At 40.5% G+C, this 57,671-nt stretch carries 53 protein-coding genes and 2 pseudogenes (2 of these 55 only partly in view); 44 read left to right on the top strand and 11 right to left on the bottom strand.

Annotated elements, in window-relative coordinates; translation table 11 throughout:
• Both larA and SATMO3_RS17870 read left to right on the top strand, forming a co-directional pair.
• Positions 1 to 481, top strand: the final stretch of a protein-coding gene (gene larA / locus SATMO3_RS17875) for a nickel-dependent lactate racemase (RefSeq protein ID WP_371371099.1). The gene continues 788 nt to the left of window position 1, outside the view; 481 of the gene's 1,269 nt are visible here — the last part of the coding sequence; its start codon lies beyond the left edge, outside the window; the stop codon is at positions 479 to 481.
• Positions 482 to 534: 53 nt separating this feature from the next.
• Positions 535 to 1,764: an NADP-dependent malic enzyme gene (locus SATMO3_RS17870; protein ID WP_371371098.1), complete on the top strand. Its 1,230-nt coding sequence runs from the start codon at positions 535 to 537 to the stop codon at positions 1,762 to 1,764.
• 283 nt (positions 1,765 to 2,047) lie between these two features.
• On the opposite strand, the gene SATMO3_RS17865 is transcribed toward SATMO3_RS17870, so the two are convergent.
• Entirely contained in the window at positions 2,048 to 3,262 is a 1,215-nt protein-coding gene (locus SATMO3_RS17865; protein ID WP_371371097.1) for a pyridoxal phosphate-dependent aminotransferase, read from the bottom strand.
• A gap of 214 nt (positions 3,263 to 3,476) precedes the next feature.
• Here SATMO3_RS17865 and SATMO3_RS17860 point away from each other — a divergent pair, with 214 nt between their 5' ends.
• The gene (locus SATMO3_RS17860) at positions 3,477 to 4,436 is read left to right on the top strand and encodes a LysR family transcriptional regulator (RefSeq protein WP_371371096.1); all 960 of its coding nucleotides are present in this window, start codon (positions 3,477 to 3,479) and stop codon (positions 4,434 to 4,436) included.
• Positions 4,437 to 4,765: 329 nt separating this feature from the next.
• Positions 4,766 to 5,728 (top strand): NAD(P)-dependent oxidoreductase, encoded by a 963-nt coding sequence (locus SATMO3_RS17855; protein ID WP_371371095.1) that lies wholly within the window; start codon positions 4,766 to 4,768, stop codon positions 5,726 to 5,728.
• 88 nt (positions 5,729 to 5,816) lie between these two features.
• Here SATMO3_RS17855 and SATMO3_RS17850 read toward each other — a convergent pair whose 3' ends face one another.
• The gene (locus tag SATMO3_RS17850) at positions 5,817 to 6,728 is read right to left on the bottom strand and encodes a LysR family transcriptional regulator (protein ID WP_371371094.1); all 912 of its coding nucleotides are present in this window, start codon (positions 6,726 to 6,728) and stop codon (positions 5,817 to 5,819) included.
• 140 nt (positions 6,729 to 6,868) lie between these two features.
• Between SATMO3_RS17850 and SATMO3_RS17845 the strand changes: the two genes are divergently transcribed.
• From SATMO3_RS17845 to sucD, 7 genes are read left to right on the top strand one after another with little or no spacing between them, the layout of a single operon-like run.
• Positions 6,869 to 8,542, top strand: coding sequence for a dihydroxy-acid dehydratase (locus SATMO3_RS17845; protein WP_371371093.1), 1,674 nt, complete (start codon positions 6,869 to 6,871; stop codon positions 8,540 to 8,542).
• 55 nt (positions 8,543 to 8,597) lie between these two features.
• Positions 8,598 to 8,810 carry a ferredoxin family protein gene (locus SATMO3_RS17840; protein ID WP_371371092.1) on the top strand — a complete coding sequence of 71 codons (213 nt, stop codon included), beginning with the start codon at positions 8,598 to 8,600 and terminating at the stop codon, positions 8,808 to 8,810.
• The gene (locus tag SATMO3_RS17835) at positions 8,803 to 9,945 is read left to right on the top strand and encodes a 2-oxoacid:acceptor oxidoreductase subunit alpha (RefSeq protein ID WP_371371091.1); all 1,143 of its coding nucleotides are present in this window, start codon (positions 8,803 to 8,805) and stop codon (positions 9,943 to 9,945) included. Before SATMO3_RS17840 ends, SATMO3_RS17835 begins: the two co-directional genes overlap by 8 nt.
• Positions 9,942 to 10,775: a thiamine pyrophosphate-dependent enzyme gene (locus tag SATMO3_RS17830; protein ID WP_371371090.1), complete on the top strand. Its 834-nt coding sequence runs from the start codon at positions 9,942 to 9,944 to the stop codon at positions 10,773 to 10,775. Before SATMO3_RS17835 ends, SATMO3_RS17830 begins: the two co-directional genes overlap by 4 nt.
• Positions 10,776 to 10,818: 43 nt before the next feature.
• Positions 10,819 to 11,379, top strand: a complete 561-nt coding sequence (locus SATMO3_RS17825) for a 2-oxoacid:acceptor oxidoreductase family protein (RefSeq protein ID WP_371371089.1) — start codon at positions 10,819 to 10,821, stop codon at positions 11,377 to 11,379.
• Positions 11,380 to 11,397: 18 nt separating this feature from the next.
• The gene (gene sucC / locus SATMO3_RS17820) at positions 11,398 to 12,540 is read left to right on the top strand and encodes an ADP-forming succinate--CoA ligase subunit beta (protein WP_371371088.1); all 1,143 of its coding nucleotides are present in this window, start codon (positions 11,398 to 11,400) and stop codon (positions 12,538 to 12,540) included.
• Positions 12,541 to 12,569: 29 nt separating this feature from the next.
• On the top strand, positions 12,570 to 13,442 hold the full coding sequence (gene sucD, locus SATMO3_RS17815; protein ID WP_371371087.1) for a succinate--CoA ligase subunit alpha: 873 nt from the start codon (positions 12,570 to 12,572) through the stop codon (positions 13,440 to 13,442).
• Between the two features lie 285 nt (positions 13,443 to 13,727).
• Here sucD and SATMO3_RS17810 read toward each other — a convergent pair whose 3' ends face one another.
• Genes SATMO3_RS17810 through SATMO3_RS17800 form a run of 3 tightly spaced genes read right to left on the bottom strand, consistent with a single transcriptional unit; the run spans position 13,728 to position 14,434 of the window.
• Positions 13,728 to 14,030: a spore coat protein gene (locus SATMO3_RS17810; RefSeq protein ID WP_371371086.1), complete on the bottom strand. Its 303-nt coding sequence runs from the start codon at positions 14,028 to 14,030 to the stop codon at positions 13,728 to 13,730.
• A gap of 15 nt (positions 14,031 to 14,045) precedes the next feature.
• On the bottom strand, positions 14,046 to 14,249 hold the full coding sequence (locus tag SATMO3_RS17805) for a hypothetical protein (RefSeq protein WP_371371085.1): 204 nt from the start codon (positions 14,247 to 14,249) through the stop codon (positions 14,046 to 14,048).
• Between the two features lie 47 nt (positions 14,250 to 14,296).
• Positions 14,297 to 14,434 (bottom strand): hypothetical protein, encoded by a 138-nt coding sequence (locus tag SATMO3_RS17800; RefSeq protein ID WP_371371084.1) that lies wholly within the window; start codon positions 14,432 to 14,434, stop codon positions 14,297 to 14,299.
• A gap of 203 nt (positions 14,435 to 14,637) precedes the next feature.
• Here SATMO3_RS17800 and SATMO3_RS17795 point away from each other — a divergent pair, with 203 nt between their 5' ends.
• A complete protein-coding gene (locus tag SATMO3_RS17795; protein ID WP_371371083.1) occupies positions 14,638 to 15,792 on the top strand; it encodes a [Fe-Fe] hydrogenase large subunit C-terminal domain-containing protein in 1,155 nt (384 codons plus the stop codon).
• Between the two features lie 230 nt (positions 15,793 to 16,022).
• Here SATMO3_RS17795 and SATMO3_RS17790 read toward each other — a convergent pair whose 3' ends face one another.
• A complete protein-coding gene (locus SATMO3_RS17790; protein ID WP_371371082.1) occupies positions 16,023 to 16,907 on the bottom strand; it encodes a LysR family transcriptional regulator in 885 nt (294 codons plus the stop codon).
• Between the two features lie 138 nt (positions 16,908 to 17,045).
• On the opposite strand from SATMO3_RS17790, the gene SATMO3_RS17785 reads away from it, so the two are divergent.
• The 3 genes from SATMO3_RS17785 to yddG all read left to right on the top strand — a co-directional run bounded on the left by SATMO3_RS17785 (position 17,046) and on the right by yddG (position 19,468).
• On the top strand, positions 17,046 to 17,810 hold the full coding sequence (locus tag SATMO3_RS17785) for an AzlC family ABC transporter permease (RefSeq protein WP_371381740.1): 765 nt from the start codon (positions 17,046 to 17,048) through the stop codon (positions 17,808 to 17,810).
• Positions 17,810 to 18,118, top strand: coding sequence for an AzlD domain-containing protein (locus SATMO3_RS17780; RefSeq protein WP_371371081.1), 309 nt, complete (start codon positions 17,810 to 17,812; stop codon positions 18,116 to 18,118). Before SATMO3_RS17785 ends, SATMO3_RS17780 begins: the two co-directional genes overlap by 1 nt.
• 432 nt (positions 18,119 to 18,550) lie before the next feature.
• Positions 18,551 to 19,468: an aromatic amino acid DMT transporter YddG gene (gene yddG, locus SATMO3_RS17775; RefSeq protein WP_371371080.1), complete on the top strand. Its 918-nt coding sequence runs from the start codon at positions 18,551 to 18,553 to the stop codon at positions 19,466 to 19,468.
• A 1,087-nt stretch (positions 19,469 to 20,555) separates the two neighbouring features.
• Here the strand turns inward: yddG and SATMO3_RS17770 are convergent.
• Positions 20,556 to 21,337, bottom strand: a pseudogene (locus SATMO3_RS17770) (L-lactate permease).
• A 483-nt stretch (positions 21,338 to 21,820) separates the two neighbouring features.
• On the opposite strand from SATMO3_RS17770, the gene SATMO3_RS17765 reads away from it, so the two are divergent.
• The 14 genes from SATMO3_RS17765 (at position 21,821) to SATMO3_RS17700 (ending at position 35,233) form a co-directional block, all read left to right on the top strand.
• Positions 21,821 to 23,758 carry a sigma 54-interacting transcriptional regulator gene (locus tag SATMO3_RS17765; protein ID WP_371371079.1) on the top strand — a complete coding sequence of 646 codons (1,938 nt, stop codon included), beginning with the start codon at positions 21,821 to 21,823 and terminating at the stop codon, positions 23,756 to 23,758.
• 287 nt (positions 23,759 to 24,045) lie between these two features.
• Positions 24,046 to 24,927: a DUF1932 domain-containing protein gene (locus SATMO3_RS17760; protein WP_371371078.1), complete on the top strand. Its 882-nt coding sequence runs from the start codon at positions 24,046 to 24,048 to the stop codon at positions 24,925 to 24,927.
• Positions 24,928 to 24,949: 22 nt separating this feature from the next.
• Entirely contained in the window at positions 24,950 to 25,654 is a 705-nt protein-coding gene (locus SATMO3_RS17755; protein ID WP_371371077.1) for an RraA family protein, read from the top strand.
• 178 nt (positions 25,655 to 25,832) lie between these two features.
• Positions 25,833 to 27,191, top strand: a complete 1,359-nt coding sequence (locus SATMO3_RS17750; protein WP_371371076.1) for a CitMHS family transporter — start codon at positions 25,833 to 25,835, stop codon at positions 27,189 to 27,191.
• A 449-nt stretch (positions 27,192 to 27,640) separates the two neighbouring features.
• A complete protein-coding gene (locus SATMO3_RS17745; protein WP_371371075.1) occupies positions 27,641 to 28,228 on the top strand; it encodes an AAA family ATPase in 588 nt (195 codons plus the stop codon).
• A gap of 472 nt (positions 28,229 to 28,700) precedes the next feature.
• Complete coding sequence (locus SATMO3_RS17740; RefSeq protein ID WP_371371074.1) at positions 28,701 to 30,224, top strand: AAA family ATPase; 1,524 nt, start codon at positions 28,701 to 28,703, stop codon at positions 30,222 to 30,224.
• A gap of 3 nt (positions 30,225 to 30,227) precedes the next feature.
• Positions 30,228 to 31,073 (top strand): HNH endonuclease, encoded by an 846-nt coding sequence (locus tag SATMO3_RS17735; protein WP_371371073.1) that lies wholly within the window; start codon positions 30,228 to 30,230, stop codon positions 31,071 to 31,073.
• Positions 31,074 to 31,145: 72 nt separating this feature from the next.
• The gene (locus tag SATMO3_RS17730; protein WP_371371072.1) at positions 31,146 to 32,711 is read left to right on the top strand and encodes an ATP-dependent endonuclease; all 1,566 of its coding nucleotides are present in this window, start codon (positions 31,146 to 31,148) and stop codon (positions 32,709 to 32,711) included.
• Positions 32,696 to 33,751: a UvrD-helicase domain-containing protein gene (locus SATMO3_RS17725; protein ID WP_371371071.1), complete on the top strand. Its 1,056-nt coding sequence runs from the start codon at positions 32,696 to 32,698 to the stop codon at positions 33,749 to 33,751. The genes SATMO3_RS17730 and SATMO3_RS17725 overlap by 16 nt, the downstream gene beginning before the upstream one ends.
• A gap of 209 nt (positions 33,752 to 33,960) precedes the next feature.
• A complete protein-coding gene (locus SATMO3_RS17720) occupies positions 33,961 to 34,362 on the top strand; it encodes a hypothetical protein (RefSeq protein WP_371371070.1) in 402 nt (133 codons plus the stop codon).
• Positions 34,359 to 34,541, top strand: a complete 183-nt coding sequence (locus SATMO3_RS17715; protein ID WP_371381831.1) for a hypothetical protein — start codon at positions 34,359 to 34,361, stop codon at positions 34,539 to 34,541. The genes SATMO3_RS17720 and SATMO3_RS17715 overlap by 4 nt, the downstream gene beginning before the upstream one ends.
• Positions 34,465 to 34,779 carry an ATP-binding protein gene (locus SATMO3_RS17710; protein WP_371371069.1) on the top strand — a complete coding sequence of 105 codons (315 nt, stop codon included), beginning with the start codon at positions 34,465 to 34,467 and terminating at the stop codon, positions 34,777 to 34,779. The genes SATMO3_RS17715 and SATMO3_RS17710 overlap by 77 nt, the downstream gene beginning before the upstream one ends.
• Positions 34,776 to 34,937 carry an ATP-binding protein gene (locus SATMO3_RS17705; protein WP_371371068.1) on the top strand — a complete coding sequence of 54 codons (162 nt, stop codon included), beginning with the start codon at positions 34,776 to 34,778 and terminating at the stop codon, positions 34,935 to 34,937. The genes SATMO3_RS17710 and SATMO3_RS17705 overlap by 4 nt, the downstream gene beginning before the upstream one ends.
• A gap of 77 nt (positions 34,938 to 35,014) precedes the next feature.
• Entirely contained in the window at positions 35,015 to 35,233 is a 219-nt protein-coding gene (locus SATMO3_RS17700) for a hypothetical protein (protein ID WP_371371067.1), read from the top strand.
• A gap of 810 nt (positions 35,234 to 36,043) precedes the next feature.
• On the opposite strand, the gene SATMO3_RS17695 is transcribed toward SATMO3_RS17700, so the two are convergent.
• Positions 36,044 to 36,472: an ATP-binding protein gene (locus SATMO3_RS17695; protein ID WP_371371066.1), complete on the bottom strand. Its 429-nt coding sequence runs from the start codon at positions 36,470 to 36,472 to the stop codon at positions 36,044 to 36,046.
• Between the two features lie 159 nt (positions 36,473 to 36,631).
• Here SATMO3_RS17695 and istA point away from each other — a divergent pair, with 159 nt between their 5' ends.
• Both istA and istB read left to right on the top strand, forming a co-directional pair.
• Positions 36,632 to 38,140 carry an IS21 family transposase gene (istA, locus tag SATMO3_RS17690; RefSeq protein WP_371371065.1) on the top strand — a complete coding sequence of 503 codons (1,509 nt, stop codon included), beginning with the start codon at positions 36,632 to 36,634 and terminating at the stop codon, positions 38,138 to 38,140.
• The gene (gene istB / locus SATMO3_RS17685) at positions 38,137 to 38,874 is read left to right on the top strand and encodes an IS21-like element helper ATPase IstB (protein WP_371371064.1); all 738 of its coding nucleotides are present in this window, start codon (positions 38,137 to 38,139) and stop codon (positions 38,872 to 38,874) included. Before istA ends, istB begins: the two co-directional genes overlap by 4 nt.
• 387 nt (positions 38,875 to 39,261) lie before the next feature.
• Here istB and SATMO3_RS17680 read toward each other — a convergent pair whose 3' ends face one another.
• Positions 39,262 to 40,020, bottom strand: a complete 759-nt coding sequence (locus SATMO3_RS17680; protein ID WP_371371063.1) for an IclR family transcriptional regulator — start codon at positions 40,018 to 40,020, stop codon at positions 39,262 to 39,264.
• Positions 40,021 to 40,365: 345 nt separating this feature from the next.
• Here SATMO3_RS17680 and SATMO3_RS17675 point away from each other — a divergent pair, with 345 nt between their 5' ends.
• The 3 genes and pseudogenes from SATMO3_RS17675 to SATMO3_RS17665 form a co-directional block, all read left to right on the top strand.
• Positions 40,366 to 40,719 carry a hypothetical protein gene (locus SATMO3_RS17675; protein ID WP_371371062.1) on the top strand — a complete coding sequence of 118 codons (354 nt, stop codon included), beginning with the start codon at positions 40,366 to 40,368 and terminating at the stop codon, positions 40,717 to 40,719.
• 258 nt (positions 40,720 to 40,977) lie between these two features.
• Positions 40,978 to 41,334 (top strand): hypothetical protein, encoded by a 357-nt coding sequence (locus SATMO3_RS17670; protein WP_371371061.1) that lies wholly within the window; start codon positions 40,978 to 40,980, stop codon positions 41,332 to 41,334.
• A 513-nt stretch (positions 41,335 to 41,847) separates the two neighbouring features.
• Positions 41,848 to 42,027: pseudogene (locus tag SATMO3_RS17665) on the top strand (transposase); the annotation flags it as partial.
• Positions 42,028 to 42,730: 703 nt separating this feature from the next.
• Here the strand turns inward: SATMO3_RS17665 and SATMO3_RS17660 are convergent.
• Entirely contained in the window at positions 42,731 to 43,447 is a 717-nt protein-coding gene (locus SATMO3_RS17660) for a FadR/GntR family transcriptional regulator (protein WP_371371060.1), read from the bottom strand.
• Positions 43,448 to 44,008: 561 nt separating this feature from the next.
• Between SATMO3_RS17660 and SATMO3_RS17655 the strand changes: the two genes are divergently transcribed.
• From SATMO3_RS17655 to SATMO3_RS17620, 8 genes are all read left to right on the top strand, one after another.
• The gene (locus SATMO3_RS17655; RefSeq protein WP_371371059.1) at positions 44,009 to 45,145 is read left to right on the top strand and encodes an anaerobic sulfatase maturase; all 1,137 of its coding nucleotides are present in this window, start codon (positions 44,009 to 44,011) and stop codon (positions 45,143 to 45,145) included.
• A 39-nt stretch (positions 45,146 to 45,184) separates the two neighbouring features.
• Positions 45,185 to 45,748, top strand: coding sequence for a chromate transporter (locus SATMO3_RS17650; RefSeq protein WP_371371058.1), 564 nt, complete (start codon positions 45,185 to 45,187; stop codon positions 45,746 to 45,748).
• A 61-nt stretch (positions 45,749 to 45,809) separates the two neighbouring features.
• Positions 45,810 to 46,397, top strand: a complete 588-nt coding sequence (locus SATMO3_RS17645; protein ID WP_371371057.1) for a chromate transporter — start codon at positions 45,810 to 45,812, stop codon at positions 46,395 to 46,397.
• Between the two features lie 463 nt (positions 46,398 to 46,860).
• Positions 46,861 to 48,207 carry an MFS transporter gene (locus SATMO3_RS17640; protein WP_371371056.1) on the top strand — a complete coding sequence of 449 codons (1,347 nt, stop codon included), beginning with the start codon at positions 46,861 to 46,863 and terminating at the stop codon, positions 48,205 to 48,207.
• A gap of 100 nt (positions 48,208 to 48,307) precedes the next feature.
• The gene (gene ilvD / locus SATMO3_RS17635) at positions 48,308 to 50,038 is read left to right on the top strand and encodes a dihydroxy-acid dehydratase (protein ID WP_371371055.1); all 1,731 of its coding nucleotides are present in this window, start codon (positions 48,308 to 48,310) and stop codon (positions 50,036 to 50,038) included.
• Between the two features lie 49 nt (positions 50,039 to 50,087).
• Complete coding sequence (gene panB / locus SATMO3_RS17630) at positions 50,088 to 50,939, top strand: 3-methyl-2-oxobutanoate hydroxymethyltransferase (RefSeq protein ID WP_371371054.1); 852 nt, start codon at positions 50,088 to 50,090, stop codon at positions 50,937 to 50,939.
• Positions 50,940 to 51,181: 242 nt separating this feature from the next.
• Positions 51,182 to 52,663, top strand: coding sequence for a sulfatase-like hydrolase/transferase (locus SATMO3_RS17625; RefSeq protein WP_371371053.1), 1,482 nt, complete (start codon positions 51,182 to 51,184; stop codon positions 52,661 to 52,663).
• 438 nt (positions 52,664 to 53,101) lie between these two features.
• Positions 53,102 to 55,051 (top strand): methyl-accepting chemotaxis protein, encoded by a 1,950-nt coding sequence (locus SATMO3_RS17620; RefSeq protein WP_371371052.1) that lies wholly within the window; start codon positions 53,102 to 53,104, stop codon positions 55,049 to 55,051.
• A gap of 702 nt (positions 55,052 to 55,753) precedes the next feature.
• On the opposite strand, the gene SATMO3_RS17615 is transcribed toward SATMO3_RS17620, so the two are convergent.
• Complete coding sequence (locus tag SATMO3_RS17615; protein WP_371371051.1) at positions 55,754 to 55,981, bottom strand: hypothetical protein; 228 nt, start codon at positions 55,979 to 55,981, stop codon at positions 55,754 to 55,756.
• 241 nt (positions 55,982 to 56,222) lie between these two features.
• Between SATMO3_RS17615 and SATMO3_RS17610 the strand changes: the two genes are divergently transcribed.
• The gene (locus SATMO3_RS17610; RefSeq protein ID WP_371371050.1) at positions 56,223 to 56,894 is read left to right on the top strand and encodes a response regulator transcription factor; all 672 of its coding nucleotides are present in this window, start codon (positions 56,223 to 56,225) and stop codon (positions 56,892 to 56,894) included.
• Positions 56,891 to 57,671: the 5' portion of a sensor histidine kinase gene (locus SATMO3_RS17605; RefSeq protein ID WP_371371049.1), read on the top strand. Its footprint extends 581 nt past the window's final position; the window shows 781 of its 1,362 coding nt (coding positions 1-781); the start codon lies at positions 56,891 to 56,893; its stop codon lies off the right edge, out of view. The genes SATMO3_RS17610 and SATMO3_RS17605 overlap by 4 nt, the downstream gene beginning before the upstream one ends.

The following is a 57,671-nucleotide window of genomic DNA, read 5'->3' as shown; positions in this document are numbered from 1 at the left end:
TGTGAACGACGTCTATGGGGTTCCTGTGGAGAGAGAGGCTGATTTAGTCATTGCCTCCTGTGGTGGCTATCCTAAAGACATTAATGTATATCAGTTACAGAAGACGATGGATAATGCCTGGTGCGCGGTTCGGGAGGGTGGCGTAGTAATCATCCTCGGTGAATGTGCAGAAGGCTCCGGATCAGTAACATATGAAAAAACCATGCAAAAATATACAACACCAGAGCAAGTGGAAGCGGCTGTTAGAGCTGATTTTCAAATAGGTGCACATAAAGCCTATGCAGTTACCCGGTTAATGAAAAAAGCTCACTTTATTTTAGTTTCATCCATGCCGCCAGAGCTTGCCAGACTATTACTCTTTACGCCTGCCCGGGATATGGAAGAGGCGATGGAAATCGCTGTGAATAAATTAGGGTCACCACAGCCGCGTATTATACTTATGCCAATGGGAAGTATTACCGTTCCTTTAGTCCATAAATAAACAGCAAATAACACAATCCTTAAAGTTAATACATTAAAGTGAGGGGAATATACATGGACATTAGAGAAGAAGCCTTAAAATCGCACAAGGAGCATCAGGGCAAATTGCAGGTTGGCAGTAAGATGCCACTTAAAAATATGCATGACCTTAGTATTGCCTATACTCCCGGGGTTGCTGAGCCCTGTAAGGAAATAAAACTAAACAAAGATCTTTCTTTTGAGTATACCTGTCGCGGCAACATGATAGCAGTTATTTCTGATGGTACCCGTGTTCTTGGTCTTGGTGATATCGGACCTGAGGCTGCCATGCCAGTTATGGAAGGTAAAAGCGTAATCTATAAGGTCTTTGCGGACGTAGATGCCGTGCCCATCTGTCTTGGTACGAAAGACCCGGCAAAAATTATTGAAACAATAAAGCTGCTTGAGCCTAGCTTTGCAGGCATAAATCTCGAAGACTTCTCCTCGCCTAAATGCTATGATATCGAAGATATTTTAAAAAAAGAAATGGGCATTCCCGTATTCCACGACGATCAGCATGGCACGGCGATTGCCGCGTTGTCCGGCGTTCTCGGCTCGTTAAGATTTGTTAAAAAAGATCTAAAAGACGTGAAGATAGTTGTTAATGGCGCTGGGGCTGCCGGAACGGCTATCGGCCGGATACTAGTCAATGCCGGTGCGCAAAATGTTATTATGGTAGACGTGGCCGGAGCGCTGTATGAAGGTATGCCAGGATTAAACCGGGTACAGGCTGGATTAGCTAAAGACACCAACAAGCATAAGCAGCAAGGAATGCTCGCTGAGATTGCTATAGAGGCGGATGTCCTTGTCGGAGTTTCTGCTCCTGGTGTATTTACTAAAGAGATCATTGGCAGTATGGCGAAGGATTCAATTGTTATTTCGATGGCCAACCCAGTCCCTGAAGCCTACTATGCCGACGCCAAAGCTGCCGGAGCAAGAGTAGCCGGAACCGGGCGATCGGATGCGCCCAATCAAGTCAACAACTCATCGGTTTTTCCGGGACTATTTCGCGGCGCTTTGGACGTAAGAGCCCGGCAGATTAACGAGGAGATGAAACTAGCGGCAGCGTACGCTATTGCCAATATTATCCCTGAGAATGAACTGCGAGAAGATTATATTGTTCCCGATGTATTTAATCCAATGGTAGCTCCGGCAGTGGCTGCCGCAGTGGTGCGGGCGGCTATGGAAACAGGTGTAGCTCGGATTAAAGCTGATCCGGAGGAAGTAAGAGCCAAAACTGCGGCTCGGGTAAAACTGGGCCAATAGAGGGCTTGGCCATTAAGCATTATGATCGGTGTAGTGTGGAAAAGTCCATACCATAGCAAAATCCAGGATTGGTGCAAGTTGCATCGATCCTGGATTTTGACCTAGTATCTAAGTTTTTGTCACAAACTGCCCTTATATTTTGTTCCGGTGGTGGAAGCGAAGTCATATACTTCAGACTATCACGTAACCGCTTTTGGCAAATATCTTACTCACGGAATTATAAGCCGAAACCGGTGTATAGGCACCTGCTACTAAGCCAAGAGGTATACTACAAACTTAGTGCTCATTTGCGATGTCGTTCCATTATCTTAATGAGACGGTCGATTGCGGCAACCGCTGCCTGGTGATTTTGTGAAAAGTTTAAGCGGAAGCTGTGGGTGAATTGTGAGCCAAATTCAGTTCCCGGTGTTACCGTGACATCGGCCTGCAGACGAAGAATTTTAACAAATTCTTGTATTGTAACATCCAAATTGGGGATTTGCGGAAAAAGATAGCTGCCTGCTTCAGTGGTTCTGACTTTAATACCGTCAACAGAGCGAAGTTTTCGCAACAAATCATCACGAATTGCCTGGTGCTGTGCAATCCGCTCATTCATCCAGCTTTCCGGCTCGGCAAACCACGACTTCATTACAGCTTGACTATAACCGCCAGCACGCAGCGATACAACGGCCTGGAGCTTTTCCATACGGTCTATAATTTTTGAGGAACCAAATGCTACGCCTAATCGATAGCCACTTAGTGACTCCGTTTTAGACGGGCCCATGATGGTAACTAAATTCTCAGGATCTATAATATTCTGCGCGCATAGATGGGTGTAAGTTCTTTCTTCAAAAATCTGGCGTGAGTACAGTTCATCAACGATGACCGATGCCCCGTATTTTTGTGCAAGGTCTGCAATCGTTCGTATTTCATTAGGTGAGTAGATTACGCCTGAAGGATTATTGGGATTAGAAAACAAAAAAAGTTTAACACCGGCTTTGAAAGTGTCTTCAAGCTGGGTTAAGTCCAGACCTGCGCAGTCGGTTGTTTGTAAATAATTCATCTGGATAGGCACAACTTCTCCGTCAAAAAATTCGACAAGCTTACGATTGGCGAAATAGTCTGGTGCTACAATAGCAACTTTATCTCCCATCGCAACTGTAGAACCCATTGCCAGAAAAAGCGCACCTTGAGTTCCGGGAGTAATGATAATATTGCGGTCTGGATTTATCGATGCACCGGTAAAGTTAGCAAGCTTTAGGGCGGCATCTTCACGAATGATTTTACTGCCACGATACTCGGTATAGGCCTGTTTGCCACCGTGGTGAACACCGGCAATAAAGACATCTAATGTGCCGGGAATTGGCTCAAACGCATCGACATCACCGTGCGAAAAATCAACTGGTGTACCAGAAAGTTTTTCTCCTCGGAGTTTAATTTCATTTGTATTCTGACGCATTTCCTGTCCGGGCGCATTTTCAACACCAATTTTCTGAAACTTTTTGTTTAATAAATCCAAAGCTATCCCTCCATATCTTCATTTTATAACGATTGGACTTGCACCCAAAGAGGCAATTCTTGTTTAGTGTGTTGAAGAATTGCTGATCATTAAGGAATATTGCCAGGAGTGCTTTTTATATTATAATAATAGTAAGTTTTGCCCAGAGGCTTCAAATACTTAAAATTATATAAGAATATATAATTTTATTTATGATTAGCAAGAGGAGTTTTTTATGCTGAAAAATATGGACTATGTTTATGCGGTTTACTTAAACAAAAGTTTTTCTAAAGCAGCTCAGCAGTTATATATTTCTCAACCGGCACTTAGTGCAGCAATAAAAAAGATAGAAGAAGAAATTCACCTTTCACTTTTTGACAGAAGCAGTAACCCAATACAATTAACTCCGGCAGGAGAGTATTATATTGAATCTATAGAAAAGATTATAGAAATAGAAAAAGAAATGTCGGCACATTTTAATACTATGAGGGGGAGAAATCAGGGGACAATCAATATTGGGAGCGCTTCGTTCTTCTGTGCGTATATTTTACCAACCATTATGCAAGAGTTTAAAGTGAGATATCCAGACTACTCAGTAAATCTTTTAGAGGCAAATGCAGACGATTTAATCAAATGTCTGCGATCGGGCATTGTTGATATTATTTTAGATGTGGAAAAATTAGATCCAAATATCTTTAAGTCTATTGTGTGGGCGGATGAACAAATTGTGCTGGCAGTTCCGGCAGCCTTTGACGTTAACAATCACTTGAAGAAATATCGTCTGACATTTGATGATATAGGTAGTGGCAGATATTTGGATCCCAAATATCCTAAAGTGAATCTGAAACAATTTGAAAACGAAACTTTTCTGTTGTTGAAAAAGGGAAATGATATGTATCAGAGAGGTTTAAAAATGTGCCGAAAGGCGGGTTTCGCTCCCCAAGTAGCTATGTATCTTGACCAATTGCTTACCGCCTATTATGTTGCTTGTAGTGGAAAAGGAATTACCTTTGTTCGTGCTGGAGTTACTCATTACTTAGAACCCACGAATAAATTGTTCTTTTATAAAATCGATGATGAAAATTCTGTGCGAAATATTATGCTGTATTACAAAAGGTCACAGTCACTTTCGCATGTCGTTAAAGATTTTATTAATTTCATGCATGAAAGGGAATTAGCTGCTAACCGAATATGACCTTTGGGAAATGGTCAAGAGGAAAGCCGGATCGTCATCTAACGAAATGAAGCAATAGATTAGTTCGCCTAGACATATTTGTTTAGGCGTTTTTGTGTTGGGACGGCATTAGCGGAAAAAACAATTACAACAACATAAAGAGATCGATTATCGAAAATAGTAATAAGTACTATCGCAATAATGCATTTTACTTCATGAATAAGACCAATTACAATCATAATTAGCGAAACTACTAACATAATGAGGATGAAAAGAAGCCGGCAAAACCGGTTCAATACTACCGTTTTCTAGGAAGAAGTTCATAAAGTAGTATAAAGGAGTGGGGACATATGGCAAATGTATTATATTTGGGAGATGCTTCTGCAGGCATGCTAGATATCATTGAAGCAGTAAAGCCCAAAGATATTACAATTAGTTATTGGTGCAATCTGGAACAGGATGCACAAGAAAAAGCCATAGAATCGTGTGCTTATTTCTTAGTATCTTTACACAAAGTTTCAAAGGAAATGCTCCTTCGTGCTAAAAATCTAAAAATGATTCAAACGACGGGAGCTGCGGTTGATAATATAGATTTGGGAACAGCGAAAGCATTAGGAATTACGGTGGCCAATACGCCGGCAGACTACACTACTAGTATTGCCGAGTTGACATTAGGATTGATTCTAAATTTATTTTATAAGTTACGAATATTTGACCAGGCAGCAAATGATCAAGAAAAAACATCTCCTCTCGGTTTGAAGGAGACAGCTTATGAAATTAGGGGAAAAGTTCACGGTATCTTTGGATGTGGAAAAGTGGGGCAGGAAGTGGCCCGTTTAACGCAAGCTTTTGGTGCGAAAATTCTTTACCATGATTTACGGCGTCTTCCAGAAGAGTTAGAAATTAAGTTGAATGCTGACTATGTATCGTTCGATGAATTGTTGAAAAAAGCTGACATTATTAGTCTACACACGCCATTAACACCAATAACCAGAAACTGTTTGAGTCATCGGGAATTTACATTGATGAGATCAAGTGCAATCTTAGTAAATGTATCCTGTGGCAATATTGTTGATGAGAATGCTCTTTATCATGCTTTGTGCAAGCAGGAAATACTTGGAGCCGCAATTGATATATGGGCTAAAGAACCGGTAGGAAATAATCCCTTGTTAGGGCTGGATAACATATTATTAGCTACGCCTCATATTGGTACTACCACACGTGAGGCGCTGCAATCTGAGCTCAAAATGGCATTCTTAAATATTCAAAATGTTTCTGAAGGTAAAAAATCCAATTATGTTGTGAACGGATAATAAAAAGGAATAGGATAGACGAGAACAACAGCAATCTGATAGATTCATCAGGTTGCTGTTGTTATTTGTAGAACCCTGTATAGACCGTCTAATCGGCAGAATTAGAAATTGATGCTGAATTATTTGGCAGACATAGTTCTAAATAATGATCCAGGATTGCTAAACTAGCGACCGTACTGGCTTTTGGATATTTATGAGTAATTTTGTAATACGTTCGCTCAGGAGGGGGTTCAGAAAGAGTAAAGATACTAAAATTCCCTTTGCTTTGCGCCATCTTGGCCATGGATAAAGGGACAATGGCCCATTGCTTATCTGAGTATAAAAAAGAAAAAATCAATTGGGCGCAGTCTAGCTTGATACAGTTACTGTTTAACGGGTCCCACCATTGGTCATGCCATATTTTATAACTTGGCCCCGACACTAGAAATAACTCATAATTTGAATCCAACTCATTGGGGTGCAGGACCTGAGAATTTGGGCTATCGGAATAAAAAGGGCGCAAAACCACCATGGGTTCACTGAATAATTTCTCTACTAAAATTGTTGGATAGGATCGTTCGATCAGAGTAAAGGCAACATCGACCTGCCTGCGTTCGAGAAGATCGTATAAATCCGGAGAATGAGAGGTGGTTACGCTTAAACGCAGCTTGGGACGATGCTGGCATAAGGCGCGGTACAGCGGCGGAAAGAGAGCATAGTTTATGCTGTCCAGAGTTCCCAGAGTAAGTGAAAGTCTGGGGTTTTCAGACTTAAGCGTTTGGGCCTGATTCCATAGAACATTCCAACGTTGTGCTATGTCAAGAAATTCTTCGCCTGCAGGTGTCAAACGGATGGATTTGGCACCCTGTCCCCGCTCGATCAAAGCAGTTCCAAGCTCGGACTCAAGGTCCTTCAACCGTTTGCTAACCGTCGACTGGGCCAGATTTAACTGTTCTGCAGCTCTACTAATATTTAGCATTCTAGCCACAGCCAAAAAAGCTTCAAGTCCGGCATTATACATAGTATACCCCTCACAATCTTATCGATTATTGGAATAGGTTTTATCCAAATATCTCATTTTACTTATAAGTAGAATTACATTAATATTAACTCAATGAGATTATTCAGTCAACAATGAACATTTAGAATGGAGTGAAGAATATGCCGAAACGTGGCAACGAGAAAGATATGATGGAAGCCTATTGGATTGGTTTGATGAGTTCCTCAGGTTATAGAAAGAAGGATTTAGCCAAACCTGTTATCGGAATTGTTAATTCCTATACCGATGCCAACCCGGGGCACAAACCCTTTGCCGAATTGGTCAAGTACGTTAAAGAAGGGATTTGGGCCGCAGGAGGATCGCCGGCTGAATTTGGTGTACCAGGTCCTTGCGACGGGATGGCGCAGGGAGCTGGAATGCATTACATTTTACCACAGCGTGATTTGATTGCTGCATCGGTAGAAACCATGGTTTCGGCTCATGGCTTTGACGGCCTGGTTTTCCTGGGGTCTTGTGACAAGATCATTCCCGGAATGCTGATGGCTGCTATCCATTTGGATCTGCCTGCTTTGTTTTTAACAGCAGGCGCAATGCTGCCCTATGAAGACGGCGGCAAGATTTATTGCACAAGCGACCTGAAAGAAGCTATTGGCAAGTTTAATAAGGGAGAGATTGACGAAGAAACCTTTGATCGCTGGCGTACCAATATGTGTTCTTCGGCTGGCACTTGCTCTATGTATGGTACTGCGAACACCATGGGAGCTCTGCTGGAAGCTACCGGTATTGCACCGTTTGGTTCATCCACCATGCTGTTTTGCGATGGTGAAAAAGGCCGTCAGGCAAGAGATGTAGGCGAACGTATTGTTGAACTGGTGAAAGAAGGTAAGCCTTTTTCAGCCTATATGAACGAGGCGGTATTAGCCAACGCCATTAAGCATGTTTCTGCTACCGGCGGTTCCACTAACGCCATACTTCACAGCATGGCGTTAGCTAAAGTAATGGGATCAAAACTAACCTTAAAAGACATTGATGCCATTCAATCCTCGGTGCCGGTAGTCGCCAAATTCAAGCCGTCCGCAGGGCTCAATATTAACGATTTTCATCGCGCTGGCGGAGTACCGGCCGTGCTTGCCACAATACGCGATTATCTTGACTTGCGTGTTCCCTTGGCTTTTGCCGGAACAACCTTAGGTGTATATCTGGACAAATACAAAGGTAACATTGACCGGAAAGTCATCCACTCTGTGGAAGATGCTTTGCATGCCGACGGTTGTTTTGCTGTTTTGTCCGGCAACTTGGCCCCCTTGGGCGCAGTGGTAAAAAAAAGTGGCGTGGAGCCGCAAATGCATCATCACGTTGGCCCGGCTGTGGTTTTCAACTCGGAGGAAGAAGTCCGGGATTATCTTCTCAATAAGAAAGTCGAGCCTGGTTCGGTACTTGTTATCCGTTACGAGGGTCCCCAGGGCGGGCCGGGTATGAGGGAGTTGTCGATACCTGCCGCCATGCTGGTCGGCATGGGCTTACACACCTCTGTGGCTATGGTTACTGACGGACGTTTTTCAGGGGCTACCCGAGGACCTTGTGTTGGCCATGTTGCACCGGAAGCCTGGGCTGGCGGGCCGTTAGCTTTGGTTAAAGACGGTGACATCATTGAAATTGATCTAAATAAGAATTTGCTTATTCTTCAAGTATCGGCGGAGGAGTTGGAGCGGCGAAAGTCCGCAGTGCAAAAACCTGTCCGTAAACTGAGTGGTGTTCTGGCCGCTTACCGGGCTGGTGTTGCAGGAGCGGAGCAAGGCGCGGTTTGGCTCTACCGGGATGATGTAAAAGAATAATCGTCACGTTATTTGATAAATCAATTACGGACACATAATTTAGGAGGCGATCACGTTGGCCGGAAATAGCGTAGATGTGAATACGAAATGGTGCAAAAGCTGCGGTATCTGTGTAGCATACTGTCCGAAGAAGGTCTTTGCCTTGACCGAAAAAAAGAAACTCATCATTGAAAAAGCAGAGGAATGTGTTGCTTGCAAAATGTGTGAGTATCGCTGTCCGGATCTCGCAATAACGATTACCAGGAAGGAGAATCAAGCTAATGGCTAATAACAAATTGATGCAAGGAAATCAGGCGTGTGCTTTGGGTGCGATAAAAGCTGGCGTCAAGTTTTGTGCCGGCTATCCCATCACCCCTTCTTCCGAAGTTATGGAAGTACTAGCGGAAGAACTGCCTAATGTCGGCGGGAAATTCATACAGATGGAAGACGAGATTGCCAGCATGGGAGCAGTTATCGGCGCATCCGTCATGGGTACAAAATCCTTAACCTGTACCAGTGGACCGGGATTTGATCTAAAACAAGAAAACATTGCTTTTGCCGCTATGGCCGAGATTCCTACTATCATTGTTGACGTTCAGCGTAGTGGTCCCAGCACGGGTGGTGCAACTATAAGTGCCCAAGGGGACTTGATGCAGGCGAAATATGGCAGGTCAGGGGATTGTCCGACAATTGCCCTTTATCCTAACTCGGTGAAGGAAATCTATAAAACCACCATCCGGGCCTTCAATTTATCAGAAAAATATATGAGTCCTGTAATTCTGCTGTTGGATGAGACCATTGGTCATATGCGGGAGAATATCAATCTTGATGAGTATGAGAATGCCGAGATAGTTAACAGGAAGCTCCCGGAAGTACCGCCGGAGGAGTATCATCCCTACCAACCGGATGAGTCTGGTGTCGTAAGATTGATGCCTTTCGGCAATGATCAAAACTACCGTTACGTCATTAATGGCATGCATCATACCATTGATGGCATGCCCAGTCTTACAAAAGATGCCATTCATAATTCCATAGAAAGAATTAATGGCAAGATAGAGCGTAACAAAGCTGACCTTTGGGAATGGGAAGAAATTGATACAGAAGATGCAGATACGTTGGTAATTGCCTGTGGCTGTGTATCCCGTTCGGCAATTGAAGCGGTAAAGGCTACCAGGGCAAAGGGCCACAAAGTAGGCCTGTTCAGGCCAATCACTATCTGGCCTTTCCTTGATGAGCCTCTTAAGAAAACGCTGAAAAATATTAAGACCGTCATTGTTCCTGAAATGAATCGGGGACAGCTGGTGCACAAGATTAAAGAAATTGTCGATGGCGATGTCGCGGTAATACAGTTAAACATATTTGATGGCTCATTAATTATGCCTGAGCAAATCATTAAGGTAATTGAGGAGGCTAATCGCAAATGAGTATCCAGGATTACATAAAAGAAGACCAATTTCCCTTGTTTACCTGTAGTGGCTGTACCCATGGAACGGTTATCAATGCGTTTGTAAGAGCCGCCGACGAGCTGCAGCTTGATCGCGGTAAGACGGTTATTGTCTGCGCCATCGGCTGTGCCGGCAGAACGCCTACCTATCTGGATTTCAATGTCCTGCGGGTTACACATGGCCGGGCGTTGGCCTTTGCCACCGGTATAAAACTGGCCCGTCCTGATGTTAAGGTCATTGTATTCATGGGCGACGGCGATGCCCTGGCTATTGGCGGCAATCATTTTATTCATGCCGCCAGAAGGAACATCGATATTACCTCTGTTGTGTTTAGAAATGAGATCTATGGCATGACCGGCGGCCAGTATTCGCCGACAACTCCTGTGGGCCATAAAGCCACAACGGCTCCCTATGGAATGATCGAACCTAGTTTTGACACTTGTGAGCTGGCTGCCAGTGCCGGTGCTACCTATGTTGCCCGGGGCGATGCCTACAATATTGGTAATCTGTATAATGTAATGAAAACTGCCCTCCAACACAAAGGGTTTGCCGTTGTCGAGGCGTTAACAAGCTGTCCGACACAATTTGGCCGAAGAAATAAAGTTGCCGATCCTGCCAAGATGGTGGAACGGATTAAGAATATGGTTGTTACCAAAACTGCCGCGGCAAAAATGTCGGCAGAAGAACTGGAGGAAAAATTTATTATTGGCGAGTTTGTCAATACTCGCAAAATTGAACTTACCGAAAGATATGCCAAGCTTTTTGATACGAGAAAAAAAGACACTGAAGTTGTAATCACTATGGGCTGATCAGTCCCTGTGACAATCCAGTAAAGCTAGGAGGAATAGGCTTGTGATAAATGGTGATAAGATCGAGATGCGTTTTAGTGGCTTTGGTGGGCAAGGGGTTGTCTTAGCCAGCATAATTTACGGGAATGCCTTAGCCAAGGAAGGATTCAACGTCATTCAGACCCAGGCGTATGGAATTGAGGCGCGTGGCGGAGCTTCCAGCGGCGAAGTTATTTACAGCAAAGAGATTATTAATCATCTGCATGTAACGGCGCCAAATGTGCTTTTAGCTCTTTCGCAAGAAGCCTGTGATAAATATGTTAAGGATGTGCGCGCCGGTGGAATCGTTATTTGTGATTCCTACTATATTGATGTGTTGCCGCAAAGAAAAGACATAGAAGTATATGCAGCACCATTAACCGAAATAGCCATCAATGAAATGGGCAAAAAATTGTTCACAAATACCCTTTCACTTGGCTTCATCAACGGAATCATGAATAACGTAAAACCTGAAAACCTTATGGCCGCGCTTGTAGATCAAGTGGGGAATAAGTCTAAGGAAGAAAACAGCCGGGCGTTAGCATTAGGTTACCAAAAAGCGCAAGAACTTTTAAAAAAGAAGTAGTTATAGGGGGGAAGATACATGAAACTATATGAGTTCCAAGGCAAACAGCTTTTCAAGAAGTGCGGCATTAGAACACCGGAAGGCATTATAATCGAAAACAATATTGCAATTCCGGAAAAGACTCATGACATAACTTATCCGGCCATGGTAAAGGCGCAAGTTCTGTCCGGTGGGCGGGGGAAGGCAGGCGGTGTAAAACGTGCAATGAACCCGCAGGAAGCGGCCGGCTTTACCGAACAACTGTTAGGAGCAGATTTAAAGGAATGCAAAATTGATGCAATTCTTATCGAAGAATGTGTTCCCTTTATTGAAGAGTACTACCTGTCAATCACACTGGATAGTGCAAGCCGGATGCCGGTAGTGATATTTAGCAAACATGGCGGTGTTGACATCGAAGAGGTGGCTGCAACCGACCCGGATAAAATCGCTAAAGTAATCATTGATCCGTTAATTGGTCTGCAGGATTTCTATTATGAAGTTATATTTAGGAAAGCCGGGCTCACGGAGCCTGATCTTAAGGGCCGGATTAAAGAAGTTATCGCTTCGCTTTATGCCTTATTTAACGACTATGATTGTATGCTGGTAGAAATCAATCCGCTTATGAGAGTGAAAGACGGCAGCATTATTGCGGCCGATGCTAAGGTCGATATCGATGACAGCGGGGTTTATCGCCATCCGGACTTAATTGCTTGGCGGGAAGAAATGGCTACCAGCGAGTTAATAAAACAGGCGAAGGCTGTCAAATTCCTGTACATTGATTGTGAGCCGGATGGTACGGTAGGTGTCATCAGTAATGGCTCCGGTATGATCATGTCCTGTGTTGACTGGATTACAAAGCAAGGCGGAAAAGTTGCTTGCGCGCTTGACTTAGGCGGTGGCGCAACAGCTGACAGAGTGGCCGAGGGTATTCGGATACTTGCCCAGAATCCCAATGTCAAAGCGATACTTATCAGTATTTTCGGTGGGATAACCCGTTGTGACGAGATAGCTGGCGGCATCATTAAAGCAGTTGAAAAAATCCCTGTTCCGATTGTGGCTAAACTGGATGGAACGAATAAGGAAGTCGGTATGAAACTGCTGGTTAATGCCAATAGAACAGATATTACGATTGGTTATACCATCAAGGAAGCAGCGGAAAAGGTACTAAAAGCGCAAAACTAATGCCTAATTGTTATTAAGGGGTGTTGATAGTGAGTATTTTGGTTGATTCGTCAACAAGGTTGATCGTGCAAGGTATTACCGGTCGTGAGGGTTCTTTTCATACCAAGAGAATGCTGGAATATGGAACGAATGTAGTCGCGGGTGTTACTCCGGGTAAAGGTGGTCAGACTGTGGAAGGGGTATCTGTTTTTAATTCCGTAGAAGAAGCAGTGAAAGAAACACAGGCCAATGCCGCTGTACTTTTCGTACCGCCGCAACGGACGCTGGACGCTATTTTGGAGCAAGTTGCCGCTGGCGTTAAGCTGGTTATTACGATTGCCGAAGGCGTGCCTGTGAAAGATATGCGCACCCTTTATCATATTAACAGAGCTCACAAAGATCTAGCGATTATAGGACCTAATTCGTTCGGGGTAATTTCACCAGGAAAAGCAAAGGCAGGGTTTATGGACCACCGAATTTACAGCGAAGGCCCGGTGGGATTAATGTCCCGCAGTGCAACAAACTCCTATGAAACGGTGAATGAAATGACTAAGAGCGGTATCGGCCAGTCCACTTGTGTGGGTGTGGGCGGTGACGTAATCCCGGGCACCTCGTTTGTCAAGTTACTGCCGATGTTCGAAGAGGACGAACAAACTAAAGCCATTGTTTTGATTGGCGAGATTGGTGGAACCGATGAAGAGACCGCCGCCAGTTATATAAAGAATCATATGAAAAAGCCAGTTATAGCCTATATTGCCGGCAGACATGCCCCTAAAGGCAAAGTAATGGGGCATGCTGGGGCTATTGTTGGTGCGGATGGCGCGGGCAGTGCAGAGTCCAAAATAGATATTTTGACTGCCGCTGGTGTACGTATTGCTGACAGCCCGGTTCAGATTGTCGAACTGTTAGAACAGGTTTTATAGTATAGCAGCCTAGGGTAGACCGTGTAAAAGTAATTCTTATTTTTATGCGGTCTATTCGTTTGCAAGGCAGCAACTATTACGCCATACCTGACAGGAGAGAGGCTGTTGCTGGAATATCGTCTAAATAGTTTGCGCAATGATAGGAAAATTACTAAAAAGAAAGGCTGATCATCATGAATATAACTGTAACCTCCCAGATTGGTGCTAGGAGATCTGGGATATTAAAAATCAGCATTTCTCAATGCTGATTTTGTCGGTTCTGCTTATATTTCGAATGACTTGATATCATTGCATTTGCTGTTGTCCCTGCTGGGCCTGTTGTTGCTGCATAGTTGCGAAGCTTTGCTGGATACGGTTATATTGTTCCGTTGGCGCGGCCTCGACTTTATACCAGCCTTTCTGGTTCATAAGATCGAAAACCGTTTTTTGGTTTTGAAAGCTCTGCTGGAGAATTTGCGATAGTTGGGTGCGAACATTCGGGTTGGCGCTTTCGAGTACCGAGGTACATAACGCTGAAGCTTCCAGTTTCAGTTGGTAAATCAGCGTACCGACTAGTTCCATATCTTGGGTTTGTTGTTGCTGAGCCATTCTTGTTTCCCCCTTTTACTGTAAAGTCTGGCCATTAGTTTGGATCAACCGGGCTGAAGTTTGTATCCATTGTTGATGATCCTGGGAAAGTTGCTGCAAAATAGTCTTGACCTGAGGATCGTTTGATGTTTGCATTCCCCGGCTGCAATTCTTGTTAATGGACTCGAAGAGCTTAGTCAGGTCTTCCAGGTACAGAAGTTCCCGAGTGGTAAGGTTCATGGTTTCATCCCCCTGCTATTGTGATTGTCACAACTTAGCATGCAAAATTAGGTAGGATTATATGCAAGGATATAAATACCAATGCTGCCGGCTTTAGCCGCATTGGGCTTTCCGCGGAGGCGTGCCGTAAATATCACCGTCATTAAGAAAAGCACCGGTTTCTCTGAAAGTAGAATCAATTTCATACTGGACCTTCTTGCTACTTGTGCATGAATACAGGATTTATTTCTCTTAACATACTATACATTATGAGAAATCATTCCCACGATGTCGGGTCCCCCTGGTAATCAATTGTGAACTTGACCAGTCAACTTTATAATGATACGCTGATAATGACAATTCTTAGTAAGAAAGGTAAATCTAAAAGTTGCGGAAGGAGCCGTTACACATGGAAACATTTAAAGACATGCATAGGAAAATACAGGCTGCCACGGCGCCGGACAATGCAAGTGGAGCACCTGCCATCGACCTGTTTGAAGACTTTGATAAGAGCCAGTTGAATTGTCTGTTTAACCCCGAAACTCATCCCGTGTATTGGAACTTGGAAACTTGTCTGAACAAAGCGTTGGAATCGGGCGCTAATATCTCCAAAGATGTGCAGGCTTGTATGGAATCGCTGCATAGTAAAGAGAGGCTGGCCTATGCGTTGATCGCTCCCGCTTTTCTTGGTCAATTTAGTGATGAAGTCACGCCGGGCATGCTGCGCAATGCTTTTAAACAGATGGGTTTCGACGGCATGGTCGAGGTTGCCGTGTTTGCCGATATCCTGACGCTCAAAGAGGCGCTTGAGTTTGACCGAAATATTAATACAGAAACTGACTATCAGTTGACAAGCTGCTGCTGCCCGATGTGGATTGCCATGATTCGCAAAATATACAGCGACCTGATGCCTCACGTTCCGGCAACCGTATCCCCGATGATCGCGGCAGGAAGGACGGTGAAAATTCTCCATCCCGATGCCCTGACGGTGTTTATCGGCCCCTGCGTCGCAAAAAAAGCCGAAGCGAAAGAGCCGGACCTGCGGGGGGCTATCGATCATGTGCTGACTTTTCAGGAAACCAAGGAATTGTTTGATCTCTTAAAGGTAGATTTGACCCTGTTCGCCGCCAGCGAGAAAGAAAATTCCTCTAGGGCCGGGCGGATTTACGCCCGGGTGGGCGGCGTTAGCGAAGCTGTAAAAAATACCGTTGAACGCCTCAACCCAAACCGGAGAATTGCTATTAAAACTCGTCAAGCTGATGGTGTCCCGGCTTGCAAGGCCATGGTCGACGAATTAAAATCCGGACAGGTTAACGCCAACTTTTTTGAGGGCATGGGCTGTGTCGGTGGCTGTGTCGGCGGCTGTGTCGGCGGCTGTGTCGGCGGACCTAAATCCATCCTTGACAGGGATACCGCCAAGAGGCATGTCAACGACTATGGTGAAAAGGCACTTTATCCCACCCCGATTGACAATCCGTATGTGATCGAACTGCTGCATAGGCTGGGATTTGACACCCCGGAAAGCCTTATTGAAGACAATAAGTTCTTTACTCGCAAATTTTAAATACGCAAAAGAGGTTGTCATTCTAAGATAGCCCCAAAGAATAACAAAAAAGTTTGTGAGAAACAAGAAAAATATATCAATGGTCCTGCCGATGGAAAAAAGGGGAGTGCATGGCGCTTTTTCAAAAAGCGCCATGCACTCCCCTTTTCTTCTTATTGACTAGTGTAAATATTTGTTGGAACGGATGATCGCCGAGGCCTAAATTACCTGGACATCCAAGAGGAATAAAATCAGGTCAAGCGTTTATCAATAATGTCACCATACTGTTTTACCAGAAAATTGATAAAATATCGACTGGCTATGGGTAAAGCCTTAAAATCTTTGAATGCGATGCCGATGGTACGAACAATAGCAGGCGATATCTTTTTGGTTAGAATATTATAGTTGATTCGATTTAATATCAATTCCGGTAAAATGGAAATACCCAATCCTTTTTCAATCATGGACATAATTGTATAGTCGTCGTGCACACGATATTGGATGTTAGGCTGTAAATTATGCTGCTTGAAATATTCCAGCGGTTCGCATAACTGGCCTTCATCCAAGAGAATGAAGGGCTCGTTCGCTAAGTCTGCTAAAGAGACCTGTTCGCAGGCATTCAGAGCGTGGTTGTATGGCAATACAGCCAGCATTTCGTCGTGTTTTAAAGCAATTGTGTTTAAATTTGATACCGCATGGGGATTGACGAACCCGAAATCGACGCTGCCATCTTTGACTAATTTGGCGATACTGGTGTATTCGCCCTGATGAAGTTCGAAAACTACTGACGGGTATTGATTCTTAAAATTCTTCATTAAGCCAGGCAGCCAATGGCAAGAAACGCTTGAAAATGCCCCTATACGAATGATCCCGCTTTGCAGTCCGCGCATTTCTTTTTGTTTTTCCATTAACTCCCGGTGCGAATTAGCTAACCTTCTGATATAAGGCAATAATTCCTCGCCGTCCGGCGTGAGTGCAATCCCTATGCGCGAACGCAGCAATAGCGTGGTGTCAAGTTCTTCCTCCAGGGAGCGCACCATCTGGCTTACAGCCGACTGGGTATAGCCCAGTTTTTCGGCCGCTTTGGTAAAGCTGCCGGTTTCCAGTATGATCATAAAAGCGTGATAGCAATTCAATTTATTACCTCTGATGCATTAGAATATCTTATATAAAGATAATAAACATTTGTTTTACTAATGTCAATGTGCGTGCTAATATAAAATACTAAGCGCTGGCCTAGCCAACGACTAAAAAAATTCAGGGGTTTGAGAATAATGGAAACTAATCGTCTACAGTGGAAAAATGGCTTTCGTGATGGCATTCCAATCGCTCTGGGGTACTTTGCCGTCTCATTTACTTTTGGTATTCTTGCCAAGAAGGCTGGTCTTACGGCTTTTCAGGCAGTTGTGATTTCTTTAGCCAATGTAACCTCCGCGGGCCAATTTGCTGCCCTGGGGTTGATGGGAGCTTCCGCAACCTATCTGGAAATGGCAACTACTCAATTGGTTCTAAACCTGCGATACTGTCTGATGTCGTGCGTACTATCACAAAAACTGAATTCAAAAGCTCCTTTCTGGCATCGGTTTTTGCTCGCGCATGGCATCACGGATGAAATCTTTGGTGTTGCGGTTTGTAAAAGTGACAAACTCAATCCATTCTATAATTACGGCTTGATGAGCAGCGCTATTCCGGGATGGACGCTTGGCACATTTTTTGGTGTAATTTCCGGGGAGGTTTTACCCGAAAGGATAATAAGCGCTTTGAGTATTGCGCTCTACGGCATGTTTATTGCGGTAATTATTCCACCGGCAAAAGGCAATAAAATTTTGACCGGTATTATTTTACTATCTATGTTAATGAGTCTGTTTTTTGCAAAGACAGAGATATTCCATTCTGTTTCCCCGGGATTTAAAATTATTATCTTGACAGTATTGATTGCCGGGGTGGCGGCATTTCTATTCCCCGTGAGAAAAGCGGATGAAGGTTGTCCTGATGAGGAGAGGAGCCTAGCTCCCGCCCTCAGAGAAGGCGGGTTATAATGAGTGAAAATATCTATCTGTACATATTGGTTATGGCCGGAGTAACCTATCTGATACGTCTCATCCCTTTGACGTTGTTAAAAAAAGATATCAGTAACGTCTATATTAAAACATTTCTGTATTATGTTCCTTTTGTTACGTTGGCAGTGATGACATTCCCCGCTATCCTGGACGCAACTGCAAATACCTGGTCAGCTTTGGGCGGGTTTGCTGCCGCAGTTATTCTTGCATATCAAGGTAGCAGTCTCTTTAAAGTCTCGGCGGTTGCTTGCATTGCGGTTTTTTTTATTGAACTTATCGTTTTTTGAATAGAGTAAGAAAGCTGGGAGTTGCTTTCTTTCAATGCTACTGCAGAAAGTACTTCTACGTAAGGGGGGGGGCATCCTTGAAGGCGTGTAGCTTGACTATCTGCCGCTTTTGGAAAGCTGCCGGTGTCGATTGCCCGAACAAAAGCCTTGCACTTCTTCAAATCCATGGATTAATTCCTAAACTCTTAGATGTGAGAATTTCTCATATCAAATGTAAGAAATTATCGTTTTACTTTATATAAATCTATTGTATAGTGAAGTAAGTAAAATGTTTTCTCTGACTTCATTGCGCAACCCTATATCGGTGGAAAAGTGTATATCAGCCGGTACGTAGTTGGCATCTATGACCATTAAATCTTTGAATTATCTGAATTCTTTGGGTGTTTTAACTAGCCCGAATTAATATTTCATGAAAAAGGGGATTATATATAGATGAATAAAGGCACCAGGAACAATGCCACTTTTATTGGGCTAATTGCTATCATACTTTGGAGCACAATGGTTGGTTTAATTCATAGCGTAAGTGAAATGCTTGGTCCGATTGGAGGTATTGCCATGGTCTATACCTCCGCCGCTGCTATTCTTATTGTTACTTTCGGAGTACCCCAAATAAAAACTTTCCCTTGGAGATATTTGTTAATTGGAGGTTTTCTATTTGTGGCTTATGAAATATCCTTTGCTTTAGCGATTGGATATGCAAACAATGGGACTCAGGCAATTGAAGTCAATATTATAAATTATTTATGGCCCTGCCTTACAATCGTATTCGCTATCATTTTTAATAAACAGAGATCTACACTCCTGATAATTCCCGGGCTTACCCTTTCCCTTCTTGGTGTTTGCTGGGTATTAGGAGGCGAGAAAGGTCTGGATTTGAGTGTGATGATTAGCAATATAAAAAGCAATACTTTTAGCTATGTTTCAGCGTTTACGGGTGCTTTTATTTGGGCTGCGTACTGCACTGTCACCAATAAGCTAGCGGAAGGGAAAAACGGAATTACATTATTCTTTATCCTCACTGCTGCTGTTCTATGGGTTAAGTTCTTCATTGGTGGAGGTGTTGCGCTCAACTTTAGTATGCGTGCAATAATTTATGTATTGATGGCAGGTTGTGCAATAGGTTTTGGGTATGCAGCCTGGAATTTCGGTATTCTGTATGGCAATGTCTCAGTACTTGCCAGTGCCTCATACTTCACGCCGATATTATCATCGTTATTAGCCTCGGTGTTTTTGAATGCACCACTTTCAGTTCCCTTTTGGCAGGGTGTATTTATGGTATGTTTGGGATCGGTATTATGTTGGCAGGCAACTAAGGACCAGTCAGCAAAAAATAAAGTTTGCGCTTCATGATTATTTTTTATTCGGTTCTATAATTTCTATATTTTAGATGATATAATCAACCAGACTATGCACTCAGAGTAACAGGAGCATTGAACTTACTGTTTAAAGACGCAATCAAACCTCAATTGTAGATAATTTAGTTTATAAAATATCTTAATTATCAAGAGCAGCAGAAACCATAGCTTTAACGTTTTCTACTTTGGCGTTATCGGTTAATTTTGTGAGTTATTGTCCATAAAATGCACTTGTTTTTATTTACTTAAGCGAGAAGAGGGTGCCTCTAATAGGTTGAAAAGCCTATTTTGAGACACCCTCTTTGTGTTGACGGGGTCAGTTTTACCAATCTGCTTAAACAACAGAGACCACCCTGTTTCCCATTCAACTATATGCTTTTTCTGGAAGGTGATTTGCGAAAAGTAACGCCCTAGGAACCAGCGGCCGTTTTCAAATTCGTTGCTGTTTTTGCGGAATGTAGATTACTTTTTATCGGGTATAAACGAAATATAAGGACAGTAGCAGTGAATGCTGATACTGTTCCTAGGATTTGGGTCTTCTTGTTTAAAGGGCTTCAGTTGTCAATCTTACCCCCATGTCAAATGCTTTTTGGCAATGGCAATCAATGGGGAATACTTCGGTTCTTCTCGTGGCCCTCGCTTCAACGTCAACAATAGGGGAGCTTGGTACAACGCCAACACGGTCCCGTCACTGTAAGCGGGGAGCGATTTCACAGTATGCAACTGGAGCCTTTGGACTCTGGGAAGAAGGCACGGGAAACCCATGAATTAATCAATGTTTAACACAATACAGCAATTTCGTTCAATATTTTTCGTCTTTAAACTGCTATATTAAAAACAACCCCCAGAATTGTTATTTTATGAAAGGTTCATCCGAATTAATTAAAAAGGAGGAGAGAAACTTTATTTATTAAAAATAACAAAAAACTATAATTTTTAAGATTCGCAGTAAAAAATATTAAAGTTGAAATATTGCCTTCAAAATAAGATTGGACACAAACGAATTTTGGTTGAACGAATGTGGTTGTGGCCAGACATTTAGTCTAATAAAGACGGAGACAAGAGAAACAGCAGAGCTAATATTAGCTCTGCTGTTTCTCAATCGCCGGTAATTCAGGACCAATGTATTTAGCGACAGCCAACTGGCAAATTGCATAGCTAAGACCGACTGCTAAGGTAGCTCCACATACTCCATTGAAATCATTTAAGCTCTTGGTAACTGTAAGGACGAATAAAAAAGGAAGTAATACAACGAAGGGGGAAAGCTGAAAAGCTCTATTGAGTGCAAGCGACATAACCGGCAGATCAGTTACTTTAGCAAGTGTAGTGACCGGTATTCCGACAACACCGAAGGCGACGGCGATAGTATTGCCAGAAGGTATACAACTGCGGCAAGGAAAGGCTTAAATCCTAAAGAAATTAAAATGGATGCGGGAATGGCAACGGCAGTACCAAAGCCTGCAACAGTCTCCAAAAAGCCGCCGAAGCCCCAGGCAATAGTTAACGCCTGCATTCTTCGGTCGCCTGATAAGCTGGTAGTAGAACTTTTTATCTGAGCCATGGCTCCTGTTTTTAGCGAGATGTTATAAGTATAGAAGGTCGCAAGAATAACCCAAAGTATTGGCAAAATGGCTAGCATCATTCCTTCGCCTACCGCTTTGATGGCTAAAATGGCGGGCATTTGAAAATAAGTTACGGCAATAAGAAGGCTGAAGGTTAAACCAAGTGTGCAGGCTATGTGAGCAGGCAACTTAAAAATTCCTAAGCTAATTATTAGCCATAAGATGGGGAGAAGAGCAAATACTACCACTATTGCGGTGTTAAGTGAATTATCCAGTAAAAACGTGGTTACTATGTGCCCCATAATATTGAAACCTCCTGAAAAAATTTAGGCAGCGCTTGTTAGGTTCTGCCATGAAATGAGTATAAGGCACCATAGTACGGGCTGGGAAATATATTATTTCTATACGATGAATGCTAGAAAAATATAGCCAGTGTACCTCTGTACTGTATTCTGAGTTATATTGGATGTTTGTCATAATCGTCCAACCAGAAGGATGCCGGTCTGGAATACTATATCTACAGAGTACAAAAAAACAGCATACTGTGTTGTCCAACTGGATTTCAACAGGACTTTGTGCGATAAGCTAGAAGTTGTGAAAGTAACAAAGTATTATTAATTTTATAGATTTATAACAGTATCTCAAAATATTGTGATTTGTTGACCAGCTAGTGGCAATACCTGACATTTATGATGAGAGTGATACTGGTTTTATTGATTATCTGCTTAAGGATTCTTTTTCTAATTTGTTTTTATATGTGTAAAGTTTCGCTAAGGAGACGAATAATGAAATCTAAAATTGGGGTTATTTCACCATCAAGTACATTAACACAGATAATACAAAAAATAGTAGATGAAAGAAATTTGGATTTTGTGATATGCCAAGCATCGCAGGAAGATGCTCTGGATGTTGCCTGGAAACTTATTCATAAAGGTATAGCGGTTATCATAAGCCGTGGAAATACGGCGCAAATGCTGCGAAGTCAACTGGATATTCCGATTGTCGAAGTACAACATACTTTTTTTGATTGTCATATTGCCTATCAAAAGGCTTGGCGCATTTCTAAAAAAATAGCTTTTTTGGCCACCTCGGAAGGATACATGAAAATATTAAACAAATCAAAACCGTTTTTAGAAGACGCATTAATATTTCCGATAAATCCTTTATTAGGCACAGAAGCTACAGAGAGTAAGTTAGATGAATTGCTGTCACTTGGAATTGAAGTGGCAATTGGCGGCCTGTCGTTGGAAAGAGCGGTGACTAAACGGCATATTCAATATGTTATGACAACCGCAGATCACGATTCTGTAAATGATGCTATTAATGCAGCTCTCCATTTATTAAAACTTGAACAGGAAAAAAGTAGAAAGAGTTTGGAGTTGCAAAGCCGATATGAATTAACACGAGCAATTTTGAACTGTGTGTCAGAAGGGATTATTAGCGTTGATTATAACGGAATAGTTACCAATATGAATGGTGAAGCGGGGAAATATTTAGAACCCTTATGTTGTGGACAACCCATTGATACCATTATAAAGAAGAGTTATTTTTCTGATGTTCTTGCAAATGGCGAGGCTATACGCGGTGCTCTGCTAACAATAAAGAAACATTCGCTTATCATTAGTATTGATCCTATTAAGTTAGACCAGCAAGTCATAGGTGCAGTGGCAACTTTGCAGAAACAAACAGAAATTCAAAATATAGAACACAAGATGCGAAGAGCGCTTGCACAAAAACATTATGCCGAGAAAACCTTTGCTGACATTATAGGGTCTAGCCCGGCCATCCATTCAGCCAAAAAACTTGCGCTCAAATATGCATCTGTGGACAGTACGATTATGATTGTTGGCAGTACGGGAACAGGAAAAGAATTGTTTGCTCAGAGTATCCACAATGCATCCTGCCGCCGCCATGCTCCTTTTGTGGCAATTAATTGTGCAGCGTTTCCCCCTGGTGTTTTGGAAAGTGAATTGTTTGGATATGTTAAAGGGGCCTTTACAGGAGCGCTGAATGAGGGAAAAGCGGGAATATTTGAGCTGGCTCATAGTGGAACTATATTTTTGGATGAAATCAGCGAGACCTCATTGGATGTACAATTAAAGCTGCTGCGCGTTATACAGGAGAGAAAGGTAGTTCGTATTGGCGATGACAAGCTTACACCGGTAGATATTCGGATTATTACCGCGGCCAACAGAAATTTAATGGAATTAGTAAAAAAAGGGACATTCCGGGAAGATTTCTTCTATCGGATTTGTGTGTTGAAATTGCGTATTCCTTCGCTTCATGAGCGTAGCGAGGATATACCCGAACTCGTACGCCATTTCTTGAAGAATTCAAATTTGCACAACTGTGATATTACGGAGGAGGCTTTGGAATTGCTGGCGGCATTTGAGTGGAGGGGAAATATCCGGCAACTGAGCAACATTGTTGAAAGGTTAGCCGTGATGTGCGATCATGGCATAATTGATAAACAACTGGTGGAAGAAGCCGCTGATGATATTTCATTTCAAGATGATGAAGCACTACCGGGTGTAATAGTGCAAACAGGTGCCAAAAGCTTGACTGAAAAAGAATTCATTTTTCAAGTTTTATGTAAAGTGAATGGCAATAGGGAGAAGGCTGCGAAATATCTCGGTATCAGTACCACAACTCTTTGGAGAAAAATGAAACGATTTATGGAGGCTGATCCCCATTGCTTTGACTTGGTACGATATAAAAAATAGATATTTCTGTTTATTTGACGCGAATCGAATGCAAAGTCAGGAGTATTTCAATTTCCTTCATTAGCAGTATCTTGTGAAAGAAACTGAAATGATTTGCAATTCGTCGATTGCCCGACTTTTTGAAAAAAATATAATTTTTCTAAAACTGATAGCGGGTAAAATGACTAAAGTATGCTGGTTTCTAACTAAAAGAGCTGATTTTTAAATAAGATCAGCTCTTTTGAATTGAATTGGCATACTTTTTGCTTTAAATATGGATGTGAGGTATAAAATACAAGGAGGAATAAATGATGCGACTAGTGTTAATTGGTTTTGGAGAAGCCGCTTATAATATTGCCAGCGGCCTAAAAGCAGAAGGTCTTACGGATATTGGCGCTTATGATATAAATGCTGAGAATCCGGCTCTAAATGGATTAATTCAAAAAAGAGCGGCAGAAGTCGGTGTTATATTGTTTAACAGTTTGGAAAGTGCCTATCAGGCTGGTGACTTTATCGCCTCCCTGACTAGCGCGAATGTTGCGTATACCGTGGCCGAATCAATTATTCCATATCTTAAAGCCGGGCAGGTCTATGTTGATATGAACTCAGCTGCGCCAACAGTAAAAGCAGATATTGCCAAAATTCCACATGTAGATGGTGTCGCGTTTTGTGATGCCGCTGTTATGGGCACAGTACCGGGCAACAGGCACAAGGTGCCAATGATTTTGGCTGGTGACGGGGCCGAGAAGTTCGAAACGGTATTTGCACAATATGGCATGAATCTGACAGTGCTTGACGCAGAGGCCGGAGGAGCTTCTGCAATTAAAATGTTTAAAAGCGTAATCATGAAAGGGATACCCCAGTTAATGTTTGAATCGTTTGAAGCAGCCCAGAAATATGGTGTGCTGGATACCCTGGTGGGTTCTCTGTCTGGTTCTCTTAACGGCAAAATGGTGGAACAATTAGCCGATACTTTCATCGCCCGCACCATGATACATGCATCCCGCCGCAGCGCAGAGATGCAAGATGTAGTTACAACACTGGAAAGCTTAGGTGTTGATGCTGCAATGTCTAGGGCAACTGTTAAGAAACTGAATCAACTAGCTGAAAAGAACTGGGCTGACAAACTTGGTCCGAATGGCGATAAGCTGAATTATAGAGACGCTATGCAATTCTTTATAGACAAATAATTATACAGAGGAGTGTTTTGTAATGAGTAAAGTCAACTATAACGATCTTACGGAGTTAATTCCACAAGCTTTGATCGACAGGGTGAAGAAATTAAGTCCTGCACAGCTTTGCGATGGCATGGAGTCTTTGGGAATAGAACGCAATGGGTGTATGGACGCGGGCCTGATGCCGCTAGATGACAGTAAAGTTTTAATAGGAACTGCTTGCACGGTAGATACGGAAGACGGCGATAATTTTCCGATTCACGTTGCTATATATCAAGGAAAACCTGGGTATGTATTGGTTGTTGCCGGCAAGGGATATACCGAAAGATGCTATATGGGCGATTTAATGGGCAGCGCAGCGGAAGCTGTCGGATTGAACGGAATTATCATTGATGGATATGTTCGTGACAAGGAAGGATTAGCAAGCCTTTCTATTCCGATATATGCCAAAGGAATTATGCAAAGAAGTCCAGCCAAAAGAGGACCGGGTGAAATTAACACAGTAGTAACTTGTGCAGGGGTGAAAGTGAAGCCGGGTGATTTAATCCTCGGAGATTATGATGGCGTCACTGTTATACCCCGCGATCGTATCGAAGAAGTGTTAGAAGCCGCTGAGAAAAAAGACGCTTATGAAGAAAAACGAAGAGCAACAATCGCAGAATACATTAAATATAAAAATAGGAACGAATCGCTTCCTGAGCTGGCTCCGGCATGGGTTACGGACATGATAAATAAAAAATAAGTAAATAGGCGAAGTGTTGTAAGTGAAGTAAAAAACCTCCTATGTTTGGTATGATACTGGTGGTGTAGCCAGTATCAAAGAACATAGGAGGTTATCCCAAGATGGACAATTTAAGTATTCACATTTGGTTTTATTACTTTGCCAGGGATGAATATTATAATACAAGGAGAAGGGGAAAATGCTAACAGTTCTAGGCTATTTATTAATTGCTGTATTTCTAGTTTTGGTTATTAAGAAAAAAATGACACCCTTTACCGGTTTAATCGTAGTTTCTTTGACGGCCGGAATCCTTGCCTGTGTGGTAAACGGTATTCCCGTAGAAAAGATTCTTACTTGGATTCGCGAAGGCTTGTTTTATACGGTTGACGCAAAGGGCAAGGTAAAGCTAGGGACAATGAACACCACTATAATGATATTGTTTGCTATTCTTTACTTTAGCCTGATGATGAATGTTGGCTTGTTTGATCCTCTTTGCAAATACTTAATAAAAAAAGCAAAGGGTGATCCTTTGAAAATCATTATGGTAACGGCATTTACTGCAAGTGTTGTTACTTTGGACGGAGATGGTACTACAACAATTTTAATTATCACCGCTGCTTTTGTACCTTTGTTTAAGCGAATGGGAATGAAACTGTCCAATCTGGCTATGTTAATTATTCTTCCTACGGGTCTAGGCAATTGCTTACCGTGGGGTGGACCGTTAGCCCGTGCAGCAGCAGTACTGAATTTAGAGGTTAACGACCTGTTTGTGGCTATGCTGCCTATTCTTGCAGTTTCATTTATATATGTATTTTTTATAGCATATATTATGGGTAAGAATGAAAGAAAAAGGCTGGGCTATATGCCTGGAGAAAAGGCGATAGTATCCGCAGAGCAAATAGCTGAAATGGTAGCTGTTATTGAAAATAATGATAAAGAGTTGAAGAGACCGGGAAAATTTATATTTAATCTTATTTTGACGATTGCCATGCTAACCATTCTAATTTTAGGTTGGATCAGCGGTGCGTTTGTTTTCTTAATTGGTACGGCTATTGCACTGGCAATTAACTATGATGCAAAAGAACAGCGTGAACGCATTACGGCAAACGGTGGGGAAGCGATTGCCGTCACCTCAATCATCATAGCCGCCGGGTGCTTTCTGGGCATCTTAAATGGCAGTGGAATGGCACAAGCAATAGCAACCCATATAGCAAGTTTAATCCCCGAATCTTTAGGAAGTCATACTGCGCTTATATTTGCTTTTCTGGGGGCGATCGCCTGTTATGCGCTGCCTGTAGATGCCTACTATTTTGGTATACTACCGGTCATTGCTCCGCTTGCCTACCAATTTGGCATATCTCCTAATGAAATTGGTATAGCATCTTTTATGGGGCAGGCCCTTCGTTACGCAAGTCCCACCGTTCCATGGTTATTTTTGTTAATGGATAGAACTGAAATGAGCTTTGGCGACTATCAAAAAGAATTCTTCAAGTGGTCTATACCTATGTTCTTTATTTTTATCATTGTTGCTGTTTTAACCGGACAGTTACCTTTATAACGATACAAAAATTTCAGCCTAGGTGTAAAACTGAGCTTAAAGCATAGACATGGGGCTAATGGTTGCCTTATATCTCAGTGAAATATCAGATTTTATGAGAGCCGCCTTGACAGGCGGTTTTTATTTATCCTGATATCCATCCCGCATGCTGTTTCTAAGGTACTTTTCGAGCAATTACCGGAAGCTGCTTTACTAAACCGGTAATGAACCGTTGCTTTTCGAGTTTTGTTTTTATCATTGAAGGAATATTGGTATTTAAAAGATATCTGCTCAACTGCTAACTCCGAGGATGCTATGCATAACCCCAGGGGTTAATATCAATATGGAACGCTTCCGTTTGCGCCTGAACTTGTCTTCCTGGTCCCGGAAAATAAGTACGATAGCCATTAGCACCATTGGCCGCTTGGTGTATATACTATATATCACAAAGACTGCGGTGAGGTGAGATTATGGCTTACCTGTGGCCTGATGATGTTTTAACTGCAATAGAGTCAGGCAAAATATCTCCTTTAGAAGCATTTAAAAAATTCCGTGAGCTGGATCAAACTGTCAGTAGCCGCCAGGATTTGACCGGTGGGCAGTCTAATGTGGAAGAACGAATCGAAACTATTCTCCGTGAACTTGACACTCTAATTGGTCTTTCCGAAGTAAAAAAGCTAGTCAGAGAGATATATGCTTTTATCGAAATTCAAAAGCGCCGGGAAAAAGAACGTCTCAATACCGAGCCAATGGTACTACATATGATTTTTAAAGGAAATCCGGGGACAGGCAAAACAACGGTTGCCAGAATTATGGGCCGGGTATTTCGCGAGATGGGTGTTTTATCACGGGGACACCTTATTGAAGTGGAACGCGCCGATTTAGTGGGGGAGTATATAGGGCACACAGCCCAGAAGACGCGAGAGCAATTAAAAAAAGCCTATGGCGGAATACTTTTTATTGATGAAGCCTACTCTCTTGCCAGAGGCGGAGAAAAAGATTTTGGCAAAGAGGCTATCGATTGCATGGTGAAACCGTGGAAGCAAATCAGTATTTAAACCTGATATTTCTTTTTAAGACTAACCAAAGTATGAAAAATATGTTTCCCAACACGTTACACGTTGAGTCAGTTGCGTTAATAGAACGAAAACCCCAGGAATAGTAAAGGTTTACGAGTTGCGTGTAATTTTAAACGTGTGTTTTTATGTTCTCATGGGCGTAGTAAAAGGGGCGAACATATGTTGGGGGTGCGCCCTTACACGAAATTATACCTTTACACGAAATAATTAGGTATTTGCGTAAAGGAATGAGTACAGGAATTTAAAGCTAATTGTGAAATGATAGATATTAATCCTGCAAATATTTATGTTTGCAGGATTTTGTATTTTTATGGTAAATAAGTATGACGTATGGAAACAATTTGATAGTACCGCTTCGGATATGAAAGAAAAAGCAGGAGAAACAAGTGGAACCGTCCTATATTTGTAATCGTTCAAGCTTGAGTAAAATATTTGTAAAAATGGAGGAAGCATGTTATTTGAAGTTAAAGACAATGGCTATAAACCTAGTTCATTATATAAGAATATTGCGTATTTAATTGTTGACAACTGGAATGACTGGTGGGAGTTTAGAACGATGTATACTCTCGTTTATATTGATGATTATGGAAGTCTTCATCACATAGGAAGTGTAAAAATTGGTGAATTTTCAATGCAGAAGGGGCAAGCTAGACCAGATCTTCCAATCAGCTTTGAACAATTAGATGAAAGATTCTTTTCATTAGGACAAGATGACTATTATTATGAAAATCTTAATAAAATATCAGGGCAAATTAGAGAAGAATTTTTGCAAGCTTTAAACGACATAGCCTTCAATGAAGAATTGTTTGGAAAGGCAATTTATGAGAATGTGACGAAACAATCTCTTTTACGTGACATTTCTTCGACTACGGTACGAAAACAATTTAATAGGATTGCAAATGGAGGTGCAAGATTAACAAAATACGAGTTTACATACATGGCTCCGAGGGAATTTAATACACAATTAGATCCAATGACGTTTTTATTTGAGGTTATACCAGAGTCTAATCCTCCAACTAATATACATGTATTGATTGGTCGTAACGGTGTAGGAAAGACTCGTCTAATTAAGAATATGATTGCAGCAATTACTAATGGTAAAGATGATAGCACTAATATCGGATTCTTTTCTGCCGATGAACCTGCTAATAATCTTTTTGCAAACATAATATGCATTGCATTTAGTGCGTTTGATGAATTTCCCCATAACAACCCTAGTCATGAGATTATTCCATATGTTCATATAGGACTGCCACGTTCCAACAATCAATTGTTAGGGGGATTAGATCAATTAACTAAAGAATTTGTAGATAGTTTAAAATTCTGTTTATCTGGCGCAAAACGGAAGTTATTAGAAAACGCAATTACAATATTAGAATCAGATCCGATTTTTAATGAGTCAGGTGTTAAAGAACTAACTGAATTCAAATATGATGCAGTTCAAAGACCGGAATCAAAATTTGTAAGCAAAGCAAATTCTATATTTAAAAGGCTAAGTTCAGGACACAAAATAATTATATTAACACTTACTAAATTAGTAGAAACTGTTGAAGAAAAGTCCTTAGTATTTCTAGATGAACCAGAAGGACACCTTCATCCACCGCTGCTATCAGCATTTATAAGAGCCCTTTCTGATTTGCTTGTAAATAGAAATGGTGTCGCAATTATTGCAACACATTCGCCGGTAATATTACAAGAAGTACCTAAAAGTTGTGTTTGGAAATTAAGAAGAGCAGGTATACAAGCTATTGCTGAAAGGCTTGATATTGAGTCATTTGGCGAGAATATTAGTGCTTTAACAAGTGAGGTATTTGGTTTAGAAGTTACTTATTCGGGATTTCATAAGCTTTTAAATGATGCAGTAGACAAATATGATAGTTATGATGGAATACTTAGCCATTTCAATTACGAGTTGGGCATGGAAGCAAGAGCCATAGTAAAAGCACTTCTTGCAGCTAAAACGCAGGAGGATTAAACTATGAGAAAACTGAAGAAACCCACAGATAGGGTGGAAGATGTTTTTCTAGATTGCATTAGTAATATTGAGAGTAGTGATTTCAAGAAAAAATTACAGTCATGTATTAGTGAAATTTCTTGTGCTACAGAAGAATTTGAAATTAAAGTTGAAACCAATCAGCTCCATACTATACGAAAAATGAATACCATTGCTGGTATTGTAACAAAAGATGAGATGTGCAAAGTTTATACCGATAAAATGGCTAAAAAATCTGCACCAGGTCGAAAGTATTATGATACATATATGGCATTACCTAAAAATGGGATATGTCCTTTGTGTGGACAAAGAGTAGTATCTACATTAGACCACTACCTCCCTAAAAAGAAATATCCAACATTAGCAGTTACTCCTTCGAATTTAGTACCAGCGTGCAAGGATTGTAATAAAGATAAAGGCGAAAAAGAGTTTGAAAATAGTGCACAAGAAACTGTTCATCCATACTTCGATGACATTGAAAGTGATGTTTGGTTATATGCAAAAATAATTGAAGAGAATGAAGTTGCATTCACATTTTACGTTCAAAAGCCTGAATCATGGACAGATACTATGTATCAAAGAGTTAAGAATCATTTTAGTATGTTCAAATTAAAAGCTCTCTATGGTTCCCATTCTGCGGAAGAAATAAGCAGTTTAAAAGGCTTATTAACAAAACTTTATAAAAGGACTGGCTCAAACGGTGTGAGTGACCAACTAAAGGAGTATTACGAAAGTAATAAAGAGGTTCATTTGAACTCCTGGAAAACAGCAATGTATAGAGCTTTATATAAAAGTAAGTGGTTTTGTGAGGAATGGATTGAAAAACAATGATTTAAGGCGAATGAGGTGAGGAGTGGGTTTGCAGCTAGGTTTATGAGCATAGATGAGCGGGGGCATTAGGCGATGAAATATATACGCAAAATTAAGTTATTCAATTTCAAGCGTTTCAAAGAGTTTTCAGTAACGCTAGACCCGACGATGAATATTATTATAGGTGATAATGAGGCTGGCAAAAGCACAATAATTCAAGCAATTGATATTGCTTTGAGTGGTAGTCGAAGCAAAGTTGAAACGCAAGGGATAGACAAATTATTAAACATCGATGCAGTTAAAGAATTCATGTGTGGAGAAAAACGGATTGATTTATTACCAAGAATGGTCATTGAACTATATTTTTCAGAAATGAATTCTCCTCTTTGTAATGGGGAAAATAACTCAGATAACGTTGAGTGTGACGGTATTAGCTTAATTTTTGAACCCTCAGATGAATATAGTAATGAGATTAAGGATGTTTTAGATTCTGATGACTGCTGTTTTCCCTATGAATATTATACAATTCGATTCATATCTTTTTCGGGCGAATACTACACCGGGTATCGCAAATTTTTAAAACACATTCTTATTGATAACTCTTCTGTTAACGGCGATTATGCCACAAAGGAGTACATTAAGGCAGTGTATTATAAAAGTGTGAACAACTTAGAAAAAGCCTATCATTCAAATGAATACAGGAAATCAAAAGCAAATTATAAGTCTGGAATTTTGGTTTCTTTGAACGATCGCTTAGGAAGCTATGAATTTGATATACGTACTGACACGAAATCGAATCTAATTAGTGATCTCACAATAAATGAAGGTGATATACCTATAGAGAACAAAGGTAAAGGGCGACAGTGCTTTGTAAAAACTGAGTTTGCACTCCAACGTACCACAAGCGGAAATGACATTGAGGTTCTTCTTCTTGAAGAACCTGAAAATCACTTAAGTCACATTAATATGAAGCTCCTCATAAACCATATCGCGAATAGCGACAATAAACAAGTATTTATAACCACGCACAATAGTCTAATATGCTCAAGGCTTGATTTGAGGAAAACGATCATTATTAACAGCGCTTCAGATGTACCGATTAAATTAGCCTCACTTCCTTCTGTAACCGCAGAATTCTTTATTAAAGCCCCCAATAACAACATCTTAGAATTCGTTCTATCGAGCAAAGTCTTATTGGTAGAGGGCGATGCAGAATATATATTGATGGATGCCTTTTTCAAGAGAATTACAGGTAATGAGTTAGCCAACTCTGGGGTACATATCATCTCGGTTGGCGGAACAAGCTTTAAACGATATTTAGATATTTCAAAGCTTTTAAACATAAAAACCGCTGTCGTTCGAGACAATGATGGCAATGTTCAAGCAAACTGTGTTGAGTCTTACTCAGATTATCAAGGACCAAATATGAAGCTGTTCTACGAATCAGACAATACATTTAAGACATTTGAAGTCTCTATTTTTGTACTAAACACAGAGATCTGCAACAAATTATTTGCCAGTGGACGAAGAACACTAACTGTTCAGGACTATATGCTCAACAATAAAACTGAAACCGCATATCAACTTCTTAAAGAAAAATCTAACGAAATTATCGTTCCTGAGTATATTCAGGAGGCAATATTATGGATAAACGGATAATTTTATCCGTAGCAGGATCAGGAAAAACGAGTTTTATTATAGACCAACTTAACAATACAGAACGAGCTTTGCTAATTACTTATACAAAAAACAATTATGTAAACTTAAGAAAAAAGGTAATTAATAAGTTTGGATTCATTCCTGACACTATTCAAATTTATACTTATTTTGACTTTGTGTATAGTTTTTGTTATAAGCCATATTTATATTTTAGATTCTCAGCTAAAGGAATTAATTGGGATATTCCACCGTCATTCACGTTAAAACTTAAAAGGAACAACCCTAAGTTCTACATGGATAACGGTCGAAGACTGTATCATAACCGCATTGCAAAGCTTTTAGAAGCAACCAGTTCATATGAGAAAATCAATCAGAGAATTGAGAAATATTTTGATTATTTGTTCATTGATGAAGTCCAAGATTTTGGCGGACATGATTTCAATTTATTAATGAACATTGCCAATGCAAATGTGAGGATATGTCTTGTAGGAGATTTCTATCAACACACTTTTGAAACTAGCAATGATGGTAATGTGAACAGTACTCTCTATTCAAATCTCGGTAAATATAAAAAAAGATTGGTGCCAAAAGGCATTAGCTTTGATTGTTGTACTTTAAGCAACAGTTACAGGTGTAGCCCTTCCGTTTGCAAATTCATTGAGGTCAGTTTTAATATATCTATATCTTCACACAGAAAAGAGGATACAAAGGTTGAGTTGGTCGATAATCTGGATCTAGTGAACCAACTCTTTTTATGCAATGACATTGTTAAATTGTTTTATCAGAATCACCACAAGTACCCTTGCTTCTCGGAGAATTGGGGCGCGTCGAAGGGAATAGACAGTTATCAAGACGTTTGTGTAGTTCTAAATAAATCAACTTATGATTTATTCAAGAAAAATAGGCTATCTGAGATGAATGAGAAAACAAAGAATAAGTTTTATGTAGCATGTACAAGAGCAAGAGGAAATCTTTATTTTATTCCCGAAACTTCTCTTAAGTGCTTCATAGATCATGGCGTAAGACTCGGAGACTCGTGAGGATGGCTCCGTGATGCAATATTTAGCCTATTAACAGATGCTACGAGGTTTCATAGGTTACACATTTTCCTGCTATGCTGGCTGCAAACACCTTGGCGGTATAAGGACTGTTCGTTTTGTTGCCTTACTTGATCGAATTGATGATAAGTGTCAGAGGGAGGCAGGGTTACCGCATTTTTAGGTAGTAGTAGCCTATTCTCGAAGTGTTTTTGATTCATATAATAATCGCCATTGTTAATGATATGGCAAAACCGGATCCCGTACTTTATCGTGCTCTCTTAACGGTGCGCTCCAAGGTATACCGCGATGGGTACGTAGCCTATGATGGTATACGGTATAGTGTTCCCAGGATTTTATGTGGGCAGGTAGTTGAAATACGCCAAGAGGGATTAGCGATTGAGATATTTCATAATGGGGAGTTGCTGGCTCGTCATCCTCAGGCACTACCGGGGCAACGACTCTGCCATTTAGTAGGTCAATGGACCGGTTTAGCCGCCAGTTCTGTCACTAAAAGGTTGAGAGAACCTTTTGCCCAGCAAATTACGGAACCGGCTGTTGCCGTTAGGTCACTCAGTGAATATGAGCTCCTGGCTGGGGGTGATTGTTCATGATCCCGTCAGATATTAAGGAAATGCTGGCTCAGTTAGGACTACCGTCTGTAGCGGAGGAGTTGGAGCGAATCCATTCTGACGCGGTAACCGGCCAAATTACTTATGTTGAATTTCTGGCTGATTTACTTGGTACAGAACAGACTGAACGGCGAGCAAGGTATATGGATACTCGAAGTTAACCTACCGTTTCGAAAGCGCTTAGAGGACTTTGACTTTAGTCTTCAGCCAAGCATTGATGACCGACAGATTCGAGAATTAGCTAGTCTATCGTTCATACAAGAAGCAGCCAATATTTTTTTCCGGGGTCCACCGGGTATGGGAAAAAGCCACCTAGCCGTTGCCTTAGGATTACTCGCTATAGAGCAAGGCTATTCCGTGTACTTTACGAGCACTGGCAAGAAGGTACAGGAATTATGACTGGATACCAGGAAGATCGACTACGAAGGCGAATGCGGCGATATCTAAGTCCCAAGGTTCTCATCATTGATGAAATGGGCTATCAACCATTTGCGCCGGCAGCGGCTAAGCTATTCTTTCAGTTAATTACTGCTCGTTACGAACGAAGCAGATCATAATTACATCTAACAAAGCATTCGGGGCATGAGGCGAAGTATTAGGCGATCCGGTGATTACTGGAGCTACCTTAGATCGAATGCTACACCACGCCTACGTTGTCAACATAAGAGGAGACAGTTATCGGATAAAAGAACGCAAAGCAGCCGGCTTATATCAATCGCCGGCAGTTCGTTCGAGGCGACAGAACTCAACCGTGATTAGGTGGCTCAAATTTCGACCGGCTATTCAAAGAACATATAAAGGTGGCTCAAAATGGTCTCAATTTTCAACCGGCCTTGACACTAACATCTTCTGAAACTCAATTGGTGAATTTTCTGTTCTTAATTTCTATGGTATTGATTTATGGATAATGGTAAGAGTATAGTAAACTTAGTTAATATTATAAAAGTTAATCAATATCAAAGAAATGCAGGGAGGGGATTATCAATGTACGGTATAACGAATGGCACTCTAACTATTATTGCCTCTTATTTGATTGTTTCAGACAATAACAATCAAATAAGAGAATAAATTAGACATAAAAAAGGCTGTGGATTTTTAACGAACTAGATCCACAGCCCCGCCTATTATGCACTTGTATCTGCAGCTTTTAGTGTGCCGCGATTTATGGTGATTGTTTGACCACCTGAAAGAGAATTCTCTGTTACAGTTAGAATGTAAGTATGAAGCCCTGTAAGGGGTGTTTCGTCACAGGCAGTAAAAGCCAGTGGTAATCGGACTATTAGCAAAAACGGGTGTATCGCTTGCAGTCGCTATTACTGTGCTACCGTTTCGTGTGATTGTAAATGTTATTGTCGGATTTACAGTACTTGGAGTCCATGCTGCTGATGCATCTAACGAAACAGTATCAGTAGCCAAATTTATAGAGATTGTAACTGAACTAAGGGGAGTTGTTGGCATTTCAGATGTCAAAATGATTCTAGTAAAATTTGTGCAGTCCATTCATCACCAAACTGCACGGCAATCACGTATTCGGCAGTTACTTCGGTCGAATACAGATCCGGAAAAGACCATACTTTTTGAACTTAGACATAAAATTGCCACGCGAACATTATGCCCCTAGGAAGAGAATTTTGTATATTTACGAAGTAAGGAATAAAAAGAGCTAATGATTGACTACAATGTATGCTTTTGTTCCATGTCCGACTACTGAATGTACGAAGAATTTATTTGCATATTTATCAATTGTAGATAGCCCCATCCCCGAGCCAAAACCAAGTATGCGAATATAGTCGGGTGCGGTTGAGTAACCTGAGTGCATTACTAAATCCATATCGGCTATACCTGGTCCCACATCAGATATGACGAGTTCTGTCCGATCAGCATATATCGACGCTTGTATGTAACCGTAATATGCATGTATGATGACATTCATCTCTGCTTCGTAAGAGCATATAGCAATTCGTCTGATGATGTGCTGTTGAAGTTTTAATTGATGTAGTACAGTTTTAAGCTTACTTGAAGCCTGTCCACCTCTGTAAAAATCGTTGCTAATTATAGGGTAAAGCAGGTTTATAATACGTTCATTTTTCACATACCGTCCCCCATGTAAATGGTAAACTAAAATACAGAGTTTTAAGCCAGTAGAACTACAAACTTTCTCGCCACAAAGCACACAGTTTTTCGCCAATAACTACACAGTTTCCAGTCAGCTGATACAATAGAAGCACGCTGAGTATGGAGGCTGCTAGAAATGAAGGGATATTCTGTGTATAGCAAAATACATCAACTAAAAGAACGCGGATTCCGAAAAGATACCGTGGCGAAAAGTCTTGGCATCAACTGGAGAACAGTGGACCGCTACTGGAATATGACGGTGGATGAGTATGAATCTAATGTCGCCACGGTCTGCAAGGTCAGGCTGCTAGACGATTACCAGGACACAATCATCAGCTGGCTACGGGATTATCCTACGCTTAGCGCAGCACAGGTTTGTGATTGGTTAAAAGAACACTACAGCGCGACCTTTAGCGAACGAACGGTCTCTCGGTATGTAAAGAACCTGCGGAATGAGTATGATCTGCGCAAAGCACTCAATCAACGAGATTATGCAGCTGTTCCTGAATTGCCAATGGGGCAGCAATTGCAAGTAGACTTTGGCGAGAAGTGGCTGAAAAATGTAGACGGTGGCCGCATCAAGGTCTATGCTGCAGCTTTTGTTCTGGCACATTCCCGTTTTAAATATGCCGAATTACAGAGCCGCCCCTACACCGCTTCGGATTTGGTGCGAGTATGTCACCAATGCTTCAGGTATATGGGCGGAATGCCGCAAGAGATGGTTTTTGACCAGGATAGTATCGTTTGCGTGGCAGAAAATGCCGGTGATATCATACATACTTATGAATTTGAAAAACTTCGGCAGGAGTGCAAACTGAGTATTTATATGTGCCGTGGTGCTGACCCTGAAAGCAAGGGGAAGGTGGAAAGCACCGTGAAATATGTGAAAGGCAATTTTCTGGAAAACCGGCTTTACGTGGATGATGATATTCTAAACAGCAGCTGCCTGGATTGGTTGGAGCGTACCGCAAACGCAAAAATTCACGGAACAACAAAGCGTGTGCCTGCCGAAGTATTTGCCGAAGAACGGGAATACTTACGGCCGCTGGTCGATTGCGCAGAAAATAACGGCGCTCACCTATGTAGAACTGTCCGCAAGGACAATACCGTTATTTATGACAGCAACCGTTATTCCGTTCCACTTGGCACTTACAATGCGCAAAAAGAGGTTTGTATTGTGCCCAAAGATGGCATTTTATACATTCAGACTGTATTTGGCGATCGCATTTGCCAACATCGCATTTCCAACGGTCGGGGTCTGCTCATCCAAAGCAGAAGCCACCAGCGCGACAGAACCAGCTCTCTGAACCAGATGCAGGTTGCACTGGGTACGCTTCTTCTTGCCAAGGCGGATGACTTTCTCCAAACGATCCGTACAGAGAAATCCCGGTATGCCAGAGATCAATTTAAGCTGATCCATACGCTCTGCGACCAATATGCTGTAGACGCTGTCCTGGAAGCTGTAGGTTTTTGCCAGTACAGTAACCTTTACAGCGCGAATTACATAAAAGACTATCTGGAACACAATGCCTTTAAACAACCCCAGCCGCCAGAGTTGCCCCTTCCGATGAGCAATGCAAAGTATCATGTGACAACGCAAAAGCGCTCGCTTGATGTCTATGCCAAGGAAAGTGGTGACCGATGATGATGCGGCCAATTGACCGGGTAACTGGACTACTTTCTGATTTACGCATGACTCCCGTGGATTTTGAAGCACTTTTTGCAGGTAAAAATTCACTAACACCCGTGGAGAGTGTAGAACTGTTTTTACTGGAACAGCAACGGCTTCGAGTACAAAAACAGAATCTGCTACGCCGCCGCAGAGCAAGCCTGCCTGCTGAGAAAACCATGGATTCTTTTGATTTCGGTTTTCAACGCAGTGTTTCCAAGGAACAGATGTTGCGGCTAAGTGATATGACGTGGGTTGAACAAGCATACAATGTTTGCTTGTTGGGGCCTCCCGGCGTTGGTAAAACCCATCTTGCTTTGTCCCTGGCGGTGAAGGGGCTGAACTTGGGTTATGCAGTGGCGTTTGAAACCTTGGATACCCTTATGAAGATTCTAAAAACGTCCGAAATTTCCAGAGCCAGCAAACGTCGACTCAGATATTTAAGTAAGGCTGCTCTGGTGATTGTTGACGAAGTTGGGTTTATGCCACTCTCCCCGGCAGAGGCTAATTTATTCTTTAGCTTTGTGTCTTCTATGGCCGAGCGTACTTCGATGATTATTACATCAAACAAAGGGTTCGACGAGTGGGCTGAGTTCCTTGGCGATGCAACGATTACAACAGCCATTCTTGACCGCCTAATCCACCACTGCGAGATTATCAATATGACTGGTGACAGTTATCGCTTAAAGCACCGCAAAAGTATTACTTGAAAAACTCTGCACTTTGTGGCGGAAAACTCTGCATTTTGATTGACTGCTTACACCCCATTCACGAATCCTTTGATCAACATGCCTGTGGTAATTTTAATTGCTTGGGTAATATTTCGCTAATATATCGGTTGCGATTTTTCAAATGTTTCCATATTCAGTAAGTTAGTAGTAACCAAATAAATCAGTACCATAATATGATACAATGTACCTTATTGTGATACTGATATTGTATCACTATCCTCTTACAATTTCAATCATGATTTAAATAGAAAAAGAAGACAGCAATTCGACGTTATGTCGAATTGCTGTCTTCTTTTTCGTTAAGTATTTAGGTAGCCAGTAACAATTGGAGTGCAGCCTACGTCGCGAAATAGTTTGTAAAACAGTCTATATTGTTTCAAATCCAAATTTACATGAAAGTTCTCTAGTAACCTTGATTAATTCTTCGGCAATTTGCTCACGAAATGATTCCAACATTCTTGTTGTCGGCCCTGAGATGCTAATAGCTGCTATAGCTTTTCCAGTATGATCAAATATAGGTGCCGCAACACAGGTTAAACCTATTTCTAGTTCTTCGACATCCTCGGCGTACTTAGCGAGACGAACCTTTTTTAAATAGTCCATAAGTTCATTTTTGTTACAGATGGTGCTTTCGGTAAATTTAACGAAAGAAAGCTCATCGAGAGTTTTATCCAGTTCATCATCCGATAGCCCTGCGAGAATAGCCTTGCCAACTGCGGTTGCGTTAATAGGAAGTCGTCCTCCTACCATCGTACTTATACGCATTGAATGTGAGCTTTCGATCTTTTCAATATAAATTACGCAATTTCCATCTCTTATTACTAAGTTTATAGTTTCTTTAAATTGAGAAGCAAGCCGTTCCAAATAAGGTTGAGCAATCTTACGCATACTTATATTAACTTTTGTTCCAAGTCTAAATAATTCAGTACCAAGGCGATACTTACCTGAATTCGCGTTTTTTTCGATAAAATGACATTTCTCAAGGGTGGTAATGATATTAAAAACAGTACTTTTATGAAGTCCCATTTTGTGGCTAATCTCCGTTACACCTAACTCTTCCGAGTCTTCGAAGCACTTTAAAATATCAATTGCTCTAACTACAGACTGAATTACCGTACTGTTCATTATTTACTCCTTGCGCTGTGTCATAATGTTTTGTTTTTCACTTATATACTATCAAGTAAAATGATAATTTGCAACTTAAGTACGTATTTGGAAGCCTTTTTTATCAATAAATTATATGAATATTTGTGAATTTAGATCTGTTTAGCCTGAGAGATGGCTAGCGGAGAAAATTTTAAAGCAGAGTTTTTGAGTTTATTTGTTTGCAATGGCTAAGTAGGAGTGATAAAATAATTAATGTACCATATTGAGATACGTTGTACCAAAATGTGAGACAAAGATACTTGTATCAGGTTTTTTCCATACCTTTATTTATGAGATTTAAGAATTTGAAGAGTAGGTGCATCAATGAATAAACGATTTGAAGGTGTGTACTTTGGCCTCCAGGAAATACTAAATAATTCACTTGGTCGCCATGTGGAATTTTTCGACGCTAATCTGCAAAATGAGGAACCAAAAATTTTAGAGCAGTTTGTACTTAATAAAAATGAAAATGACTGCTCAATGACGGTAGCACTAAGTTTTAGTGATGCTTCTAGGCTTACTCTAAGTAAAGTAGTCGCAGCCACTATAGATTGGGGCTATTTGCGAAAACGCACTAAACCGTTGGTCTGGTTGTATGAAGAGAAGCAAGATTATATTTATAAAATTCTTTTTGATGTGAAGAATGGAGTGATAAGTTCTACCAACATTGAACCATAATTGGATAGTTGCACGACAAATGCTTAATATAAACATTAATCAATTTATTGACGCATGACTATTGTGTGCGTGGCGGAAATAACTTCAATATTATCGAGCCAAATAAATTAAAGATGAATTTCAGGGAACACATTATGACCTGGACTATTGATTAATGTAAACCATAAAAGATCGAAAAGGTGTATTTGCAAAAAGTAATTTAGCTTAAGCCTATTTTTTGTGGATTGAAGTTGCAAGTCAGGAGAAAGGAAATAAGCAATGAATGAAGTGGCTTTAAATCAATTGGCCTCTCAAGCAACGGAGGCTAAAATAAGGCAGAGGCCTAGAAATAAGCTCAAATTGGAAATAGTTATACCTGACAGAGTTGTGTTTTCCAAAGAAATCGATGAGGCATCGGTTACTTTAGCTAATGGTCATATAATAGCTCTTTCTTATAATGCATATATTGGAGAAAAAGAAATTTTAGCACTTAGGATTAAACTGGGTGAAAGATGGGTAATTATATCAGTCTTTGGCGGTTTTATGATAGCCCGCTCAAAAAAGGTAAAAGTATTGGCGTGTTCTGCAGAAATTAAGGCAACTGTATTAAACGATCGGTCATCCGTAAAAGTTTAGGGGATACACAGCTTGTTATACAATTTACATAGGTAAGGCATTCGAGCCGTTATCAATATGATACTAAGCTAGAGTCCGTCCATTTGACTTTTTTGAAATTTGTGCAATCTCAAAAAATTTAAGATGGATACGCCTGAGTGCAAAGTAGTATTCTGCACAACTAAAGAAGGTAAGAATCAAGAACTAGAGCTTATGCCTATGCTAAAGAATATGTACTCTGTAGATGAGAATTTTTGAAATTTTTTTCTTGAGAAGCTATTGCCAAGGCTGTTATTCTGTAAGCGTCAATTAAACCGTCACCTGTACAACAATTTTTCCGTGAGAAATATCTCCATGATATCTAAATTAGAGCTTTTTAGATTATTTTAGCATTCTAAAATACTCCAAAGGAGTCCAATTCATGAATGTACAGGTAGTAACACATGAAGTCCGGATGTAAAAAAATGGATCAGCACTGTAGAAACTTGTCGCAGCAGCGGCAAGACAATTAAGGCACGCTATCTGCTGGATTGACGGTTAGATATCAGCAACAATCGAGCTGAGCGCAGCATAAAGCCATTTGTTATTGATCGCAAAAATTCCTTTTTGTCAATACTCCCCGAGGCGCTAACGCAAGCGGCAATTGTTTTCAGCATCATCGAAACTGCTAAAGAAAATAGCTTAAATCCACATGCCTATTTGACTTACATTTTTTTTCTTTTGATGTTTACTTATCAAGTAACAGTTGTCAAGGTAATGCATTTTTGACGCTTACGTTATTTTAATATAACAGCTTTTATAAAATTGGACCCATAATAATGGGGCGACTGTTCGGTGCGAAATCACTTAAACAAAAGTTCGATTCCCTTCGCCCGCTCCAGTGAAACACTCGGTATTACTTTTCAAGTTAATACTGGTTTCTTTTGTGCAATACTATCGGACTTAATAGAGAGAAACAAAATAGACTAAATCACTACTAGCTTTAGAGCCTAATAAGTAAACTCATAAGGAGAAAAATCAAAAGTCGGAGGAGGATATTGCAGCCGTCCTTGGCAGGTCGATCCATGCTTTTGTAAATTATAGTAAAAATCTGAGACCTTGAAGAAGTTACATGACTTCTCTTAAGTTGCTGACATAAAAACCTTCCTTTATAGCGAGAATTGCTATAAAGGAAGGTTTTACATCATCACATATTTGTCCGAAACTTCCATGGTGACTTTGGTCTATTTTGTGATTCATTATTTAATACTCATAATTATACTTTTGGATTTGTGTATCTAAAAATGGATTTCTAGAAGACATACCAAAGCATCTTCAAGAAAAATGCTGTAGCATATTCTTTGACTTAAAGCAGAGGATTTCTGCCGGTAAATCCCATATATTCCGAAGTTTTGAAATCTCTTAGCGTAAGTTTGCGTTACAACTGCTCGATATCTACAAAATATTTATCTGGAACTATTTGCTCAAGATTGCTGTCATTTCGGTGTACGATGGCAGTATATATCGCTTTATGTGAATTTATGAAGTATTCTGGGTTGACTTTTAACACCTGAGAATTCGTTTCAAAACGTTTGGCTGCTGTAAGCGTACGTACTAGAGAATTGATGGTTTCCATTAAAGGATTGTGCGTTGATTCTGCTATTACTTTATGAAATTCGTCATCTGCTTTAACTACAGTTTTTAGGTCTGGTTGATGTACAGTTGCGCAGAAGACCAGGTGGTCGTAAGCCGCAGTTATTTCTTTTAAATCATCTACAGTATATTTATTTATGCATAGCTTAATAATGGCAATTTCTATATACTTTCGGAACTCCTTTAGAATTTCGTAAGAGTCGCCTTGGTTTAGAATAATTCCATACAATAGCGGGTTAATCATTGACTGGGATAAGCCATTACGAATGAAGGTGCCTTCCGCTCTTCTAATTTCTACTATTCCAAATGCTTCTAGAATCTTTATTCCCTCACGTATCGAGTTTCTTGCTACTCCGAAGCTTTCTGCCAATTCAACTTCAGTGGGAATTTTATCACCTGGCTTTAACTGGCCAGAAATCAGCGCCTTTGTGAGCTGGTCTATCACCCTTTGAGAGATAGAGGAGCTACTAATAGGCTGGATATAATCGTCAATATGTTTCAATCACTATAACTCCCTTCAAATTTATGATCCAATAGATCATATAGCGGAAAAAAATATTTTAAAAATGAAGCAAAATTACACAATTTTACTATACCATATTTTATGTCTAATTTCCAATAACTATGGTAGTAATTAGATTTTTTCATTCTCAAGGCCCGAGACGAAATCATGGTTATACGGCTAGAAAAGATGACTAGCTTCTTGAGCTATTTTAAAGTTCTAAAAGGCATGTAAGCGTTAAATGTCTTCAAAAATTCATACGTTATATATCTGAAAGTTTGGATTAGTATTGATTTACTTTTTTCAATGAATATTCAAAATAATACTTGACATATCATGATCGAAATGTTTAAATGTAAATGTTGAACATTGAACATTCAACATTTAGCAATAAACAATGCATTAAACTGCATAGTGTTGATCATGGCTGATCAGTTGCGATTCATTGTCAATGCAAGTGGGAAAAGATTCTATGGTATCTAAGTTAAAACCCGATAACACTGATCGTTCATCCGAAGAAGTGCGCTTTGACAATATGTATACGCATTCTCTGGGGTGATTGTGATACAAGGAGATGGAACCTTGCCTCCAATACATATAATGCTAAAACCAGCTTCGGGAAACTGTAATTTACGCTGTACATACTGTTTTTATAGTGATGTTAAAAATCATCGAACTATAGAAAACTATGGCATGATGTCATTGAATACATTGAAAAATATTGTACGCAAAGTACTAACGCATGCAACGGGAGAATGCACGATTGCATTTCAGGGAGGAGAACCTACTCTTGTTGGGCTGGATTTTTACCGTACACTTGTGATATTGCAAAAAAAGCATAATGTAAAAAACTTAGTAGTTCGTAATGCGATTCAAACAAATGGTATTTGTCTAGATGATGAGTGGTGCTCTTTTTTTTCTGAGAATAACTTTCTGGTCGGACTTTCTATTGATGGCATAAAGGAACTAAATGATAAATGCCGCATAGATACTCAGGGGAATGGGACCTATAACCGTTTGATCAAAGTTGGTTCCATGATGAATAAGCATAAAACCGATTTCAATATACTTACAGTTATTTCAGCTCAAGTTGCGCGAAAAATCCATAAAGTCTATAACCAGTACAAGAAAAATGGATGGATGTACTTACAATTTATCCCCTGTCTGGATCCGTTAGATGAGCAGCGCGGTATGCATCGATATTCCCTTACTCCAAGCCTATATACATATTTCCTTAAAACATTATTCGATTTATGGTATGAAGATATGGTTAATGGGAAATACATCTACATTCGGTATTTTGAAAACCTTGTGGGAATGGTAATGAATATGCCGCCAGAAAGTTGTGGAATGTCCGGAGTATGTTCGCGTCAGTATATAGCCGAAGCAGACGGAAGCATTTTTCCATGTGATTTTTATGTTATGGATGGGTATAAGATAGGCAATTTAAATACTGATAGCTTTAATGACTTGGAGAGAAACCGCGCAACAATCGATTTTATAGGTCAATCAGTAAAATTACCTAGTGAATGCACTGTCTGCGATTGGCTTCACCTTTGCCGCGGAGGTTGTCGGAGGGACCGGGAAATACAGGGGGTAGTAGGGATTAATTACTATTGTTCATCATACAAGGAATTCTTTCAATATGCCTACAAGCGATTACAAATACTTGCACAAAAAGCTAGTAGAAATAATTAATAAAAAGGCTGATTATATGCTATTGGGAGGAGTTTTATAGTGGAGGCAAGTGCAATAGGGAAAAATACTTACTTATTATTAGAAATATTTTTTACTTTTTTCAAACTTGGTAGCATCAGTTTCGGTGGAGGGTACGCAATGGTACCGCTTATAGAGCATGAAACTGTGGAGAAGAAAAAATGGGTTGATCATAAACAAATAGTTGATATTTTTGCAGTAGCCGAATCGTTGCCCGGAGCTATAGGATTAAATGCTTCTGCTTTGGTGGGGCATACTGTTGCAGGAGTGCCGGGCACACTTTCCGCAATTTTTGGTAACTTAACGCCTAGTGTAATCATTGTATTACTGCTAACTATTCTCTTTGCTGAGTTCAACACATATCCTTGGGTGCAAGCCGTTTTTAGTGGCATCAGACCTGCAGTAATAGCACTTATCTTTTATGCGGCATATAAGATTGGAAAGGTATCGATTCTTAATCGAGTATGTATCATTATTGCTTTACTCGCTTTTTCTGGAATGATGTTTTTTCACGCTCATCCTATCCTAATTATCGTGCTGGGAGCTTTCGCGGGTATAATAGCCACTAATTACAAAAAAAATTAACGGAATGTTTGGAAATAATATTATTAAGGATTATGAAAATTGATGCAAAGAAGGAAAATAAATGGACGTATTAATTGGACTTTTTATAATTTTCGTTAAATTAAGCCTCTTTTCGTTTGGCGGGGGATTTGTTATGGTTCCTATTGCAATGGCAGAGTTGGAGGCTAATCAATGGGCAACTGCAGCAGAGTTAACAGACGCCGTGGCAATCGCTACCATGTCGCCTGGTCCTGTTGGGGTGAATCTTGCTGTAGCACTGGGGTTTAAAGTTGCAGGATTTGCTGGTGCATTTGCCGCATTTTTAGGAATTTCGCTGCCAACAACTATGTTAGTGATACTCGTTGCGGCTTTTTTCTTTAAAATATATAAACATCATTTAGTTACTGCGGCTTTTCATGGGTTAAGGCCTGTAATCACGGGAATTATTCTCTATGCGGCTATAAGTCTGGCATTAAAAAATGGCATTATTTTACCTGCCTCAGATAAGTTAATCCTTAATGGTTACAATATTTTCATAAAAGATATTCCAATTTTTGAATTAAAAAGTCTAGCTATATCTCTTTCAATATTTCTTCTGCTACTAAGGACAGCAATTACTCCAATATTTCTTATAATACTTTCTGGATTTATTGGTATCGTGATTTTTTAATATTTTTGGTTTTAATGATTTCAATACAGTAGTAGCTTGCAAAATAGAGCAACATAGTATTGAATCTTTAATTTATAACAAAAAGGAGTGAAACGCTTTGTAAAATTATTCTTATGCATACGTCATCTTAATTAATTATTATTGAGAGGTGGATTGTTACAGGAGCAAAGACAGCAGAGAGACTTAATTATTTTAACGATGACAAGACGGATAATGCTACGAGTTATAATCAGTAAACATTTACGATTTGGTATATAGTTGAGAGATTTCATAATACAAACGAGTATCTACGGTACAATTACAGGGTGTCTTTATTTTGCGAATTCTAAATCTTGTGATTAGTGTTATAATTAATCTTTGAATCAAATTATGAAAAAGCCTCAGCTTCATTATTTGAAGAGACACAACCAAAAAGTTAAGGAAAGGGACAGTGGGTTTTCCAATGACCCACAAGGTGAGAGTTGTGAATTATAATACAAGTTTAACAAAAACAGATGTAACGGTGACAAAGAAGACTAATGTTCGTTGGATTATCGTAGCCATATTGTTTTTTATTACTGTAATTAATTACGCCGACCGTGCCACTATGTCAATAGCCGGTCCGGTAATGGCCAAAGCGTTGAATTTTGATTCCGTCGCAATGGGATATCTGTTTTCTGCTTTTAGTTGGGCTTATGTTGCTTGTCAAATACCAGGAGGATGGCTGTTAGATCGTTTTGGTTCAAAAAAGGTGTATGTTGCTAGTATTTTTTTCTGGTCATTATTTACTATGTTGCAAGGGTTTATAGGTTTTTTTGTTGGGGGGGTAGCGGTTGTTATTCTGTTTAGTTTTAGATTTTTAGTGGGAATGTCTGAGGCACCTTCATTTCCAGCAAACAGCAGGATTGTGGCAGCTTGGTTTCCAGCTAGCGAGCGAGGAACGGCTTCGGCAATCTTTAACTCAGCACAGTATGCTGCTACAGTGTTCTTTGCTCCGTTAATGGGCTGGCTTGTACAGAATTATGGATGGGAATATGTATTTTGGTGCATGGGGTCACTCGGAATTCTCTATGTTTTTATATGGCAAAAATTTATCTATAATCCCAATGAACATCCTATGATTAATGAAGCTGAATTTCAGTATATTTCCCAAGGCGGAGCCTTGGTGAATATGGATCAAGGTAACAAAAAAGAAGAAACAACAGACAGATCGAAATTGGATTATGTCAAAGATTTGTTGAAAAATCGTATGATGCTTGGTATTTACATTGCGCAATATTGTATCAACGCGATTACTTACTTTTTCCTTACATGGTTTCCTGTTTACCTTGTGCAGGCAAAAGGGATGACCATTCTCAAGGCTGGTTTCGTTGCAGCAATACCTGCTATATGTGGTTTTATCGGTGGAGTTTTGGGGGGCGTGATATCTGACTACTTGCTAAAAAAGGGCTATTCTCTTACTTTCTCCAGGAAAGCACCTATTATTATTGGCTTGTTACTATCCATGACCATGGTTTTTTGTAACTATGTTGATGTGGAATGGGTTGTAGTCTCTCTTATGGCATTGTCCTTTTTTGGTAAGGGTCTTGGTGCACTCGGTTGGGTAGTTAATTCTGATACTGCACCAAAACAAATTGTCGGTCTTAGCGGCGGCATATTAAATACCTCCGGTAGTCTCGCTGGCATCACTACACCAATTGTAATTGGCTATATTATTGGGACAACCGGCTCCTTTAATGGTGGACTAGTATATGTTGTGATGCATGCGTTTGTCGCGATTTTGAGTTATTTGTTTATTGTGGGTGAGATAAAACGGGTTGAACTTGAATGAGTAGTTTTATTATATTGCTAGTGACAAGATATCAAATTAACTCACACCAAGGGATACATCAAAGACATAAGGTAACAAAGCAGAGCAAGGAGGTCTTATTTTGAGTTGTAAACGTAGTCGAAGTCAATATCTAAGGAAAGTTAACTATCAGGGGGACGGACTTAGAGAAGGGATGCAATGGGATGACGAGGATTTGGGAAAGCTCCAGATTCTAATTGATACTGTTCATGGCGATAGTCACCCTGGCAGTAGTCATTTAGGCGGACTTGCTAATGAGGCCAAAATAGGGGTCTACGAGTCACAGGGAAAACCGGCGATTTATGCAGTGACCGATATTTGCGATGGAATAGCTATGGCGCATGACGGTATGAATTACTCTCTGGCAAGCCGCGAGATTATGTCTTATATGTTTGAGATACATGCTTTGGCGTCACCTTTTGATGGCAGTGTATTTATGGCATCGTGTGATAAGTCAGTTCCTGCGCAATTAATGACAATGCTCCGTCTTGATATGCCAACTTTACATGTTTGTGGTGGTTCGATGCTAAGCGGTCCAAATTATATGTCCTCCGAGATTTTATACGGAGCTGGAGATAAATATGCCAAAGGCAACTTGAGCGAGCAAGAGCTGATGTACTATTCGAGAAACTGCTGTCCTAGTGCAGGCGCATGTCAATTCATCGGCACCGCAAGTACGATGCAGTGCATGTCAGAAGCGTTAGGATTAGCTTTACCGGGAAATGCGTTATCCGCAGCATATACAACGCACCTAACACGATTTGCCCGTAGAGCAGGTAGACAAATTATCGATAACGTGAAAAACGGTTTGGTACCTCGTAAATTCATAAATAAGAAGAACTTTATGAATGCCTTGATGGTACATTCCGCCTTGGGTGGGTCGACTAACGCGTTGCTTCATCTACCGGCTATTGCTTATGAGGTGGGAATATTAATTGATCAGCAGGAATTTGATGCTATTAACCGTGAGGTACCTGTCCTTGTTAGCTTGAAAACTGGAGGACAATGGCCGACTGATCTGTTTTGGTTCGCTGGTGGAGTACCCGCTATTATGCGTGAACTTAAGGATGTGCTATACCTGGACGCAATGACTGTTACTGGTAAAACGGTTGGGGAAAACCTTGAGCAGCTAGAAGCGACTAGCTGGTTTAATGAGGTAAATAGCTATTTAACTAATTATAAGATTACAGCAGAGGACATTGTTAAAACCCGTAAAAATCCAGTAAAGCCCCAGGGTAATATCAAAATCTTAAAAGGTAATCTTGCACCGGAAGGCGCCGTAATCAAATTATCTGGTGTAGATGAAGCTATTCATAATTTCACCGGGACAGCACGTGTATTTGACTCCGAGGAAGAAGCTGTAGCGGCACTTTTAGATGGTAAAATCGGTCCTAAAACTGCAATGTTTATAAGATTTGAGGGCCCAAAGGCATCAGGGATGCCTGAAATGTTACGTACTACGGAAGCCCTTTGGAATATGCCTGAACTTTCTAGCAGTGTGGCCCTTTTCACAGATGGACGGTTTTCTGGAGCAACCCGCGGGCCGGCTGTAGGCCATATTGCTCCAGAGGGAGTAGAAGGAGGCCCGATTGCCTATCTAGAAGATGAAGATATCATTAAAATGGATATCGCTGCGCGCACCTTGAATATTGTCGGCTTAAAAGGTAAACCGGCTACACCGGAGGAAGTTGAGGCTGCATTAGCTGAACGTAAAAAGACCAAAGTCTTTCCCGAGAAGGAAACAACTCCTCTGGTCCGATTATATAGAAACCTGGCTCGTAAATGTACCGAAGGAGCAGGTTTTGATATTTAGTCTGTAATTATAATATACATAAATATTTAGAAAAGAGAGGCTGATTATTATGACTAAAAAAACAATCAACGATTTTGCACAAATGGTGGAAAAAGGTGAGAAAATTGTATATCTGACAGCATACGATTATCTCACTGCAAAAATGCAGGAAAAGGCCGGAGTAGATATGATTCTAGTTGGGGACTCATTAGGCATGGTAAGCCTAGGTTACGACACTACCTTCCCTGTAACTATGGATGACATGGTACGCCACTGTCAAGCAGTAAGGCGCGGCGCTCCTAACACTTTCATTGTCGGAGATATGCCATATATGTCATACCAAAAATCAAATGAAGAAGCGGTAGCCAATGCCGGGCGTCTGGTAAAAGAGGCGCTAGTTGACTGCATTAAGCTAGAAGGCGGCGGAGAAATGATTGCCAGCCGAGTAAAAGCTATCCAGCAAGCTGGTATCCTAGTTATGGGCCACATCGGTTTAACCCCGCAATTCATGGGACAAATCGGCGGCTATAAAGCCCAGGGCCGCAGCGCTGCTGCCGCTATGAAGATTGTAGATCAAGCCAAGGTAATTGAAGAAGCAGGTGCGTTCAGCATCCTTGTGGAAGGCGTGCCACAAGTAGTAGGTAAAGCAATCACCGAGAGAGCCGGTATCACGATTCTTGGTATTGGGGCCGGATCATATACTCACGGCCAGCTGTTAATCTATGCTGATATGGTAGGCATGTATGATAATTTTACTCCGAAGTTTGTTAAAAAATATGCCAATGTCGGTGAGGTCCTGACAAATGCATTTAGAGAGTATACCGAAGAAGTAAGACAGGGGCAATTCCCGAATAATGATGAACATACCTATAAGATGAGTGACGCAGAAGTTAAAGAGTTTTTGGTTGCGATTAACAAATAGTAGTGCAGTATGGCAGGTTGATGCAAGATGTTCAATATAAAGCGAATTTCTGCAGCATCCTGGGGCATGTCGCACTTGTGTCATATTGGATAGGACGGATCAGGCAAAGTCCTAACTCATTAGTTTCATTAAGTTAGGCCATCATGGTCAATATTCGCTACCAATGCGGACTCCAAGGTTCACTATTATGCTTTACACATTACTCGAGAGGAACCCTATATATAATTAAATGGGGGTTGGATATGAAAATGAAAGATCAAAAGCGACCTAATATTGTATTCATTCTAAGCGATGATCAAGGTGCTTGGGCGGCGCGCTATGCAGGCAACAAACATATAATTACGCCAAATCTTGACCAGTTGGCAAATAGCGGTATGACATTTAGCAATTCGTTTTGTGCTTCCCCGGTTTGTTCTCCGGCAAGAGCTACTATTTTAACGGGTAAAATGCCTTCTCAGCACGGTGTGCAGGATTGGATCAGAAAGGGACATTATGGCGAGGAAGCGATTGATTATCTGCGCGGGCAACTTACCTTTCCAGAACTTCTTTCTAAAGTCGGTTATGAATGTGCAATTTCTGGAAAGTGGCATCTCGGGGACGTGCACGCTGTCAAAAATAGATTTCCGGACCATACTTATGTACATTTAAAGGGAGCAGGGCATTATTATAATGCCCCGATGGTTAAAAATGGGGAATTGATTGAGGAACCGGGTTATGTGACGGACTGCATTACGGATGATGCAATAGGATATCTGAATGATGTAGCACAACGAGGTGCACCATTTTATTTAAGCGTCCATTATACAGCGCCACATAATCCATGGATTGACGGGGAACATCCTGAGGAAATTGTAAAACTATATGAGGATTGCTCTTTTGATGATATTCCTCAGGGGTTCATAAGGGAGGATGCGATCTATCGCTATGATGAACAAGATGCGCGGGAATGCTTGAAAGGTTACTATGCGGCTATTACGGCAATGGACCAAAATATAGGAAGAATCATCGCTGAATTAGATAAACTGGGGTTACGCGAAAATACGCTTGTGATTTTTACATCAGATAATGGTTTTAATTGTGGGCATCATGGCGTTTGGGGTAAAGGAAATGCGACAAAGTCCCTGAATATGTTTGACACCTCTATAAAGGTGCCACTAATTATAAACCAACCGGGCTTTATCAAACCATCAAATGCTGAGGCGATGGTAAGCCAATATGATTATTTCCACATGATTCTGGAATATCTGGGCATAGCAAATCCGTATAAAAATGGTTTGCTTCCTGGGAAAAGTTTCCTGCCGCTGCTTAAGGGTGAAAAGATGCAGGAGCACGAGAGTTTGGTAGTCTATGACGAATATGGTCCAGTGCGTATGATTAGAACAAAAGAGTGGAAATATGTGCACCGCTATGAAACTGGTATGCATGAATTATACTGTTTGACTGAGGATCCAAATGAAGAGAGTAACCTTTTCGACCTTCCGGAGATGGAGGCAAAAGTAACAGAACTGCGCAGTCAATTATGCAATTGGTTCAGACATTATACGGATGAGAAATTCGATGGTTCTGTACAGACCGTGAGAGGAAATGGACAGATTAACGCACTCAACTTGCTTAAAGAGGGAGAAATTGCATTTGATCTAAATAGGCAAGCAACAACAGACCCTAAAGGCGATCCGTCAATTAAGGCTGGGTCTATTGTTATTGCCCCGCAAGCAGATCGGTAAGGTGGCTAGTGTAAAAAAAATATACTTTGCTCACAGTTGGCTAAGGTGAAGGAAGAGCTAATATTTGAAAAGCGATAAGATGAGTGACTCAGAAGTTAAAGTTTTTTGATTGCGCTTGAAAAGTAGTAGTTGTTTGGATTGACACAGAAGGGGTATAACTTCCACAGTAGCAGTAGTGTTTTTTTACATGTGAGTGCATGAAGAGGATTGAATCTTTTTCACATGCTAAGTTCCTCAGCGAATGCCAAAGAGTTTAAAGCTGGTTGGATGATTTTCAGTTGGTCATACAGGCATTATGTTTGTATGACCAACATCTTTAAACATCGATATGCAGTATTTGACTAATCTGTGACAAATATTTTACAACTCCAAGATCATGCTAAATGAGTATTTCATAGTGGCCACGGATTAATAAATACTTATTTGGAGGAAAGTAATTTGAAAAAACGATTAATCGCAATTATGTTATGTGTAAGTTGTATTCCTTTAATTATAGCAACTGCTATTTACTATCACATATTTGAATTAAAACTAAGTAATGATTATCATGAAGCTAGTTTACAAAACGCTGAAATGATACAAAAGGATGTTCGTTATTTTATTAATAGGAATATGGACGCATTAAGGCTTTTAGCTAAAAACCAAACCATTATTAGTATGGATCGATTGGCAATGAAATCAATTCTGGTGAGCGTAGGAAAAGATTACCCGGATATGCTTTTTGGAGTAATTGATATGCATGGTCAGCAAATTTCACGTAGTGATAATTTGGCTTTAACTGATGTGGCTGACCGTCCTTTCTTTAAAAAAGCGGCAAGTGGCCAAGAAAATATTTCAGAAGTATTAATTGGCCGGGCGACAAATCAGCCGATAATTGCCCCTGCGGTCCCAATTAAAGATGAATCAGGTAATGTTCATGGGGTTATTCAGGGAGCACTGGCCCTTAATATACTTAATGATTTTGTAAAACAACGCTCAATAAATGGAAGTACAGTATTCATTGTTGACCAAAGTGGTAGGATTATTGCCCATCCTGATACTAACCTAACACCTGAAGAGAAGGATTTAAGTAAATTAGAGTACATCCAGAATGGGCTCCGAGGTCAAAATGGAACAATCAAAACTAATAACCGTGAGGGAGAGAATGTCGTAATTTATTATGTTTTTGACAAGGAGCGTCAATGGCTAACATGTATCGAAACACCCAACGATATTTTAGTTGCACAGTCTCGGAAAATTATGCCTCAAATGCTTCTATTACTTGTGGTGACAATATTATTAGTGGGTACAGTAGGCTGGTTTATCGCCGGTAAGATTATAAATCCATTGTCTATTCTGGTTATAAAGTTCAAAGAAATAGCCGGAGGTAATTTGGCTGTAAAAGAGATAGAAGTGAACTCCCGCGATGAAATTGGTGAACTGAGTGCTGCATTTAATACGATGTTGGACTATCTTAGAAAAATTGTTTTACAAGTTGACAGTGCTGCAGCACAGGTTGCTTCTTCCAGTCAGCAACTTACAGCAAGTACACAAGAGTCGGCATTAGTAACAGAACGGGTAGTTGATATTATAAGCGACCTTGCGCGAGGGTTAGACAGCCAGATAAGTTCTATAAACGACGCATCCAAGGTAGTTAATAGAATAAGCTCTGCTATTCAACAAGTAGCAACAAACACTGATATTGTTGCTACAAGCTCGAATAAGACGGGAAACGCCGCTGCAATTGGTGAAAAAGCGATTAGTGCCGCTATTAATCAGATGACTAATATCGAGAAAGTTGTTACAAATTCAGCGGCGACTGTTGGTAAGTTGGGTGAAAGCTCGAAAGAAATTGGACAGATTATCGATGCCATTTCTAATATTGCTGGTCAAACCAACCTTCTTGCTTTAAATGCAGCAATAGAGGCAGCAAGAGCAGGTGAGCAGGGACGGGGGTTTGCCGTAGTTGCTGAAGAAGTTAGAAAACTAGCCGAACAATCTCAGGATGCTGCTAAAAAGATTGAAATGCTAGTGGGGGAAATCCAAGGTGAGACAGCAAAAGCTGTAACTGCTATGGCAGACGGCGTTCAAGCAGTTAACGTTGGTACTGAAGTAGTGTCTAAGGCTGGTAGTGCTTTCAATGAAATATCTGTTCTAATTCAAGAAGTTTCACAACACGTTAGTGATACGTCAGCCGTTGTTAATCAAACCTCAAAATACAGCCAGCAAATTGTAGGCTCAATTAAAAAAATTGAAGAAGTCTGTTTAGAAATTGCGGAACAATCGAAAATGGTTTCTACTTCGACGGAAGAAGAGTCTGCCTCAATGCAAGAGATAGCTGCATCTAGTCAAGCATTAGCTGAGATGTCTATGCATTTAACTCAAGTTATTAGTGTGTTCAAATTTTAGTGAAGCTCCGCTCTTTCGTCAAATGTTTCATTAATAATTTAATAATAAATGTTAGGAGTAATTCTGTATGTAAGAAGTCTTATATGTGCCTCTATCTTCTTTTTGATCTTTAGGTACTTGATATTATCGATTTAGTATGTTGGGTCGTAAAAAGAATATATTTCGTATAATACTACCATTTCTATTACCGATTACTTAGATAATTTTCGTCTCCCATCCTTTGTTCTTAGAAGGTAACTTTATGATTGAGATTCCACAAGCTCCACTAAGCTTTTCGGATCATCAATACTTTAATAAAGACAGTCGAGAACTTGGATGGTAAGATTCAGTTGACAGGTCAAGCTATCACTCTCCTTTGATGTCGTTATCTGAAACGTCAATCTTATTTTTATATTTATAGAAGCTGATATAGGAAGTACAGATGACTATATGTCCGATAATTAATAGTTCTTAAATAGAAAAATCCTGGATTCTTGTGGTGTCGTGAGGTTTTATATGTCTTACTTAACAATTATATATTTTATGTAATACTTTGTTTTGTGAAAAGGATATATTTTGTTTTAATATGCAGGATAAAGTAAAATGGATAGAGAAAAAATAGCCATAAATTACTTTAAAAGTAATTTATGGCTATTTTTTCATAACTATTGTTTATTAGACTAGGAGGACTTTCTTTAGCCAAGAGAAAGTTATGGGTTTCACTCATAAGAGGTTATTAATGGGGACAAGCTGGGTAATCGGCGGTTCATAAGAGCAGACATGTATTCGGTGCTTATCGCGGATGAGCTCGATCCTTCCTAACAGTCGGCCTTCCCAGGCAAAGTCCTGAATGATTTCATAAACTAGTTTGTTGATTTCTTCCCGTGACAAGGACATGTCTGCTCTTACCGGGATACCGGAAACGGTTATCTCTTGTGCAAGCTGAGCCACTTTGATGCTCCTTTCTAAGTTTGTAACTGAGACTTCAGGGACTATGTGTGCATACAAAGGGCGGGCATTGCCCTCTCTCTGTTTTTATGATCTAACTCATTATAGCAATTCAATATGGCATGAATGTGTCAAACTTTCCCTAAAAACTCTTAGCAGCTAGATTCGCCTTATTTGTGCCATAATCTTGTGTTATCTTTAAATAGAAATATGTCTATTTTGAAAATGGGAAAGGATGTTACCGGTGATAAAAATTCTGATTGCCGATGATGAGAAAGATATACGGGATATCGTTACCTGGTATCTTAGCCGCGAAGGGTTTGAAGTTTTCGCAGCAGCCGACGGCCACGCGGCCATGGATATAGAGACCTCCCATTTGCCTGATTTACTAATTTTGGATGTAATGATGCCCGGCTTATCCGGCTGGGAAATTGCCAAGACAGTGCAGAGGAATGTTCCCATTATTTTTCTAACCGCATTAAGCGAAGAAAACGACAAAATCAATGGTTTTAAACTAGGAGCGGATGATTATATTTCTAAACCTTTTAGTCCGCGGGAATTAGTTGCCAGAGTGCACGCTATTTTACGCCGCAATGGAAAATTGGCATTGTCAGGTGATGTTTTGCAGTTTCCGCCCTTATTACTAGAACCAGGAACACAGAAAGTTATTGTTAATGAGAAAGTGATTGAACTATCTACCAAAGAATTTGACTTCTTATATTTCTTGGTTCGTCACCCTCATACTATTTTTACCAGAGAGAATCTAATGGTTAATTTATGGGGCTATGACTTTGAAGGGGATGAACGCGTTGTTGATTCTACGATAAAAAGAATACGCAAAAAAATTGGCGTAGCCGGTGATTTTATAAAAACGGTGCGTGGAACCGGTTACAAGTTTGAGGTGGACAAACCATGATAGCTCGTTCTTTGCTCTTTCGTCAGCTATTCAGCCATATAGCAATTATCATATTTATGGCACTAACCTTATCAGGTTCCGTTATCTACTACATATATCAAGGTAATAGCGGGAACTTAGCTATTAGGGTTAAAAATATTGCTACCTCTTTTTCCGAGGATTTGAAAACTGGTCATATACCTGAGCGGGAGTGGGAGTTAGCAAACCAGGCTGCTGGATTAGTATTGTGGCTGGAAGATAACGATGAACAGATTATCCAAGGAAGCCCGCCCGCTTATTTGAATGAGAAATCTTATATAATCAATAATTCAATGGACTATTCCAAGCAGTTCCTTTTTTCAGCAGAAAAGTTCAATGCTGTCATTATTTCGGTGCCTGTGATAATAGGGGATAAGCCTGGACACTTACTAGCCTATTCCAAGGTTACCGCTGACATCTTAGCGGTAATAATCCGTTCTTATGCTCTTCCCTTTATTGTCGGACTTGTGATCGCCTTTTTATTAGCACTGCTGTTATCACAAAAATTAACCAGATCGATTGCCGATATTGCAGCTGCCGCAAAACGATTCTCCGCAGGAGATTATACAAGCCGCACCCGTTACACAGATAAAGATGAAATTGGAACTCTTGGCAAAACATTTAATGCCATGGCCGACGCTATTCTTCATATCCAGCAAACTAGACGGGATTTTTTTTCTAATATTTCCCACGAATTAAAAACACCGTTAAGTTGTATAAAAGCCACAGCAGAGGCACTCATTGACGGTATTGCGGTGA

This window comes from Sporomusa aerivorans, assembly GCF_041428895.1.
In the GTDB taxonomy this organism is placed as follows: Bacteria; Bacillota; Negativicutes; order Sporomusales; family Sporomusaceae; genus Sporomusa; species Sporomusa aerivorans.
The sequence above is the reverse complement of the archived record's forward strand: the minus strand, read 5'-3'. Positions and strand labels throughout refer to the sequence as shown.

Excerpts from the sequence above, each read along its gene's own strand:
- SATMO3_RS17760 (WP_371371078.1), top strand. The coding sequence starts at position 24,046 with ATGATGCGACTAGTGTTAATTGGTTTTGGAGAAGCCGCTTATAATATT.
- SATMO3_RS17725 (WP_371371071.1), top strand. The coding sequence starts at position 32,696 with ATGGATAAACGGATAATTTTATCCGTAGCAGGATCAGGAAAAACGAGT.
- istA (WP_371371065.1), top strand. The coding sequence starts at position 36,632 with ATGAAGGGATATTCTGTGTATAGCAAAATACATCAACTAAAAGAACGC.
- SATMO3_RS17855 (WP_371371095.1), top strand. The coding sequence starts at position 4,766 with ATGGCAAATGTATTATATTTGGGAGATGCTTCTGCAGGCATGCTAGAT.
- SATMO3_RS17765 (WP_371371079.1), top strand. The coding sequence starts at position 21,821 with ATGAAATCTAAAATTGGGGTTATTTCACCATCAAGTACATTAACACAG.
- SATMO3_RS17835 (WP_371371091.1), top strand. The coding sequence starts at position 8,803 with ATGGCTAATAACAAATTGATGCAAGGAAATCAGGCGTGTGCTTTGGGT.
- SATMO3_RS17845 (WP_371371093.1), top strand. The coding sequence starts at position 6,869 with ATGCCGAAACGTGGCAACGAGAAAGATATGATGGAAGCCTATTGGATT.
- SATMO3_RS17735 (WP_371371073.1), top strand. The coding sequence starts at position 30,228 with ATGAGAAAACTGAAGAAACCCACAGATAGGGTGGAAGATGTTTTTCTA.
- SATMO3_RS17860 (WP_371371096.1), top strand. The coding sequence starts at position 3,477 with ATGCTGAAAAATATGGACTATGTTTATGCGGTTTACTTAAACAAAAGT.
- SATMO3_RS17740 (WP_371371074.1), top strand. The coding sequence starts at position 28,701 with ATGTTATTTGAAGTTAAAGACAATGGCTATAAACCTAGTTCATTATAT.
- sucC (WP_371371088.1), top strand. The coding sequence starts at position 11,398 with ATGAAACTATATGAGTTCCAAGGCAAACAGCTTTTCAAGAAGTGCGGC.
- SATMO3_RS17730 (WP_371371072.1), top strand. The coding sequence starts at position 31,146 with ATGAAATATATACGCAAAATTAAGTTATTCAATTTCAAGCGTTTCAAA.
- SATMO3_RS17805 (WP_371371085.1), bottom strand. The coding sequence starts at position 14,249 with ATGAACCTTACCACTCGGGAACTTCTGTACCTGGAAGACCTGACTAAG.
- SATMO3_RS17785 (WP_371381740.1), top strand. The coding sequence starts at position 17,046 with ATGGAAACTAATCGTCTACAGTGGAAAAATGGCTTTCGTGATGGCATT.
- SATMO3_RS17710 (WP_371371069.1), top strand. The coding sequence starts at position 34,465 with ATGTTGAATTTCTGGCTGATTTACTTGGTACAGAACAGACTGAACGGC.
- SATMO3_RS17750 (WP_371371076.1), top strand. The coding sequence starts at position 25,833 with ATGCTAACAGTTCTAGGCTATTTATTAATTGCTGTATTTCTAGTTTTG.
- SATMO3_RS17715 (WP_371381831.1), top strand. The coding sequence starts at position 34,359 with ATGATCCCGTCAGATATTAAGGAAATGCTGGCTCAGTTAGGACTACCG.
- SATMO3_RS17755 (WP_371371077.1), top strand. The coding sequence starts at position 24,950 with ATGAGTAAAGTCAACTATAACGATCTTACGGAGTTAATTCCACAAGCT.
- SATMO3_RS17705 (WP_371371068.1), top strand. The coding sequence starts at position 34,776 with ATGACTGGATACCAGGAAGATCGACTACGAAGGCGAATGCGGCGATAT.
- SATMO3_RS17830 (WP_371371090.1), top strand. The coding sequence starts at position 9,942 with ATGAGTATCCAGGATTACATAAAAGAAGACCAATTTCCCTTGTTTACC.
- SATMO3_RS17680 (WP_371371063.1), bottom strand. The coding sequence starts at position 40,020 with ATGAACAGTACGGTAATTCAGTCTGTAGTTAGAGCAATTGATATTTTA.
- SATMO3_RS17810 (WP_371371086.1), bottom strand. The coding sequence starts at position 14,030 with ATGGCTCAGCAACAACAAACCCAAGATATGGAACTAGTCGGTACGCTG.
- SATMO3_RS17675 (WP_371371062.1), top strand. The coding sequence starts at position 40,366 with ATGAATAAACGATTTGAAGGTGTGTACTTTGGCCTCCAGGAAATACTA.
- panB (WP_371371054.1), top strand. The coding sequence starts at position 50,088 with ATGACTAAAAAAACAATCAACGATTTTGCACAAATGGTGGAAAAAGGT.
- SATMO3_RS17625 (WP_371371053.1), top strand. The coding sequence starts at position 51,182 with ATGAAAATGAAAGATCAAAAGCGACCTAATATTGTATTCATTCTAAGC.
- SATMO3_RS17780 (WP_371371081.1), top strand. The coding sequence starts at position 17,810 with ATGAGTGAAAATATCTATCTGTACATATTGGTTATGGCCGGAGTAACC.
- SATMO3_RS17645 (WP_371371057.1), top strand. The coding sequence starts at position 45,810 with ATGGACGTATTAATTGGACTTTTTATAATTTTCGTTAAATTAAGCCTC.
- SATMO3_RS17700 (WP_371371067.1), top strand. The coding sequence starts at position 35,015 with ATGCTACACCACGCCTACGTTGTCAACATAAGAGGAGACAGTTATCGG.
- yddG (WP_371371080.1), top strand. The coding sequence starts at position 18,551 with ATGAATAAAGGCACCAGGAACAATGCCACTTTTATTGGGCTAATTGCT.
- SATMO3_RS17800 (WP_371371084.1), bottom strand. The coding sequence starts at position 14,434 with ATGAAATTGATTCTACTTTCAGAGAAACCGGTGCTTTTCTTAATGACG.
- SATMO3_RS17670 (WP_371371061.1), top strand. The coding sequence starts at position 40,978 with ATGAATGAAGTGGCTTTAAATCAATTGGCCTCTCAAGCAACGGAGGCT.
- SATMO3_RS17870 (WP_371371098.1), top strand. The coding sequence starts at position 535 with ATGGACATTAGAGAAGAAGCCTTAAAATCGCACAAGGAGCATCAGGGC.
- SATMO3_RS17745 (WP_371371075.1), top strand. The coding sequence starts at position 27,641 with ATGGCTTACCTGTGGCCTGATGATGTTTTAACTGCAATAGAGTCAGGC.
- SATMO3_RS17795 (WP_371371083.1), top strand. The coding sequence starts at position 14,638 with ATGGAAACATTTAAAGACATGCATAGGAAAATACAGGCTGCCACGGCG.
- istB (WP_371371064.1), top strand. The coding sequence starts at position 38,137 with ATGATGATGCGGCCAATTGACCGGGTAACTGGACTACTTTCTGATTTA.
- SATMO3_RS17850 (WP_371371094.1), bottom strand. The coding sequence starts at position 6,728 with ATGTATAATGCCGGACTTGAAGCTTTTTTGGCTGTGGCTAGAATGCTA.